This is a genomic window from Pseudohaliea rubra DSM 19751 (genome assembly GCF_000764025.1).
Lineage (GTDB): Bacteria > Pseudomonadota > Gammaproteobacteria > Pseudomonadales > Halieaceae > Pseudohaliea > Pseudohaliea rubra.
Map to the genome: position 1 here is coordinate 1 of NZ_KN234766.1, position 45,679 is coordinate 45,679.

The 45,679-nt window shown below is 66.8% G+C and carries 44 protein-coding genes and 1 pseudogene; 14 read left to right on the top strand and 31 right to left on the bottom strand.

The genetic code is table 11. The annotated features are described in order from the left end of the window. From HRUBRA_RS09095 to HRUBRA_RS09105, 3 genes and pseudogenes are all read right to left on the bottom strand, one after another. Positions 1–602 (bottom strand): annotated as a pseudogene (locus HRUBRA_RS09095) (prenyltransferase); the annotation flags it as partial. Further along, complete coding sequence (locus tag HRUBRA_RS09100) at positions 599–1,300, bottom strand: class I SAM-dependent methyltransferase (protein ID WP_052094585.1); 702 nt, start codon at positions 1,298–1,300, stop codon at positions 599–601. The pseudogene HRUBRA_RS09095 and the gene HRUBRA_RS09100, both read right to left, overlap by 4 nt. Further along, positions 1,287–2,573, bottom strand: a complete 1,287-nt coding sequence (locus tag HRUBRA_RS09105) for a glycosyltransferase family 4 protein (protein WP_052094592.1) — start codon at positions 2,571–2,573, stop codon at positions 1,287–1,289. The genes HRUBRA_RS09100 and HRUBRA_RS09105 overlap by 14 nt, the downstream gene beginning before the upstream one ends. Positions 2,574–2,909: 336 nt before the next feature. Between HRUBRA_RS09105 and rfbA the strand changes: the two genes are divergently transcribed. Both rfbA and rfbC read left to right on the top strand, forming a co-directional pair. Next, complete coding sequence (gene rfbA, locus HRUBRA_RS09110) at positions 2,910–3,821, top strand: glucose-1-phosphate thymidylyltransferase RfbA (RefSeq protein WP_035516486.1); 912 nt, start codon at positions 2,910–2,912, stop codon at positions 3,819–3,821. Then, entirely contained in the window at positions 3,811–4,359 is a 549-nt protein-coding gene (rfbC, locus tag HRUBRA_RS09115) for a dTDP-4-dehydrorhamnose 3,5-epimerase (protein ID WP_035516488.1), read from the top strand. The genes rfbA and rfbC overlap by 11 nt, the downstream gene beginning before the upstream one ends. Before the next feature lie 134 nt (positions 4,360–4,493). On the opposite strand, the gene rfbB is transcribed toward rfbC, so the two are convergent. The 6 genes from rfbB to HRUBRA_RS09145 are packed head-to-tail and all read right to left on the bottom strand — an operon-like array spanning position 4,494 to position 12,884. Beyond that, positions 4,494–5,558 carry a dTDP-glucose 4,6-dehydratase gene (rfbB, locus tag HRUBRA_RS09120; RefSeq protein ID WP_035516490.1) on the bottom strand — a complete coding sequence of 355 codons (1,065 nt, stop codon included), beginning with the start codon at positions 5,556–5,558 and terminating at the stop codon, positions 4,494–4,496. Beyond that, complete coding sequence (gene rfbD, locus HRUBRA_RS09125) at positions 5,555–6,433, bottom strand: dTDP-4-dehydrorhamnose reductase (protein WP_035516491.1); 879 nt, start codon at positions 6,431–6,433, stop codon at positions 5,555–5,557. Before rfbD ends, rfbB begins: the two co-directional genes overlap by 4 nt. Further along, complete coding sequence (locus HRUBRA_RS09130; protein WP_144244435.1) at positions 6,430–7,290, bottom strand: alpha/beta hydrolase; 861 nt, start codon at positions 7,288–7,290, stop codon at positions 6,430–6,432. The genes rfbD and HRUBRA_RS09130 overlap by 4 nt, the downstream gene beginning before the upstream one ends. Continuing rightward, on the bottom strand, positions 7,269–8,195 hold the full coding sequence (locus HRUBRA_RS09135; RefSeq protein WP_035516492.1) for a branched-chain amino acid transaminase: 927 nt from the start codon (positions 8,193–8,195) through the stop codon (positions 7,269–7,271). The genes HRUBRA_RS09130 and HRUBRA_RS09135 overlap by 22 nt, the downstream gene beginning before the upstream one ends. Continuing rightward, positions 8,182–11,106 carry a bifunctional [glutamate--ammonia ligase]-adenylyl-L-tyrosine phosphorylase/[glutamate--ammonia-ligase] adenylyltransferase gene (gene glnE / locus HRUBRA_RS09140; RefSeq protein ID WP_236629830.1) on the bottom strand — a complete coding sequence of 975 codons (2,925 nt, stop codon included), beginning with the start codon at positions 11,104–11,106 and terminating at the stop codon, positions 8,182–8,184. The genes HRUBRA_RS09135 and glnE overlap by 14 nt, the downstream gene beginning before the upstream one ends. A 2-nt stretch (positions 11,107–11,108) precedes the next feature. Then, the gene (locus tag HRUBRA_RS09145; protein WP_035516495.1) at positions 11,109–12,884 is read right to left on the bottom strand and encodes a type IV pilus assembly ATPase TfpB; all 1,776 of its coding nucleotides are present in this window, start codon (positions 12,882–12,884) and stop codon (positions 11,109–11,111) included. A 143-nt stretch (positions 12,885–13,027) separates the two neighbouring features. Here HRUBRA_RS09145 and HRUBRA_RS09150 point away from each other — a divergent pair, with 143 nt between their 5' ends. The 3 genes from HRUBRA_RS09150 (at position 13,028) to argA (ending at position 16,424) form a co-directional block, all read left to right on the top strand. Beyond that, positions 13,028–13,708, top strand: a complete 681-nt coding sequence (locus tag HRUBRA_RS09150) for a DUF47 family protein (RefSeq protein WP_052094587.1) — start codon at positions 13,028–13,030, stop codon at positions 13,706–13,708. Between the two features lie 23 nt (positions 13,709–13,731). Further along, complete coding sequence (locus tag HRUBRA_RS09155; RefSeq protein ID WP_035516497.1) at positions 13,732–15,009, top strand: inorganic phosphate transporter; 1,278 nt, start codon at positions 13,732–13,734, stop codon at positions 15,007–15,009. A 98-nt stretch (positions 15,010–15,107) separates the two neighbouring features. Further along, complete coding sequence (argA, locus tag HRUBRA_RS09160; protein ID WP_035516498.1) at positions 15,108–16,424, top strand: amino-acid N-acetyltransferase; 1,317 nt, start codon at positions 15,108–15,110, stop codon at positions 16,422–16,424. 76 nt (positions 16,425–16,500) lie between these two features. On the opposite strand, the gene HRUBRA_RS09165 is transcribed toward argA, so the two are convergent. Genes HRUBRA_RS09165 through HRUBRA_RS09175 form a run of 3 tightly spaced genes read right to left on the bottom strand, consistent with a single transcriptional unit; the run spans position 16,501 to position 18,748 of the window. Further along, positions 16,501–17,319 (bottom strand): DUF6279 family lipoprotein, encoded by an 819-nt coding sequence (locus tag HRUBRA_RS09165; RefSeq protein ID WP_052094588.1) that lies wholly within the window; start codon positions 17,317–17,319, stop codon positions 16,501–16,503. Between the two features lie 17 nt (positions 17,320–17,336). Beyond that, positions 17,337–17,789 (bottom strand): VOC family protein, encoded by a 453-nt coding sequence (locus HRUBRA_RS09170; protein WP_236629831.1) that lies wholly within the window; start codon positions 17,787–17,789, stop codon positions 17,337–17,339. Beyond that, positions 17,786–18,748 carry a pyridoxal-phosphate dependent enzyme gene (locus HRUBRA_RS09175; protein ID WP_035516500.1) on the bottom strand — a complete coding sequence of 321 codons (963 nt, stop codon included), beginning with the start codon at positions 18,746–18,748 and terminating at the stop codon, positions 17,786–17,788. Before HRUBRA_RS09175 ends, HRUBRA_RS09170 begins: the two co-directional genes overlap by 4 nt. A 136-nt stretch (positions 18,749–18,884) precedes the next feature. On the opposite strand from HRUBRA_RS09175, the gene HRUBRA_RS09180 reads away from it, so the two are divergent. Then, positions 18,885–20,234: an alanine/glycine:cation symporter family protein gene (locus tag HRUBRA_RS09180; protein ID WP_035516502.1), complete on the top strand. Its 1,350-nt coding sequence runs from the start codon at positions 18,885–18,887 to the stop codon at positions 20,232–20,234. A 22-nt stretch (positions 20,235–20,256) separates the two neighbouring features. Here the strand turns inward: HRUBRA_RS09180 and leuA are convergent, their stop codons facing one another. Continuing rightward, positions 20,257–21,954: a 2-isopropylmalate synthase gene (gene leuA, locus HRUBRA_RS09185; RefSeq protein ID WP_035516504.1), complete on the bottom strand. Its 1,698-nt coding sequence runs from the start codon at positions 21,952–21,954 to the stop codon at positions 20,257–20,259. A 303-nt stretch (positions 21,955–22,257) separates the two neighbouring features. Here leuA and HRUBRA_RS09190 point away from each other — a divergent pair, with 303 nt between their 5' ends. The 3 genes from HRUBRA_RS09190 to HRUBRA_RS09200 all read left to right on the top strand — a co-directional run bounded on the left by HRUBRA_RS09190 (position 22,258) and on the right by HRUBRA_RS09200 (position 24,695). Then, complete coding sequence (locus tag HRUBRA_RS09190; RefSeq protein WP_035516507.1) at positions 22,258–22,734, top strand: Lrp/AsnC family transcriptional regulator; 477 nt, start codon at positions 22,258–22,260, stop codon at positions 22,732–22,734. Positions 22,735–22,822: 88 nt separating this feature from the next. Next, positions 22,823–24,037 (top strand): multidrug effflux MFS transporter, encoded by a 1,215-nt coding sequence (locus HRUBRA_RS09195; protein WP_052094593.1) that lies wholly within the window; start codon positions 22,823–22,825, stop codon positions 24,035–24,037. A 40-nt stretch (positions 24,038–24,077) separates the two neighbouring features. Further along, positions 24,078–24,695, top strand: a complete 618-nt coding sequence (locus HRUBRA_RS09200) for an NADPH-dependent FMN reductase (protein WP_035516508.1) — start codon at positions 24,078–24,080, stop codon at positions 24,693–24,695. A 37-nt stretch (positions 24,696–24,732) separates the two neighbouring features. On the opposite strand, the gene HRUBRA_RS09205 is transcribed toward HRUBRA_RS09200, so the two are convergent. The 3 genes from HRUBRA_RS09205 to HRUBRA_RS09215 form a co-directional block, all read right to left on the bottom strand. After that, positions 24,733–25,416 carry a thiol:disulfide interchange protein DsbA/DsbL gene (locus tag HRUBRA_RS09205; protein WP_035516509.1) on the bottom strand — a complete coding sequence of 228 codons (684 nt, stop codon included), beginning with the start codon at positions 25,414–25,416 and terminating at the stop codon, positions 24,733–24,735. Positions 25,417–25,553: 137 nt separating this feature from the next. Beyond that, positions 25,554–26,192: a c-type cytochrome gene (locus HRUBRA_RS09210; protein ID WP_035516511.1), complete on the bottom strand. Its 639-nt coding sequence runs from the start codon at positions 26,190–26,192 to the stop codon at positions 25,554–25,556. A 31-nt stretch (positions 26,193–26,223) separates the two neighbouring features. Further along, positions 26,224–26,520 (bottom strand): c-type cytochrome, encoded by a 297-nt coding sequence (locus tag HRUBRA_RS09215; protein WP_035516513.1) that lies wholly within the window; start codon positions 26,518–26,520, stop codon positions 26,224–26,226. Between the two features lie 107 nt (positions 26,521–26,627). On the opposite strand from HRUBRA_RS09215, the gene yihA reads away from it, so the two are divergent. Beyond that, on the top strand, positions 26,628–27,275 hold the full coding sequence (yihA, locus tag HRUBRA_RS09220) for a ribosome biogenesis GTP-binding protein YihA/YsxC (protein ID WP_035516542.1): 648 nt from the start codon (positions 26,628–26,630) through the stop codon (positions 27,273–27,275). Positions 27,276–28,027: 752 nt separating this feature from the next. Here the strand turns inward: yihA and polA are convergent. From polA to HRUBRA_RS09245, 5 genes are read right to left on the bottom strand one after another with little or no spacing between them, the layout of a single operon-like run. Further along, the gene (gene polA / locus HRUBRA_RS09225) at positions 28,028–30,754 is read right to left on the bottom strand and encodes a DNA polymerase I (protein WP_035516515.1); all 2,727 of its coding nucleotides are present in this window, start codon (positions 30,752–30,754) and stop codon (positions 28,028–28,030) included. 16 nt (positions 30,755–30,770) lie between these two features. Further along, positions 30,771–31,409, bottom strand: coding sequence for an SCO family protein (locus HRUBRA_RS09230; protein ID WP_035516544.1), 639 nt, complete (start codon positions 31,407–31,409; stop codon positions 30,771–30,773). A gap of 20 nt (positions 31,410–31,429) precedes the next feature. After that, positions 31,430–32,338, bottom strand: coding sequence for a heme o synthase (gene cyoE / locus HRUBRA_RS09235; RefSeq protein WP_035516546.1), 909 nt, complete (start codon positions 32,336–32,338; stop codon positions 31,430–31,432). A gap of 5 nt (positions 32,339–32,343) precedes the next feature. Beyond that, positions 32,344–33,030 carry an SCO family protein gene (locus HRUBRA_RS09240; protein ID WP_236629832.1) on the bottom strand — a complete coding sequence of 229 codons (687 nt, stop codon included), beginning with the start codon at positions 33,028–33,030 and terminating at the stop codon, positions 32,344–32,346. Then, entirely contained in the window at positions 33,023–33,808 is a 786-nt protein-coding gene (locus tag HRUBRA_RS09245) for an SURF1 family protein (protein WP_236629833.1), read from the bottom strand. The genes HRUBRA_RS09240 and HRUBRA_RS09245 overlap by 8 nt, the downstream gene beginning before the upstream one ends. Before the next feature lie 54 nt (positions 33,809–33,862). Here HRUBRA_RS09245 and HRUBRA_RS09250 point away from each other — a divergent pair, with 54 nt between their 5' ends. Then, on the top strand, positions 33,863–34,111 hold the full coding sequence (locus tag HRUBRA_RS09250; RefSeq protein ID WP_035516516.1) for a DUF2909 domain-containing protein: 249 nt from the start codon (positions 33,863–33,865) through the stop codon (positions 34,109–34,111). Between the two features lie 4 nt (positions 34,112–34,115). Here HRUBRA_RS09250 and HRUBRA_RS09255 read toward each other — a convergent pair whose 3' ends face one another. From HRUBRA_RS09255 to coxB, 4 genes are all read right to left on the bottom strand, one after another. Next, a complete protein-coding gene (locus HRUBRA_RS09255) occupies positions 34,116–35,090 on the bottom strand; it encodes a cytochrome c oxidase subunit 3 (protein WP_035516517.1) in 975 nt (324 codons plus the stop codon). Between the two features lie 43 nt (positions 35,091–35,133). Further along, entirely contained in the window at positions 35,134–35,628 is a 495-nt protein-coding gene (locus HRUBRA_RS09260) for a cytochrome c oxidase assembly protein (protein ID WP_407681015.1), read from the bottom strand. A gap of 78 nt (positions 35,629–35,706) precedes the next feature. Continuing rightward, positions 35,707–37,287 (bottom strand): cytochrome c oxidase subunit I, encoded by a 1,581-nt coding sequence (gene ctaD / locus HRUBRA_RS09265; RefSeq protein WP_035516520.1) that lies wholly within the window; start codon positions 37,285–37,287, stop codon positions 35,707–35,709. Between the two features lie 13 nt (positions 37,288–37,300). Beyond that, on the bottom strand, positions 37,301–38,479 hold the full coding sequence (coxB, locus tag HRUBRA_RS09270) for a cytochrome c oxidase subunit II (protein WP_407681016.1): 1,179 nt from the start codon (positions 38,477–38,479) through the stop codon (positions 37,301–37,303). Between the two features lie 219 nt (positions 38,480–38,698). Here coxB and HRUBRA_RS09275 point away from each other — a divergent pair, with 219 nt between their 5' ends. Beyond that, positions 38,699–40,045, top strand: a complete 1,347-nt coding sequence (locus HRUBRA_RS09275; RefSeq protein ID WP_035516522.1) for an MATE family efflux transporter — start codon at positions 38,699–38,701, stop codon at positions 40,043–40,045. An 11-nt stretch (positions 40,046–40,056) separates the two neighbouring features. Here HRUBRA_RS09275 and HRUBRA_RS09280 read toward each other — a convergent pair whose 3' ends face one another. Continuing rightward, positions 40,057–40,326, bottom strand: coding sequence for a YheV family putative zinc ribbon protein (locus tag HRUBRA_RS09280; RefSeq protein ID WP_035516523.1), 270 nt, complete (start codon positions 40,324–40,326; stop codon positions 40,057–40,059). A gap of 80 nt (positions 40,327–40,406) precedes the next feature. Here HRUBRA_RS09280 and HRUBRA_RS09285 point away from each other — a divergent pair, with 80 nt between their 5' ends. Continuing rightward, positions 40,407–40,964, top strand: coding sequence for a gamma carbonic anhydrase family protein (locus HRUBRA_RS09285; RefSeq protein WP_035516525.1), 558 nt, complete (start codon positions 40,407–40,409; stop codon positions 40,962–40,964). A 33-nt stretch (positions 40,965–40,997) separates the two neighbouring features. After that, a complete protein-coding gene (gene ubiT, locus HRUBRA_RS09290) occupies positions 40,998–41,519 on the top strand; it encodes a ubiquinone anaerobic biosynthesis accessory factor UbiT (RefSeq protein ID WP_035516527.1) in 522 nt (173 codons plus the stop codon). Positions 41,520–41,560: 41 nt separating this feature from the next. On the opposite strand, the gene HRUBRA_RS09295 is transcribed toward ubiT, so the two are convergent. The 5 genes from HRUBRA_RS09295 to HRUBRA_RS15410 all read right to left on the bottom strand — a co-directional run. After that, on the bottom strand, positions 41,561–42,454 hold the full coding sequence (locus tag HRUBRA_RS09295) for a U32 family peptidase (protein ID WP_035516529.1): 894 nt from the start codon (positions 42,452–42,454) through the stop codon (positions 41,561–41,563). Between the two features lie 9 nt (positions 42,455–42,463). Continuing rightward, on the bottom strand, positions 42,464–43,459 hold the full coding sequence (gene ubiU, locus HRUBRA_RS09300) for a ubiquinone anaerobic biosynthesis protein UbiU (protein ID WP_035516531.1): 996 nt from the start codon (positions 43,457–43,459) through the stop codon (positions 42,464–42,466). A gap of 144 nt (positions 43,460–43,603) precedes the next feature. Beyond that, complete coding sequence (aroE, locus tag HRUBRA_RS09305; protein ID WP_035516552.1) at positions 43,604–44,443, bottom strand: shikimate dehydrogenase; 840 nt, start codon at positions 44,441–44,443, stop codon at positions 43,604–43,606. A 20-nt stretch (positions 44,444–44,463) separates the two neighbouring features. Next, positions 44,464–45,381, bottom strand: a complete 918-nt coding sequence (hemF, locus tag HRUBRA_RS09310; RefSeq protein ID WP_035516532.1) for an oxygen-dependent coproporphyrinogen oxidase — start codon at positions 45,379–45,381, stop codon at positions 44,464–44,466. 100 nt (positions 45,382–45,481) lie between these two features. After that, positions 45,482–45,679, bottom strand: a 198-nt coding sequence (locus HRUBRA_RS15410; protein WP_201771574.1) for a DprA-like winged helix domain-containing protein, incomplete at its 5' end; no start/stop codon positions are given.

A 45,679-nucleotide genomic window follows, 5' to 3' on the forward strand; every position in this document is an offset into this window, starting at 1 on the left:
GGGCGACGGCGCAGGGCGTCGCCGAGCCGTGCCCGCGCCTGCAGCCAGGCCGGCCGGGGCCGGCCGAGGGTCGCGGCGATATTGGTCGCACACTCAAGGCTCTTGAAGATCGAGCTGCAGCCGGTAACGAGCGCATCGCCCTTCGGCCGCCCGTCGCCGTCCACCGCCCAGTCGATCTCACCGTGCTCCGACTGCAGCGAGAGCACAAAGGCCATGGCCCGCTCCACCATGGGCCAGTAGCGCAGCAGAAAATCGCCGTCGCCGGTCACCAGGTAGTGGTGCCACACACCGGTGGCCGCGTAGGCGACGAAGTTGCTTTCCCTGCGCTCCAGGTTGTCCGGCAGGTCGCCGCGGTAGGCGGCCCACCAGCTGCCGTCCTCGAGCTGCCGCGCCGCCAGCCAGGCATAGGCGCGCTCGGCGGCGGCGATCTCGCCACCGATAGCCAGGCCCATGGTCGCCTCCACGTGGTCCCAGGGATCCGTGTAGTTGCCCGGAAACCAGGGGATCTCGCCACTGTCGCACTGACTGTCGAGGATGAACTGTACGGTCGGCCGCAAAAGCTCCCGGGGGAAGAGGCCGGGGCTCAGGTAGGGCCCGCTCACGGGGCCACCTCGCGGCGGAAGTAGAGCACGACGCTCTTACCGAGGAACGGGTCCAGCAGGCGCTCGAGGCGCCGCGTGAGCCAGGGAGCCCGGAGCATGTCCCAGACCAGCAGCCGGTGCCAGGCGCGCACCAGCCAACTGCGCTCACGGCGCTCCCAGAAAAGACACTGCAGCCACCAGTAGGGCGCGTGCAGCGCGTGCGCGCCGTGGCGGTAATAGCAGCGGTAGCCGACGCTGGCGATCTCACGCTCCAGCAGCTCGCGCCGGAAGATGCGCAGGTGGCCCCCGGGCACCTGGTGGTAGGCGCGACTCAGGCGCCAGCACAGGCGCTCGGGCCAGGCCCGCGGCACACTCACGCAGAGCAGCCCGTCGGGGCGCAGCACCCGGGTCGCCTCGGCGAGGGCAGCGCGGTAGTCCGGGATATGTTCGAGCACCTCGCTCATGATCACGGCGTCGAAGACGCCATCGGCAAAGGGTAGCGTGAGCGCGTCGGCGGCGACCACCGCCGCGGGCACCGGCGGCGGCAGCTCGGCGAGGCGCTGGCGGGCCGTAGCCAGGTCACCCGGGGACAGGTCCACACCGACGGTCTCGAAGCCCGCGAAGGCGGCACCGTGCACGTGTCGGCCCTCGCCGCAGCCCAGGTCGAGCACGCGAGCGCCGGTCGGCAGCGCCAGAAAGCTGAAATCAACGGTCTGCACGGGCAAGCACGCGGCGGTAGTAGGCCACCATGGCACTGGCACAGACCGACCAGCTGAAGTTGTCCACGATGCGTCGCCGGCCGGCGACGCCGAGAGCCTCGCGGCGAGCCGGGTCTTCGAGGAGGTCACGCAGGGCCGCAGCCAGCGCCCCGGCATCACCCCGGGGCACGGTGACACCGGCGTCGCCGACGATTTCCGGCAGCGCGCCGCCGTCCGTGGCCACCACCGGCACGCCGCAGGCCATGGCCTCCCCCGCGGGGAGGCCAAAGCCCTCGTAGAGCGATGGCACCACGGCGATGGTCGCCTCGGCATAGCGCTGCACCAGGGTTTCAGTGCTGATGCCGCTCTCGAAGCGCACCCGGTCGGCAAGGCCCAGGCGCTCGATGAGCTGCTCGGTCCTGCCGCCGGGCTGCGGCCGCCCGATGACCAGCAGCTCGAGGCCCGGGTCTTCCCGGGAAAGCTCCGCGTAGGCGAGGAGAAGATAGCGCAGGCCCTTCAGCGGGGCATCGGCGGAAGCGGTTGCCATCAGTCGCCGCGGCTGCCGCTGCACCTCCGGCCTGGGCCGGAAGACGGCGGTGTCGATGCCGTTATAGACCAGATCGACCCTTCCCGGGTCGATGCCGAAGTCCGCACCGATATCGCGCCGGGAGCACTCGGAGACAGTCACAATGTGGTCAAGACCCCGGGCTACCCGCTTCTGCATGCACAGAAAGCTGTGCCAGCGGCGGATAAGCAGCTGCTCGCCGGGACCGCGGGCCGCGGCCAGCGCCAGGCGCAGGTCATGCGTGATGGGGTGGTGAATCGTGCTGACCAGGGGAATACCAAGACGCTGCAGCGCGAGCATACCGTAGGACAGGCTCTGGTTGTCGTGCACGAGGTCGTAGCGGTCCCGGTGCCGGCGCAGGTACTTCAGGGCCCGGCGGCCGAAGGTATAGGGCTCGGCAAAGCCGCCGGTAAGCTTGCCGGTCCACTCCAGCAGGTCGGTCAGGGAGGCCAGGTGGCGCGGCCGCAGGCAACCGAGGCCGTTCTCGAACAGGTCGAGGCTGGGCAGCTTGATGAGCGGCACGCGGGGGTCAAGATGGGGGTAGGGCGGCCCGGAAATCACGTCGACCCGATGTCCGGCGTCCACCAGGGCTTTACTCAGGTACTTGAGATAGATGCCCTGGCCACCGCCGTAGGGTTGGCTCCGGTAACCAAGGAGGGCGATACGCAGCGGCCGGTCGAGAGCCGCCGAGACCCCCGGCGAGGGCGGTACCGGTCCCGCCGCCGGCATGCCCTCGCGAAGCAGGGTCAGGTTATTGTCGAACTGTGCGATGTCGGCGTCCCCCGATCGGTGCCGGCCCCGTATGCACACCGCTCCCGGCGCCTCACAGGGCACGCGATGGAGGTGGGGTCGGGCGGGCGAACTCTGCTGCCGGAAAGTTGCCAATGTTAACAATGGCGCCGGGGAAATACACCCGCCGCGACGGTGCAGCTTCCCGGGGGTAAGGCGTCTCGGCGCGAGGAAGACCCTCCCAAAGAAGGGCCTGCCAGTGTGACACCGTGCCGGGGCGACAGAGCAGCAGTGCCGTCGCTATACTTACCCGTCCCAGGGACGGAACCGCGAGCCATGGCGACAGCGCAGACCAACTACCGGGGTATCATCCTCGCCGGCGGCAGTGGCACCCGCCTGCATCCGCTCACGAGCACCGTGAGCAAGCAGCTCATGCCCGTCTACGACAAGCCCATGATCTACTACCCGCTGGCCACGCTCATGGCGGCGGGTATCCGCGACATCCTGGTGATTACCACCCCGCGGGACCAACGCGCTTTCACCGACCTCCTCGGCGACGGCAGCCAGTGGGGCATCAGCCTCCAGTACACGGTGCAGCCGAGCCCGGACGGCCTCGCCCAGGCCTTCATCCTCGGCCGCGAGTTCATCGGCAGCGCGCCGGTGGCCCTCGTGCTCGGCGACAACATCTTCTACGGCCACGGCTTTACCGACTCGCTGCGCAGCGCCGCCGCCCGGGAGCACGGCGCCTCGGTCTTCGCCTACTACGTGCAGGACCCGGAGCGCTACGGCGTAGTCACCTTCGACGAAGCCGGCGTCGCCATCGATATCGAGGAGAAACCCGCCCAACCGCGCTCGAGCTACGCCGTCACCGGCCTTTACTTTTACGACAACGATGTGGTCGACATCGCCGCGGGGATCCGTCCCTCCGCCCGCGGCGAACTCGAGATTACCGATGTCAACCGCGCCTACCTGGCCCGCGGTGACCTGCGCGTGGAAGTTATGGGCCGCGGCACCGCCTGGCTGGACACGGGCACGCACAATTCGCTTCTCGATGCGGCCAACTTCATCCGCGTGGTAGAGGAGCGTCAGGGACTGAAGATAGCCTGTCCGGAGGAAATCGCCTTCCGCATGGGCTATATCGATGCGGCCCGCCTTGAGGCCCTCGCCGCCCCACTCGAAAAAAGCGGCTACGGCCTCTATCTGCAGCGCTTGCTCCAGGGCGACATGGCGGTCTTCGATGGACTTTGAAGCAACGGCAATCCCCGGCGTCTATCTGCTCAAGCCGGCGGTCTTCGGCGACGGCCGGGGGTTCTTTCTCGAGAGCTGGAATGCGGCAACCTTCCGCGATGCGGGCTTCGACCTGACTTTTGTGCAGGACAATCACAGCCGCTCGGCCCGGGGCACGCTGCGCGGCCTGCACTACCAGACGGAGCACACCCAGGGAAAGCTAGTGCGGGTGACCAGCGGCCGGGTCTTCGACGTAGCGGTGGATCTGCGCCGGGACAGCCCGACCCTGGGCCAGTGGGTCGGGGCCGAGCTGGGCGACCACAACCACCATATGCTCTGGGTACCGCCGGGCTTCGCGCACGGTTTCTATGTGCTCTCCGACAGCGCCGACTTTCTCTACAAGTGCACGGACCGCTACCACCCGGAGTCCGAAGTCACTCTGGCCTGGGATGATCCTGCGGTAGGCATCGACTGGCCGCTCCTCGGTGACGAAGCGCCGCGCCTGTCCGAGAAAGATCGACACGGCCTGGCGTTTGCCGAGGCGCCGCTGCTGGGCTGAACCAGCGCAGCTGCGCTAGACTTTTCTTCTGGATCATCGCAGTTTCCCGGAGCGGCTGCTGGAGGGTGCCCCCACAAAGCGTGAAATGGGGAGCGACTGAGAGAAGACTCCCGCCCTCGCCCCGGCCGTCAGCATCAATCCGGCAGCAGCGGCCGCCACCAGTCCTCGCGGGCGAGGTACCAGTCGATGGTGCGCGCAAGGCCGCTCTCGAACGTCTCCTGCGGCGCATAGCCCAGTTCCCGCTCGGCCCGGCCTGCATCGATGGCGTAGCGCCAGTCGTGCCCGGCGCGGTCCGTGACGAAGCTCACCAGCTCGCGGGCGCTGGCGCCGCGGGCCGGCGGCGCGTCCAGGAAGCGCCGGGCGAGTTCGCCGTCGTGCGCGAAGCGGGCATCGAGCTGATCGCAAAGCAGGTGAACGATGTCGAGGTTGGCCCACTCGTTATTGCCGCCGATATTGTAGCTCTCGCCCACGGCGCCGCGCTCGAGCACGCCCTCGATGCCCCGGCAGTGGTCCTCCACGTAGAGCCAGTCGCGGATGTTGCTGCCGTCACCGTAGACCGGCAGCGGCAGGCCCCGGAGGATGTTGGTCAGGCAGAGGGGGATGAGTTTTTCCGGGAAATGGTAGGGCCCGTAATTGTTCGAGCAGTTGCTGGTGGTCACCTGCAGGCCATAGGTGTGGTGGGCTGCGCGCACGAGATGATCCGCCGACGCCTTGCTCGCGGCATAGGGTGAGTTCGGTGCGTAGGGGGTGTCCTCGCAGAAGGCCGGGTCATCGGGGCCGAGGGTGCCGTAGACTTCGTCCGTCGACACGTGGTGGAAGCGATGCGGCCGGCCGCTCCCGGCCAGCCACGCAGCCCGGGCCGCCTCCAGCAGGCTATGGGTGCCCAGCACGTTGCTACGCACGAAGGCGTCGGGCCCGCTGATGGAGCGGTCCACATGGCTCTCGGCGGCAAAGTGGACGATGGTGTCCACCGCGTGCTCGCGCAGGCAGCGGGCGACGGCCTCGCGGTCGCAGATATCTGCCTCGACGAAATGGAAACGCTCGTCGTCCTCCCGGCTGGCGAGGCTGGCGCGATTGCCGGCGTAGGTCAGGGCGTCGTAGACCACCACCCGGTCCGCCGGGTGGTGGTCCAGCCAGTAGTGAACAAAGTTGGCACCGATAAAGCCGGCACCGCCGGTGGCCAGTAGCGTTCGGCTCATACCCCGTGCTCCTTGAAATCCTGCAACATCAGGCGCAGCTGACGCCGCCAGTGCACCCCCTCCATGGCCAGGTCGCGCCAGCAGGCGCTCTTGTCCAGGACGCTGTAAGCCGGCCGGCGGGCCGGCGTCGGGTAGGCCGCCGTGGGCACCGGCAGAATCCGCGGAACCCGCGCCAGGAGTCCCAGGGTCTCGGCCTCCTCTCCGATGGCGACGGCAAAGTCGTACCAGCTGGCCACGCCGGCATCACTGAAATGGTAGGTGCCGACCAGCGCCGGACGCCCGGCGAAGGACCAGAGGGCCCGGGCGAGGCCCCGGGCCCAGGTAGGCGTACCCACCTGGTCTGCTACCACCGTAAGCTCCTCGCGCTCCGCCATGAGCCGGAGCATGGTCTTTACAAAATTGCCGCCGTGCCGCGAGTACACCCAGCCCGTGCGCAGCACCAGGACATCGGGCTGGGCCGTGCGCACGGCATCTTCGCCGGCGAGCTTGCTGCGGCCGTAGGCACCGAGCGGCGCCGGCGCGGCGTCCGGCGCATAAGGGCTGGACGCGCGGCCGTCAAAGACGAAATCCGTAGACACATGCAGAAGCCGGATCCCGCGCTCGGCGCAGGCGGCGGCGAGCAGGCCCGGCGCTGTCGCGTTGCTGGCATCGGCCTGCGCGGGCTCGGCCTCAGCACGGTCGACGGCGGTATAGGCGGCGGCGTTGATCACAGCCTGCGGTTTGTATGCATCAAGGGCGCAACCGATAGCCGCCGGGTCCCTGAGGTCCAGCGCCCGGCGATCGAGAGCGACGCAAGGGGGCGATAACGGCGCACAGTGGGCCAGCTCGCGACCGAGCTGACCCCCGGCCCCGGTAACCAGAACGCCTCCGCTCACGGCGGGCAGCGGGCCCGGAGCCAGTCGTAGAGGTCCGCCAGGACCGTCTCCCGCTCGGGCTCGTTGAAGATTTCGTGGTACAGCCCCGGATAGAGGCGCAGCGTCTTGTCCTCGGCGCCGACGCCGGCGACGAAAGCCTCCGAGCCGGCCGGGGCCGTCATCACATCGGCATCGCCATGCATAACCAGCAGCGGCAGGCGGAGCTCGCCGCGGCGGGCCGCCACCTCGCCCATGGCGGAAAAAAGTTCTACCACGAAGCGGGCCGTGAACTTGCCCGTATGCACCAGCGGATCGGCCCGGTAAGCGGCGACGACGGCAGGATCGCGGCTGATCTCGCTGGCATCGAGCTGCAGTACGCCAAGGGTCGGAAACAGGGCCGCAAGCAGGCGGTTTATCCAGATCGCTGGCGCCGAGGGCGGTTCGGCAACAGCGAGCGCGGCACCGGAAAGCACCGCACCGGTGAAACGGTCCTGGCGGTCCAGCAGATAGCGCGCCGCAATCAGGCCGCCCATGCTGTGGCCGACCAGGAAGCAGGGCGCATCGGGGTAGGTCTCGCCAATGCGATCGCGAAGGGTGTCGAGGGGCACAAAGAAATCACTGAAACGGTCGATGTGCGCCCGGTGCCCCGGAGATTCGCCGTGACCGCGATGATCGGGCGCGAAGACCGCGATGCCGCGGTCCTTCAGCCACGCGGCAACGGCATCGTAACGGCCGCTGTGCTCGCCGGCGCCGTGGGCGAGCAGAACCACCGCCACCGGCGCCGCCACCGACCAGTGACGGAAGAAAGTGCCATCGCTGAGGCGTTCTTCCCCCGCGGCTGCCAGCCCCGGTTCGCTCACGCCACCGGGGTCAGCCATGCGGCATTCTCCGGCCGCTTGCCGCGCACCGCGTCGAAATACATGGTCTGGAGCTTTTCCGTCACCGGGCCGCGGCAGCCTTCGCCGATCTGCCGGCCATCGAGAGAGCGGATGGGCACGACTTCCGCGGCCGTGCCGGTAAAGAAGGCCTCGTCGGCGATATACACCTCGTCCCGGGTGATGCGGCGCTCCTCGATGGTATAACCGAGCTCTGCCGCCAGGGCGAAGACCGTGGCCCGGGTAATGCCATCGAGGCAGGAGGTCAGGTCCGGCGTATAAATGCGCTCACCGCGGACGAGGAAGACGTTCTCACCGCTGCCCTCGGCCACGTAGCCCTCATTATCGAGCAACAGGGCCTCCTCGGCGCCGGAGTCGATGGCTTCGCGCAGGGCGAGCATGGAGTTGATGTAGTTGCCGCAAGCCTTGGCCTTGCACATGGTGATGTTGACATGGTGCCGCGTGAAGGATGAGGTGCGCACCTTGATGCCGCGCTCCCGGGCCTCCGGATCCATGTAGGAGGGCCACTCCCAGGATGCGATCATCACGTGCGTCTCAAGGTTGTCGGCGCGCAGGCCCATGGCTTCGGAGCCGTAAAAGCACAGTGGCCGCAGGTAGGCCTCCTCGAGGCCGTTCTCGCGCACCACTGCGCGCTGCGCCTCGTTGATGGTCTGGCGATCGAAGGGCATCTTCATGCCGAGGATCTTCGCCGAGTTGAAGAGGCGGTTGGTATGCTCCTCGAGGCGGAAAATGCAGGTACCCCGGTCCGGCGTCCGGTAGGCGCGCACGCCTTCGAAAACACCGAGGCCGTAGTGCAGAGTATGGGTGAGCACGTGTACCTTCGCATCACGCCAGGGGACCATTTCCCCGTCCATCCAGATCAACCCGTCGCGGTCAGCGAATGTCATGCCCTGCTCCTGCCTCTGTCTTCTTGTCCAGGCCCGCGGGCTCTATGCCCGCGAACAGTGTCTGCCACTGGGCCAGCACCGCATCCCGGTGCTGCCGCACGTCGCCATCGAGGGGCACAACCCCGTCGGCCTGCTGCAGCGCCAGGCGATGCGAGGCGGAGCGGAAGGCGATGTAGGCCGCGATCAGATCCGCGGCTACCGCTTCGGGGAAACGCCCCTCCCGGCCGAGGGTCTCGAGGATTCGGATATTATCGGACCAGCGGGTGAGTTCCGGTTCATCGTGCGACCAGGCGAGCACCGCGTATTGCACCATAAATTCAATATCGACGATACCGCCGGGGCTCTGCTTGAGATGGAACGACGCCTCGGCGAGCTTTCGCGGCAGCAGGTGCTCGCGCATGCGGTTGCGCATCGCCACTACCTCCCCGGCAAGTGCTGCCCGATCCCGGGGCCGGGCAAGGATAGCGCAGCGCAGCACGTCTACGGCCTCGGCCACCTGCGGGTCGCCGGCCACGGGGCGGGCACGCACCAGCGCCTGGTGCTCCCAGGTCCAGGCATCCTCCCGCTGGTAGCCGGCAAAGGCTGCGAGGCTGCTGACCAGCAGCCCGGACGCCCCGGAGGGCCGCAGCCGCAAATCCACCTCGTAGAGCTGGCCCAGAGCTGTGCGGGTCTCCAGGATATGAATGATTTTCTGCCCCAGGCGCGTATAAAAGACGCTGTTGTCGATGCTGCGCTCGCCATCGGTCAGCCCGCGGGGCTCGGCGTCCCAGAGAAACACCAGGTCCAGGTCCGAGGCATAGCCGAGCTCGATGCCACCAAGCTTGCCGTAGGCGCAGATCGCAAAGCCGCTACCCTCGCCCGACCGGGCCGGAGTGCCATAGCGCGTCACCAGGGAGGCCCAGGCAACCCGGAGCACCTGCTCAAGCACGACCTCCGCAATGAAGGTGAGCTTGTCGCTGACCTTCATGAGCGGCAGCCGCCCAAGGCGCTCACTTGCCGCCACGCGAAGCACGTGGGCAGCCTTGAAGTAGCGCAGCGCGTCCATCTGCGCCTCGAGGTCATCCAGCGGCAGACGGTCCACCTGTTGCGCCAGCTCTTCCCGAAGCCGCGACCGGTCCGGCGCGCGGTAGAGACTGGAGCGGTCGAGGAGCTCGTCGAGGAGCACCGGGTGCGCCGCCAGCAGCTCCGCGACCCAGGGGCTGGCCTCGCAGAGGGCGACCAGCTCCGCCAGGGCCGGCGGGTTTTCCGTGAGGAGGACGAGGTAGGCGCTGCGCCTGAGCACTGCCCGGACCAGCGGGAGGATGCGCCGCAGGGCCAGGTCCGGTGCCTCGACCTCGGCACAGGCCTCCAGCAGCAGCGGCATGAAGTGCTCGAGACGCTCCCGCCCCTCGGACTGCAGCCCGCGCAGGCGGCTGCCGTCCTGCAGCTCTGCGAGGAGCCCGAGGGTCGCCTCTTGCTCGCGGTAACCCAAACCGGCGAGGGTAACTGCATCGACGGCGCCGAAGGCGACGCCGGCAAGGGGCGCTGCCGGCGCATCGGCCGGCGGGGCGATGAGCTCGTCAAAGTGATGCGCCACGCGGTCGCGCTGCGTCTGGAGCTGCTGCCGGTAGTCATCCCAGCCGGCGCAACCCATCACCAGAGCCAGGGCAGCCCGGGCGTGCGGGTCCCTCGGCAGCTCCTGGGTCTGGCGGTCGTTATAGCCCTGGATCGCATGCTCGCTGTCGCGCAGGAAACGGTAGGCCTCGACGAGCTCCCCGACCACCGTCGACGGCAGGATGCCGAGGGCCGCGCAGCTGTCGAGCACCGGCAGCAGCTCGCGCTGCTGCAGCGCGCGGTCTCGGCCCCCGCGGATGAGCTGGAGGCACTGGGCGACGAACTCTACCTCGCGGATGCCGCCGCGGCCGAGCTTGACGTTGTCCTGAAGGCCCCGGCGGGCGACTTCCGTGGCGATCATCGCCTTCATGGCGCGCAGGCTCTCGATAACCCCGAAGTCCACATAGCGACGGAAAACAAAGGGGCGCAGGGTGCGCATGAGCTCCTCGCAGCGGGCCGGGTCACCGGTCAGCGGCCGCGCCTTGATGAGCGCGTAGCGCTCCCAGTCCCGTCCCTGGTCCTGATAGTAGGCCTCCAGGGCCGCGAAGTTGTGAGCCAGCGGCCCGCTCTCGCCGTAGGGGCGCAGACGCATATCGACCCGGAACACGAAGCCTTCCGCGGTCACCGGGTCGAGGGCGGCGATGAGGGCCCGACCGAGGCGGGTAAAGAACTCCTCGTTGCTGATGGGCTTGCGCTCGCCATCGGTCTCACCGCCCTCCGGGTAAGCGAAAACGAGATCGATGTCCGAGGACAGATTGAGCTCGCGGGCCCCGAGCTTGCCCATGGCAAGGACGATAAGCGCCTGCGGCTCGCCGGAGCGGCGACCGATCGGGCGGCCGAAGCGGCCCTCCAGCTGCGTCTGGCAGGCGGCGAGGGCATGGCGGATACAGGCTTCGGCGAGCAGCGAGGTATCACGGACGGTCTCCGCCGTCGCGGCGAGGCGATTGAAGTCCCGCCAGAGAATGCGCAGCATCGCGCGCTGGCGGAAGCGGCGCAGGACCACCGGCAGTTCCGCTTCCGGCTCGGCGAGCTCAGCAGCAAGGGCATGATCCCAGGCCTCCTCGGGAAGACGCTGCCACAGCTCGCCGCTCGCCGCGAGCTCCGCCAGCAGCACCGGGCGCCGCGCCAGCGTAGCGGCCGCCCAGGGACTCGTTGCGAGGACGCGGACAAGCTCGCCGCAGCGCCCGGCGTCATCGCCGAAGGCGGCGCGGGCAGCGCCATCGCTGTCGGCCTCGCAAAGCGCCTCCCAGGCGCGCCGCGCCCGATCCACAAGCTCCGGCGGCAGGGACGCGAGGAGCAGGTCCACTGGCGGGGACACTGTCAGCGCTCGACCGCCGGGGCCACGCGCATGACCTCCTCCATGGTGGTTTCCCCCCGGGCGACCCGGGCGGCGCCCGACATGCGCAGGGACTGCATGCCCTCCTCCAGAGCCACGTGGCGGATCTTGCTGCTATCGAGGCGCGCAGTGACCAGGTGCTGAAGCGCCGGGGTCATGACCAGGACCTCGTAGATGCCCCGGCGGCCCAGGTAGCCGGTTTCCCGGCAGCGCTTGCAGCCCACGGGACGGGCGATGGTCTCGGGCAGGGGCAGCTCCCGGGGCGCCGTAAGCTCGCGCCAGGCCTCCGGGTCCGGCGCCGCCGGCGCCTTGCAGTCCGGGCAGAGCATGCGCACCAGGCGCTGGGACATGATGCCTCGGACCGTCGCGCGGATCAGGTAGGCAGGCACCCCGAGCTCGAGCAGCCTCGACAGGGAAGAGGGAGAGTCGTTGGTGTGCAGCGTCGACAGCACCAGATGGCCCGTGAGCGCCGCCTGCACGGCCATCTCCGCCGTCTCGAGATCGCGGATCTCACCGACCATGATGATGTCCGGATCCTGGCGCAGGAGCGTGCGCACCCCGGTGGAGAAGTCGAGGTCGATGCCGTGATTGACCTGCATCTGGTTAAAGGCCGGCTCCACCATCTCGATCGGGTCCTCGATGGTGCATACGTTCACCTCATCGGTGGCGAGCTGGCGCAGCGTGGAATAAAGGGTCGTGGTCTTGCCCGACCCGGTGGGCCCGGTCACCAGGACGATGCCGTTGCCGCTGTCGGTCATGGCGTGCCAGCGGGCAAGGTCTTCATCCGCCAGGCCCAGCTCCTCGAAGCTTTTTTGCAGCACCTCCGGGTCGAAGATACGCATGACGAGCTTCTCGCCGAAGGCCGTGGGCAGCGTGGACAGACGCAGCTCGATCTCGCCGCCCGCGGGGCTGCGGGTCTTGAGGCGTCCGTCCTGGGGCCGGCGCTTCTCGGCCACGTCCATGCGGCCGAGGATCTTGATGCGGCTGGTCATGGCGGCACAGACCGGCGTCGGCAGCTCATAAACCGTATGCAGCACCCCGTCAATGCGGAAGCGCACATGGCCCTGCTCCCGCCGCGGCTCTACGTGGATATCGCTGGCGCGCTGCTCGAAGGCGTACTGCAGCAGCCAGTCGACGATGCTGACCACGTGCTGGTCGTTGGCATCGAGCTCCTTCATGCTGCCAAGCTCGAGCATCTGCTCCAGGTTGGTCACACCGCTGCCCGAGGGAGCGGTGCCCTGGGCGCCGGCCCCGCGTACGGAGCGGGCCATGGTGTAGAACTCCCGGCTGTAGCGCTGGATGGCCCGCGGGTCTGCGAGCACACAGCGCACGGGCCTGCGGGCGACGTGCTCGAGGTTGTCCTGCCAGTCCCGGCGCCAGGGCTCGGCGCTGGCCACCACTACTTCGTCCGGGTGTACCTCGACGGCGAGGATCCGGTGCCGCTCGGCAAAGGCCCGGGACATTACTTCAGCGACCTCGCCAACGTTGATCTTCAGCGGATCGATCTCATAGACCTGCTGTCCGGCGCGTTCGCCCAGCCAGGCCAGCAGCGCCGGCATATCGAGGATCTGCCCGGGGCGGGCGGCGTCCGGCAGTTTCTGCTCGGCGAGGAAAACCAGAGGGTGTACAGAGCCGATGTTGACCCCGGCCAGGCGCCGGCAGTCGGCTGCAGAAAGCCGGTCATCGCGGTGCAGGTCCGCAACCACCTGCTCGAGGCGCAGGGGCGGATCGCCCTGGGGATGTGCTTCCTGGCGGCTCATAAACGGTCTCTTGCGCGCATCGCGACCCACGGCCGGGATGCTAACACAGGCTGCGGAAACGCTCGCAAAACTGTCATCTTGCCACGCAAGACAAGCGCCACCGACTTGCCTATACTCGCCCCGGATTTGAACGGAGCACGCCCATGGCCGTCGGCAGCCCGCTCGGCAAACTCTTCGGCACCTCGCCGATCAAGCCCCTGCAGCACCACATGCAGCTGGTCTACCGGTCGGCGGAGCTGCTGTGTCGCCTGGTGGAGGCGGCCCTCGACGGCAACCGGTCGCGCATGGACGCCCTGTCTCTGGAGCTCGAGGCGTCGGCCCGGGAGGCTCAGGCCGTAGCCACGGAGCTGCGCCGGCACCTGCCCCGGGGCCTGTTCCTCGCCATGCCGCGGCCCGATCTCCTGCAGCTCCTCAGCGCCCAGCAGCAACTCGCCGACGACGCCCGCCGCACCGCCCGCAGCCTCCTGTTCCGCCCCCTGGCCATACCCGGGGCGGCGCGCAAAACCCTGAGCAGCCTGCTCAAGCGCAGCGAGGGGCTGGCGGCGCTGGTGCTCGAGACGATCGAGAGCACCGACGAGCTCCTTGAAACCGGCTTCGCCGGCGCCGAGGCCCGGCGCGTCGAGCGACAGCTCGACAGTCTCCACCGCCGCGTGCAGCAGAGCGACCGGCAGGCCGACAAGCTGCGCGAGCAGCTGCTGCGCAGCGAGGCAGAGCTCAGCCCCGTGGACAACAGCTTCAATTACCAGCTGGTTGATGCCCTGGACGCCCTCGCCGCCCTCAATGGCGAAATCGGCGAGCGGCTGCGTCTGCTCCTGGCCCACTAGCGACCCGACCCCAGGACCTGACCGTGGAAATCATTGCCCAGTACGGGACCGAGCTTCTTATTCTTGCCTGCATCGCGGGCTTCTTCATGGCCTGGGGCATCGGCGCCAACGACGTCGCCAATGCCATGGGCACGTCCGTCGGCTCCCGGGCCCTGACAATCCGCCAGGCCATTCTCATCGCCATCGTGTTCGAATTCCTCGGCGCCTACCTCGCCGGCGGCGAGGTCACGGCGACCATCCGCAAAGGGATCATCGACCCGACGCTCCTCGTCGATACCCCGGAGCTGCTGGTCTACGGCATGATGTCGGCACTCTTCGCCGCCGGCACCTGGCTGCTGGTGGCGAGCGTGCGCGGCTGGCCGGTGTCTACCACCCACTCCATCGTCGGCGCCATTGTCGGCTTTGCCGCCGTCGGCATCTCCATGGAGGCGGTGTCCTGGGGCAAAGTCGGCACCATCGTCGCGAGCTGGGTCGTCTCGCCGGTGCTCGCCGGGGGCATCGCCTTCGGCCTGTTCATGAGCGTAAAACTGCTGATCCTCGATACGGAAAATCCCTTCGAGCGCGCCAAGCGCTATATCCCGCTATACATGTGGGCCGTGGGCTTCATGATCTCCATGGTCACACTGCTCAAGGGCCTCAAGCATCTCGGCCTGGCCATGGACTTCGGCCTCGGCTCGAAGTTTGCCAACGCCCTGCCCATCTCCGCCGCCATCGGGTTGCTTGTGGCCGGCTTCGGCGCACTCCTGCTCCGCCGCATCCGCTATGTCGAGAACGCCGATGACCGCTTCGCCAGCGTCGAACGGGTATTCGCCGTACTGATGATCTTCACCGCCTGCTCCATGGCCTTCGCCCATGGCTCCAACGATGTGGCCAATGCCGTAGGTCCCCTGGCCGCTGTCGCCAGCACCATCAAGACCGGCGGCATGATCGGCAGCAAGGCGCCGATGGCGGCGTGGATCCTGCTGGTCGGCGCGATCGGCATCGTCATCGGCCTTGCCACCTACGGCTGGAAGGTCATCATGACCGTCGGCCGGCGCATCACCGAGCTGACCCCCTCCCGGGGCTTTGCCGCGGAGCTCGCCGCCGCGTCCACGGTGGTTGTCGCCTCTGCCACGGGCCTGCCCGTGTCGACTACCCATACCCTGGTCGGCGCTGTGCTCGGCGTTGGCCTCGCCCGCGGCATCGCAGCCATCGACCTGCGCGTGATCGGCTCTATTTTCCTGTCCTGGATCATCACGCTCCCGGCCGGGGCGATCCTCGCCATCATCTATTTCTTCATCCTGCGCAGCATTTTCGGCTGACCCGTCGCCGGAAGCGCACCGATGAGCGCCCCGGGACAGGACACCGGCCCTGGTTTTTGGGTACGCTCACAGCACCAGTGACCGCAGGACAGCGAGCAGTGAACAGCGACGACCGCCGTGGCGAACCGGGCAGCTTCGCCTGGTTCCGGAACACCGCGCCCTATATCAACGCCCACCGGGGGCGCCGCTTCGTGCTCATGCTCGACGGCGAAATCGCCGCCAGCGGCGCCCTTGCGCCGCTCATCCACGATATTGCCCTCCTGGCCAGCCTCGGCGTGCACCTGGTACTCGTCCACGGCAGCCGTCCGCAGATCGACGCGCGGCTGGCGGGGGCCGGCCAGCAGTGCGCCTTCCACCGGGGCCTGCGCATCACCGATGCGGCCGCCATGGTGCACGTGCGCGACGCCGCCGGCGCCCTGCGGGTGGAAATCGAGGCTCTGCTCTCCATGGGGCTGCCCAATTCACCGATGCAGGGCGCCAACCTGCGCATCGTCAGTGGCAACTTCGTAACCGCGCGCCCCATCGGGGTACTCGACGGCATAGACCACCAGCTCACGGGGCGGGTCCGGGGCATCGACCAGGACGGCATTCTCGCCCAGCTCGACGCCGGCTCCATCGTGCTGCTCTCGCCCCTGGGCTATTCGCCGACGGGGGAAGCCTTCAACCTGCCCCTGGAAGACGTAGCGGTGCAGGCTGCCGTGGCTATCGGTGCCCACAAGCTCGTGCTCTTCGGCAGCGCCGACGGCGTGCGCGATGGCGAGGGCCGCCTCATCCGTCAATGCGCCGTGGACGAGATCGCGGCGCTCGCGCCCACCGCGCCGGAGCAGGCGCGGCTGCTGGAGACCGCCGGGCGCGCCTGCCGCCAGGGTGTGCCGCGCTGCCACGTGATCAGCTACCGGGCCGGTGCGGCACTGCTCGAGGAGTTGTTCACCCACGACGGCTGCGGCACCCTGGTCACCCGTCGTCCCTACGAGCAGGCGCGGCAGGCGCAGATCGATGACGTCGGGGGCATCATCGAGCTGATTGAGCCCCTCGAGGCCGAGGGCGTGCTGCTGAAGCGGTCCCGGGAGCTGCTCGAAGCAGAGATCGACCGCTTTCGTCTTCTCGAGCGCGACGGACGCATTATTGCCTGCGCCGCGCTCTATCCCTTCCCACAGGACCGCTGCGGCGAACTCGCCTGCATCGTCTCGCACCCGGACTACCGAGGCGCCAGCCGCGGCCAGCGCCTGCTCGAGGAGTTGGAGATGGAGGCTCGCGCCCAGGGCCTCACACGCGTCTTCGTACTTACCACGCAGACCGCACACTGGTTCCTCGAGCAGGGATTCGTCGAGGGCAGCCGGGGCGAGCTGCCGGCGGCGCGGCGGGACCTCTACAACCTGCAGCGCAACTCCAAGGTCTTCTTCAAGACGCTGTAACCGACCCTGCAGGCGCGGGGGCGCGCCTCCCACCGGGCACGACGCGCTTTGGGAGCGGCGAACCCTGCCGAGAGGCCTACCGGGGCACCATGAGCTTTTCGAGGTCCCGCGCCAGAGCAGCGAGCTCGCGCTGGAGCCGGGCCTGCTGGCGCTCGCTGCGGCTCGCGAGCACGTCGGTGACCGCGTCCAGTAGCACGGCGCTGTTGTGATTGGTGCCGGCGATGTAGTCTTCGGACCCCCACTGTTCCCAGTCATGCACCGATGCGCGCAGCCGGTCCTGCCAGCCGGGCTCCCGGCTGAGGATCTCCTCGAGCCGGTCCACCCAGGCAGCGCGTACTGCCAGCCAGGCGCCATCGATGCGCCTGAGCTCTGCCACCGCGGCCTGCAGGCGCGCCTCCTGCCCGGCGTCGAGGCGGCCGAGGTAATCGCCAAGGTTGTCCTCCAGGCGCTCCAGGGCATCTTCGCGGTAGGCGTCGTCGGTGCGCGGCAGGTACTCGGCCTCGTACTCGGCCTGCCGCTCCCGGAGCTCGGCAAGGAACGTCTCCAGCTGGCTCTCCGACAGACTCTCGCCGAGGCCGATAAGCGCTTCGAGGGCCTGATCGCGCAGCCGATACCAGGCGGCTTCGAAAGCAGCCAGGAGTCCCGCCAGATCCGCCAGCGCCGGGTCGCGGCGGGCCAGCGCCTGCGCCTCGTCGACCAGCACCGCGTAGCGCGGAAGCTCCTCGCTGCGGTGCCAGGCAAGGACCGGGTCGAGGAGCGCTCCCAGGCGGGCCTCCTGATCCCGGTCGAGGGGCACATAGCCCTCAATGTACCAGGGCACGAGAAAGTCGAGACGGTTGTAGAAAAACACCCTTGCACTGCAGGCAGAGAGCAGCAGCGCCACCAGCAGCAGCACAGCGAGACGGACGGGCCTCAGGGGTAGTCGAGGCCGTCGGTCGCGAACAGCATCTCGGGATTGCGAAAGCACTTGAATTCCAGATAGTTACCGGCCGGATCGCGAACAAAACAGGTGCGCTGCTCTCCGCGCCGGCCGGCGAAGCGGGTCTTCGGCGCAATAGCAAAGGCCACCCCGTGAGCATCGAGGCGCTCGAGGAGCGCATCCCAGTCCTCCCAGGACAAAACGAGACCGAAATGGGCGGCGGGTACGGCCTCGCCATCCACGGGATTGGTGGCCACGGTCGCCATGGCCTCCCGGTCGACCAGGTGAACCACCAGCTGGTGGCCGCCGAAATCGTAATCAGTCCAGTGCGCCGAGGTGCGACCCCGGCGGCAACCGAGGACGTCGCCATAAAAGGCGGCGGCGGCCTCGAGGTCATCCACCGGCAAGGCGAGATGGAAAAGGCCGCTGCCCACCGGGCCGCTCACCAGGGCAGCCGGTCGAGGTCGACGTTGCCGCCGGAGACCACAATGGCGCAGCGCCGCCCCCGGAAGCGCTCACCGTGCTCCAGCACGCCGGCGAAAGGTACGGCACCGGAGGGCTCCACGACGGCCTTCATGCGAGTCCACTGCAGGCGCATGGCATCGACGATGGCCTCCTCGGAAACGGTCACAATGGTATCGACAAAGCGCTGGATGAGCGCGAAGTTGCGCACCCCCAGGCCGGTGCGCAGACCGTCGGCAATAGTCTGCGGACTCGTCTGTGGCTGCAGTTCGCCAAGGCCGAAGGAGCGGAAGGCATCGTCGGCACCGGCCGGCTCGACGCCGATCACCTCGATCGACGGTCTCAGGGCCTTCGCGGCCACGGCGATACCGGCCAGCAGGCCACCGCCGCCAACCGGGGCTGCGATGACAGCGAGGTCCGGTACGGCGCGAAGCAGTTCCAGCGCCACCGTGCCCTGGCCGGCGATCACCCGCTCATCGTCGTAGGGGTGCACCACATGGGCGCCATGCGCCGCGACGACCTCGGCCAGGGTTTCTTCCCGGGCAGTGAGGGTCGGTGCGCAGTCGACGATAGTCGCACCGTAGCCCGCCACCGCCGCGCGCTTCACCGCCGGCGCGTTCTCAGGCATCACGATCCACGCCGGGATGCCTCGCCGCGCCGCCGCAAGGGCGAGGGCAGCGCCATGGTTACCCGAAGAGTGCGTGGCCACGCCGCGGATGGCTTCCGCTTCCGGCAGGCCGAGTACGGCGTTGCTCGCGCCGCGGGCCTTGAAGGCGCCGGTGCGCTGCAGGTGCTCGCCCTTGAAAAACAGGCTCGCCCCGGTGTGAGCATCGAGAAGACGACTGGTAAGCACGGGCGTCTCGTGCACGGCTCCGGCAATGCGGGCGTGGGCGGCCTCGATAGCGGCAAGGGTGACGGTAGGGGGCTGCTGGTCGGCGGTCATCGGTCTCGGGGGCTGCCTCGGGGGGCTCATTGTTGCGTGATTGGGCCCCTGTCACAACGTCTCGCCGCAACGGCCGCCGCAGACCGCTTTGCGATCCAGCCCCGTGCTAAGCTGCGGCCTTTTGCCCGGGAGCCCCATGGAGACCCTTGAAGCCCTCTCCCTTACTTTCGTCAATGCCGTCTGGAGCACGCCGCTGGTCCTGCTGCTCCTCGGCGGCGGTCTGTTCTTCGCCATCTACTCCCGTGGCATGCCCTACCGGCACCTTGGCCACGCCTTTGGCATCATGCTCGGCCGCTATGACCAGCCCGACGAACAGGGTGAACTGAGCCACGGCCAGGCGCTGGCGGCAGCGCTCTCGGGCACCATGGGCCTCGGCAACATCTCCGGGGTGGCTCTGGCGATTTCTGCCGGGGGCCCCGGAGCGGTGTTCTGGATGTGGGTGTCGGCGACCGTGGGTATCGCCACCAAGTTTTTCACCTGCAGCCTCGGCGTTATGTACCGCGGCCACGACGACCTGGGCAGGCTCCAGGGCGGGCCCATGTACATCATCCGCGAGGCCCTGCCGCGCCGCTATTACCCGCTGGCCATCCTGTTTTCCGTCGCCGGCCTCATCGGCACGCTGCCGATCTTCCAGGCCAACCAGCTCACCGCCCTGGTACGGGAGAACTTCCTTCCCGCCGGAGCCGCCCCGGGCTATTTCAACCTGATCGTCGGTTGCCTCATCGCGGCTCTGGTGGCGGCGGTGATCTTCGGCGGCCTGCGCCGGGTAGCGGCCGTGGCGGTGGCGCTGCTGCCGACCATGGTAATCATCTATCTCGCCATGACCCTCCTGGTACTCGGGCTCCACGCCGAGCAGGTGCCGGGGCTCTTCGCCCGCATCGTGGGCGAGGCCTTCCAGCCCACCGCCGTCACTGGCGGCCTGCTCGGGGTGATTCTCATCGGCATCAGCCGCGGCGCTTTTTCCAACGAAGCCGGCGTGGGCACAGAGGTGATGGCCCACGGCGCGGCAAAGACCAACGAGCCGGTACGCGAGGGCCTCGTGGCCATGCTCGGGCCCGTGGCGGACACGCTCATCGTCTGCACCTGCACAGCACTGGTGGTGCTGCTGGCGGGAGACTGGCAGGGATCGGAAGGGCTGTCGGGCATTACGCTCACCGCCGGCGCGTTCCGCAACGAGCTCGGTATTCCCGGCGCGGTGCTCCTGGGCGTGGTCACATTGATTCTGAGCACGACAACCATGTTCACCTGCTGGTACTACGGGGCAAAGTGCTTCGGCTTTCTTTTCGGGGCAAACATCCAGCATCACTTCCGCTGGTTCTACGTGATCGCGGTCGTTTTCGGCGCTGCGGTGAGCATTGACGTGGTGTTCAACATCATCTCGGGCTGCTACGGGCTCATGGCCATCCCGACGATGATCGTCTCCCTGCGGCTGGCGCCGCGGGTGCGGGCGGCGGCGGTGGAGTACTTCCGCCGCCACCCCTACTAGCGGGTGCTACCGGGGCCGGCGCTCAGGCCGCGGCCTCGGCGCCGGTGCCGACGGCGCGGTTGAGCGCGCCGAGGATGCCGTTCATGGATGCCTGCACGATATCGTGGCTGCGGCCCACGCCGCAGACCCGCTCGCCGTCGACGTTGAGCTGGATGTAGCACACAGCCTCGGCATCGGCGCTCTGCGACAGGGCGTGCTCGTTGTACTCCACCAGCACGATCGGCTTGCCGGTAAAACGCTCCATGGCGTCAACGAAGGCCGCGACCACACCGTTACCCGTGCCGGTGATCTGGTGGGAACGGCTGCCCTCGCTGAGCACGACGGTCAGCTGGTCCACCTGGTCGGCGCGGCTCAACTGGTAATCGCCCAGGGACCAGCGGCCGTCGGGTGCGAGGTAGGTGCGCTGGAAGAGGTCGTGGATTGCGGACGACTGAACCTCCGATTCCTGCTCCTCGGCATAGGCCTGCACGGCAGCGCTGAAGTCAATCTGCAGCCAGCGCGGCAAGTCATAACCGTGGTCGCGCTCGAGCACGTAGGCCACGCCCCCTTTACCGGACTGGCTGTTGATGCGGATCACCTCCTGGTAGGAGCGACCGAGGTCCGCGGGGTCGATGGGCAGATAGGCCACTTCCCAGGGCTCGGCAGCGTCGCGGCGGGCCAGGCACTTCTTGATGGCGTCCTGGTGGCTGCCGGAGAAAGCCGTGAACACCAGCTCGCCGGCGTAGGGGTGCCGCGGATGCACCGGCAGCCGGGTGCAGGTCTTCACGGTCTCGATGATCTCGTCCATGTGGCCGAGCTGAAGCTCCGGGTCCACGCCCTGGCTGTAGAGGTTCATGGCCATGGTCACGATGTCCATGTTGCCTGTGCGCTCGCCGTTGCCCATGAGCGTGCCCTCGACCCGGTCGGCGCCGGCGAGGATGCCGAGCTCACCGGCGGCGACGGCGCAGCCGCGGTCATTGTGCGTATGCAGCGACACGACGAGACTGTCGCGATGCTTGACGTGACGGCAGAACCACTCGATCTGGTCTGCGTAGATGTTCGGCGTACTCATCTCCACGGTGGCGGGCAGGTTGACGATGGCCGGGTGTTCAGGCGTCGGCTGCCAGACATCCATGACCGCATCGCAGACCTCCACGGCGTACTCGATCTCCGTGCCGGTGAAGCTCTCCGGCGAGTACTCAAAGACCCATTCGGTTTCCGGGTACTTCGCCGCCTCGTCCCGCACCAGCTGCGCACCACGCACGGCGATAGCTGTGATGCCCTCGCGGTCGAGACCGAACACCTTCTCTCGCTGTACCGTGGAAGTGGAGTTGTAGACATGGACGATAGCCCGATGCACGCCCTTGAGCGCGGCAAAGGTCTTCTCGATCAGATCCGGCCGGGCCTGGGTGAGCACCTGGATGGTGACATCGTCGGGGATACGGCCTCCGTCGATAAGGTCACGAACGAAATCGTAATCGTGCTTTGACGCAGAGGGGAACCCGACCTCGATCTCCTTGAACCCGATCTTCACCAGCTGGTCCCAGAGCCGGGATTTCTGCTCGGTGGTCATGGGCTCTATCAGGGCCTGGTTGCCGTCCCGAAGATCGACGCTGCACCAGCGCGGCGCGGCGGTGAGGTGCCGGTCCGGCCACTGCCGGTCAGGCAGCGCGACGGGCACGAAGGCGCGATATTTTGTGTGGTCAAAACTGCGATGGTCGATATTGTCGAGACGGCTCATGGGTCGTCGGCTCCCCCGGGGCGAACCCGGATTCGTTCGTTGCACGTTGTAAAAACAGGGCGGCCCTGGTGCCAGCGAGGCCCGGTCCCGTTGCCCTTGTGAGGCACCGGTCCGCCCGCCGCGGGGATAGTCGCGTGCGCGCTGCCTGCCGCCAGCACCACTGGCCGAGAGCACAGTATACGGGCTGCGGCGTAGGGAATTGCTGCAAAGTCACCCCTTAAAGACCATAAATGTGAGATTATTCTCTATTTATAAATTATTTTAGGGTGTATAAAACTATTTCAGCAAAAAGCCGGAGTGACCATGGCTCGTATCGACCGCACGGACCGCCGCATCCTCGACCTCATCCAGCACAACGGCCGAATCAGCAATCTCGAGCTCGCGGACGCCGTGGGTCTGTCACCGACCCCGTGCGCGCGGCGCCTGAAGCGCCTCGAGCACAGCGGCCTGATCCGCGAGACCGTCACGCTGCTGGACCAGGATGCCCTCGGTCTCAAGCTCACTGCCTACATCGGCATCTCCATGGACAGGCACACACCGGACCGCTTCGCGGCCTTCGAGGCCGAGGTAGCCAGCTACCCGGAAGTGCTCGAGTGCTCGGTGGTCACCGGGCAGGCGGCCGATTACCTGCTCAAAGCCGTGCTGCCGGACATGCAGCACTACGAACAGTTCCTCCTCGGCCGTCTGACCCGCATTCCCGGGGTCACCGGCGTACACTCGAGCTTCGAGCTACGGCGCGTGGTCCAGCGGACCGTGCTACCTCTTGACTACATGAACTAGTCTCGCGGCACCCTGAAGCTCCCCGGCGGGCCTGCCTGCGTTGAAGAAAACGGCCCACCGCCGTGCTTTTCGTGTACGCTACCGCGCCATGTCCAGCTCCCCTGCCCACGACTCACCCCGACTGCTTGCTCTGCTCGCGGCCCTGGCGGCCCTCGGCCCGCTCTCCGTCGACATGTACCTGCCGGCGATGCCGGGAATGATGCGTGCCTTCGACACCGACATCGCACATATGCACCTGACGGCGAGCGCCTACCTGTGGGGCTTCGCTATCTTCCATCTCGCCTGCGGGCCCCTGGCCGACCGCTTCGGCCGCCGCCCGGTGCTCATCGGGGGTACACTTCTGTTCATTGTCGCGTCCCTGGGCTGCGCCCAGTCCACCGGCGTGCTCGAACTGGCGTACTACCGCTTCGTGCAGGGCATCGGTGCCTGTGTGGGCCCCACCCTGGCACGGACTATCGCCCGGGACGTCTACGGACCCACCCGCGCCGCCCGCGCCCTTTCACTGATCGCCATGCTCATGGCCCTGGCGCCGGCGGTAGCTCCAGGGCTTGGCGGCGTCATGCTGCGCTTCGTGCCCTGGCCAAGCGTGTTTCTTTTTCTGGCCGGCTACGCGGTGGTGATCGCCGTGCTGGTCTTCCGCTACCTCCCGGAAACGCTGCCGCTGCGGCAGAGCCTCCATCCGCTGGCCATCGCGCGGAACTATGGCGAACTGATCGTGCATCCTTTCTTCCTGGCCGTGAGCATTGCCGGCGCCCTCGTCTATGCCGGGCTCCTCGCCTATCTGACCGCCTCCGGCTTCGTGTTCATCGACATGCTCGGCGTGCCGTTGCCCTGGTTCGGCCTGATCTTCCTCACCTCGGTAGTCGGCTACATGTCCGGCAGCGCGCTGTCGGCCCGCCTCGCCAGCCACCACCGCTCCGAGACCGTCATGTTCGCCGGCAGCAGCATCGCCGTGGCGAGCACCGTGATCATGCTGGCGGCATACTGGCTCCTGCCGCAAAGCGTGCTTGCGCTCGTGCTCCCCATGACCCTCTATGCCCTGGCCCTCGGCCTCGTCATGCCCCATGCCATGGCCATAGCCCTGCGTCCCTTCGCCCATATCGCGGGAACCGCTTCGGCCCTGCTGGGCTTTGTGCAGATGGGCCTCGCGGCCCTGGTGACCGCCATGGTGGGCGAGCTCCTGGTGGACACGCCGCTGCCGCTGATCCTGTGTATGCTCGGTGCCTCAGCCCTCGGCCTCGTCCTCGCAAGCTGGGTGCAGTGGCGCGGAGCGCCCGTCGAGGGCCTGCCCGCCACCGACTGATATGCCATACTTTTCCGCCATTCCGTAAGGCGAGGTACCCATGAAGATCGGAATCATCAGCGGCAGCCATCGGGCTGACTCCCAAAGCGCGAAGATCGCCGGCTGGATCGAGCAGTCCCTGAGCGACCGCGGCCTCTGCGACGAGACCTGGCTCTACTCCCTGGCCGGCAATCCCCTGCCGTTCTGGGACGAAGGCGTCTTCGAGGGCTCGGATGGCTGGGAGGCGCTCATGGGACCGCTGCGGGATGCCCTGAACAGCTGCGACGCCTTCGTGGTGGTATCACCGGAGTGGCACGGCATGGTGCCGGCGGCCCTGAAGAACTTTTTCCTGCTCTGGCCGGGAAGCGGCGAGCTGGCACACAAGCCGGCACTGCTTGTCGCCGTATCGGCCTCGCAGAACGGCGCCTACCCGATCGCCGAGCTGCGTATGAGCAGCTACAAGAACAGCCGGATCTGCTACCTTCCGGAGCATTTGATCGTGCGCAAGGCCGCGCAGTGCTTCAATGCCGACCCAGCGGAAAACGACCCGGAACACCATGAATATCTGGCCGGACGCATGGTCTACTGCCTGGAGATGCTCCGGGAATACGGCCTCGCTTTTCAGCAAATCCGCGCCAGCGGCAAGGTATCGCTGGAGCACTATCCAAACGGCATGTAACCGGACGGGACGACCGTTGCCGCCCCGGGAGAGATGCTCAGGCGCCCGCGGCCGTTTCGCCGGGCGCTGCAGCAGCCTTCGCCGCGCGCTCTTTCTCGATCAGGAACGCGGCAACATCGAGCATTCCGGCCTGACTCCCCGCCATCCGGGTGCTGATACGGTACTTCCCGGCGACCATCACTTCCGGTGTGCCAGTAATCCGCGCCGCACGGGCCCGCGCGTCCGCCTGGCGGGCCAGGCTGCCCACGCCGAAGGAGTTGAAGGCCTTGCGAAAGTCGTCCCCGGCTACACCACCGTCCTTGAAGACATCGGCGATTTCACCTTCCGAACCGAGTCGCTGGCGATCCACATGAATAGCCTGGAACAGCGCCAGATGCATGAGATCGGTAACTTCAAGCACCTCCGCCGCATAGTAGGCCTTCGCCAGAAGCTCCATGGGCTTGTTCCAGATCACCGGTGACGGCACCACGACGACGTCCTCGGGCTGGGATTCTTTCCACTTGCTGACCAGCGGCTCGAAGTTATAGCAATGGCCGCAACCGTAGGAAAAGAACTCGGTCACCTCGATCTTGTCGGAGTGGCGGGTCGGAATGGCCGGGGTGATGACCTCATAATGTTCGCCCTCGACGTAGTCATCGGCGCGGGCGCTACCGCTGAAGCCCGCGGCCAGGGCAAGAGCGGCGCTCAGGAGCCCGATCAGGCTGTGCTTGACTGTAAGCATGGCTGTCTCCGTGTACATCATCGCTGGTAAGACCGCAACGGGCGCCGCGGGTTCACGATCGCGCTACCTTCGCTGTCGGCAAAGCATACTGCAAACAAAAAAAGGGCGGCCGAAGCCACCCTTTGCATGCTTCCGGTTTACTGCAGGCCGGCGATATAGCTCGCGACGGCCTTGAGCTCGAGGTCGGAGAGGCCGAAGGCGTTACTGCGCATGATCTTGCTCTCGCCGTCGGTGTAGCGACCCTCGCCCGGTTGTTCGTAACCGGTCGCATAGGCCTTGAGCTGGCCCTCAAGGTACTCGGCGTGCTGGCCCGCGAGTGCCGGGAAGCCCGCCGGATCATTGCCATGCCCCTGCGGGCCGTGGCAGGCCGTGCAGGCGGCAACGCCGCGCTCGGCGACGCCAGCGCGGTAGACCTTCTCGCCGAGGTCCGCAAGCTTGGGGTCCGTCTGACCGCCGCTGCGCTCGAAACCGTCGTAATAGGCCGCCAGATCGGCCAGCTCCTGGTCGGTCTTGTTGTCGACCTGGCCGGCCATCTGGGCGATCACCCGTTCACCATCACGAATGGCGACGAGCTGCTCGTAGAGGTAGCGTTCGCCCAGCCCGGCGAGCTTGGGGAAGGAGGGGACCATGCTGTTTCCGTCCTGGGCGTGACAGGCGGCACATACGGCGGCCTGCGCCTCACCGGAAGCAGGGTCACCCTGGGGCCGGACGTCGGCGGCGGAAGCGTACTGGACAGCGCTCGCGGCGATGCCGCAAGCGAGCAACAGTTTTTTCATAGCAAGTCTCGGCGCGGGAGCGCGCGGCGGATCACTCCGCCGGCGAGCTCATGTAGGTGATCAGTTCCTGGTACTCTTCATCGCTGCAATCAAAGCACATGCCCATGGGCGGCATGGCATTCAGACCGTTCTTCACGGAAGCGACGAGAGCGTCCATGCCCTTGGCCATACGCGGCTCCCAGGCAGCGACGTCGTTGGTCTTCGGTGCGCCGGCGACGCCGGCAGCATGACACACGGCGCAGGCCTTGTTGTACTTGTCCATGTTCGGCTCGGCCAGGGCGACCGTAGAACCGGCGGCGACCAGCGCCGCAATCAGCAGTTTCTTCATGGAAAACACCTCGGTATTGTAAGCCCGAATCCTTTTTCCCGTTTCCGGGAGTCGAAAAGCGGTGGCATTATATACGACTTGCCCACGGCGACAAACCGGTGCCCCTGATGGCTACCCCAGCCCCCGACTACCGTCGTGCCGCCTTTTCTACCAGCGCGGCACGCTTCAACCAATGCCCGCCCGATGAGGGCTGGGAAGTCGCTTTTGCCGGCCGCTCGAACGCCGGCAAGTCGAGCGCCATCAACAGCCTCACGGGGCAGGCGAGCCTGGCCCGCACGTCGAGGACCCCGGGACGCACGCAGCTGATCAATTTCTTCGAGCTGTCGGCTTCGCAGCGCCTGGTAGACCTGCCAGGCTATGGCTACGCCAAGGTGCCGCTGGCGGTGAAGGCGAAGTGGATGCGCGAGCTGGAGCGCTATCTGCAGGCCCGCCAGAGTCTCCGCGGCCTGGTCCTGCTCATGGATATCCGTCACCCGTTCCGTGATTTCGATCGGCAGATGCTCGAGTGGGGCACGATGGCCGGCATGCCGGTGCATATCCTCCTCACCAAGGCCGACAAGCTCGGGCGCGGCGCCGCCAAGAGCGCCCTCCTCGCCGCCCGCCAGGAGGCGGCCGCCTACCCGGATGACATGGTGTCCGTTCAGCTTTTCTCGGCCCTCAAGCACGAGGGCCGCAAGGAACTCACCGCCGTCCTCGACGCCTGGCTCACTGATGAGAGCGTTCTGGAACCGGAGACCCCCGACCCGGAGGAATGAAGCGCGGCCGGGGCCTTTCGATGCCGGTCTGAACGCCAGAGCACATCCATGGGCGCTCCGCTCGGTGGCACGAATCATCGTCGGGACCCTTCGATGCCGGCGCCAGCGCCGCGGTAAACCCCTCCGGGACACGCTACAAGCACATCCATGGGCGCTCCGCTCGGTAGCATGGACCACCGTCGGGACCCTTCGATGCCGGCGCCAGCGCCGGTGAAACCCTCTCCGGGACACGCTACAAGCACATCCATGTGCGCTCGACGCGGGCCATCCATGGCCCGCGACGGTCCCGGAGAGGGTTTCACCGCCACTGGCGCCTGACGTGGTGCTATTCGAACAGCGCTGTCGCACCCACCAGAGGCAGGCGACGGGGGTTGCGACACCCTGTCCCGGGGCGTCAGCGGACAGGACGTCCGCTGCCGAGCTGCCATGGATGGCGCTTTTGCGACCCCGGGACAGGGTGTCGCGAGCCCCGGCGCCGGGCTACGGAGCCCCCCCTGAGCCAACCACAAAGCGCCCCCGGCACAAACAACAATGCACCCGACAAAGACCCATCAGAACCAGAAAGAATTAAGGCGGCCATAAAAAAGCCCGGCGAGTGCAGAGAGGGAGCACCGGCCGGGCAGGCTTGGCTTTCTCAGGGGAAGAGAAAGGGGCATTTCCACCGGGGATGGCGAAAATACCCAGTGTGACTTGCGCCACACTCAGATAGACAGGGGACAGGCGCCGTTGTTCCCCGGCGCGGGAAAAAAAAGCTAGTGCGCCTCATCCCAGTTGTGACCGCTGCCGGCCTCGACCAGCAGGGGCACAGCCAGCTCCGCAGCGCCGGCCATGCGCTCGCAGAGCGCCGGGGCGATCGCATCGACCTCGTCCTCCGGCACCTCCAGGATGAGCTCGTCGTGCACCTGCATGATCAGGCGGACGGCCGGAGCTTCCGTGGCCAGCCAATGGTCCACGGCCAGCATTGCGCGCTTGATAATATCCGCGGCAGTGCCCTGCATCGGCGCGTTGATCGCCGTGCGCTCGGCGGCCTGCTGGCGCTGCTTGTTGCGGGCGTTGATTTCCGGCAGATAGAGGCGGCGGCCGAAAAGCGTCTCCACATAGCCCCGCTCATGGGCACCGGCACGGGTGCGCTCCATGTAGTCGGCGACACCCGGGTAACGCTCGAAATAGCGGTCGATGTAATCCTGAGCCTCGCTGCGGCCCAGGTGGAGCTGGCGGGCGAGCCCGAAGGCCGACATGCCATAGATCAGGCCGAAATTGATCGCTTTGGCCTTGCGTCGCTGCTCTGTCGACACCTTGTCCAGGTCCGTCGCGAAAACCTCCGCGGCCGTGGCGCAATGCACATCCAGACCTTCGTTGAACGCGGTGAGCAGACCCGTGTCGCCGGAAAGGTGCGCCATGATGCGCAGCTCAATCTGCGAATAGTCCGCAGCGAGAAGCCGATAGCCCTCGGGGGCGACGAAAGCCTGGCGGATGCGCCGGCCCTCCTCCGTCCGGATCGGGATATTCTGCAGGTTCGGGTCCGACGAAGACAGGCGGCCGGTAGCGGTCACCGCCTGGTGGTAAGACGTATGCAGGCGGCCCGTTTTCTCGTTCACCAGGGTCGGCAGCTTGTCCGTGTAGGTGGACTTCAGCTTGGACAGGCCGCGGTATTCGAGAAGCACCTTAGGCAACGGGTAATCGAGGGCCAGCTCTTGCAGCACCTCTTCCGCCGTGGACGGCGCGCCCTTCGGCGTCTTGCGCAGCACCGGCAGGCCCAGGCGCTCGAAAAGGATCTCCCCGAGCTGCTTGGGCGAGCCCAGGTTGAAGGGGCCGCCGGCGAGCTCATGGGCGTCGGCTTCCAGCGCTTCAAGACGCTTGCCCAGGGCAGCGCTCTGCTCGGCGAGGCGGCCGCGGTCGACGAGGGCGCCGTGGCGCTCCATACGTGACAGCACCGGCACCAGCGGCAGCTCGATCTCCTCGAAGACCTTCCGTAGCGATGGCTCCGCCTCGAGCTTCGGCCACAGCATGGCGTGCAGACGCAGCGTCACGTCCGCATCTTCAGCGGCATAGGAGGCCGCCTGCTCCACGGCAACCTGATCGAAGGTGAGCTGCCTCGCGCCCTTGCCGGCGACCTCCTCGAAGGGGATCGTGCGGTGACCGAGATACTTCAAAGCCAGGCTGTCCATGTCGTGGCGGGTGGCCGTGGCGTCGAGGACGTAGGACTCGAGCATGGTGTCGAAGCGCACACCGGCGAGGTCGATAGCGTAGCGGGCGAGCACGCTGGCATCGTACTTCAGGTTCTGCCCGACCTTGCCCCGCGCAGGGTCCTCGAGGAGGGGCTTCAGCTTCGCCAGCACCGTGTCGCGGTCGAGCTGCTCCGGTGCCCCGGTGTAGCGATGCGCCAGCGGTACGTAGGCAGCTTCACCGGGCGCGACAGCGAAAGAGACGCCGACGATCTCCGCAACCATATAGTTGAGGCTGGTGGTTTCCGTATCGAAAGCAAAGAGCTCACAATCCCCGAGGCGGGCGAGCCAGTGTTCCAGGGCCTGTTCCGTGGTCACGGTATCGTAGCCGTCGCGGTCCAGGTCGCCGGCGGCGGTCTCCGGCGCCGGCGCCGCGCCCTCGCCGAGCAGCTCCTCGAGCCAGCCCTTGAACTCCAGCCGCGTATAAAGCTCGACCAGCGCGTCCCTGTCCGGTTGGCCCGCCGCGAGATCGCCGGGGGCGAAGGGCAGCGCCACATCGGTCTTGATGGTCGCGAGGCGGTAGGACAGGCGGGCCTTGTCTTCCTGCTCCGCGAGCTTCTTGCCGAGGCTTTTCGCCCCGCGCAGCGACAGCCCGGCCACCCGGTCGAGGTTGGCATAGATATCGTCGAGGCTGCCCAGGCCCTGCAGCAGGCCGAGCGCCGTCTTCTCTCCGACACCCGGCACGCCGGGAATATTGTCCACCTTGTCGCCCATAAGCGCGAGAAAGTCGATGATGAGCGAGGGCGGCAGACCGAACTTTTCCTTGACGCCGGCCTCGTCCAGTACCGTTTCGGTCATGGTGTTCACCAGGGTGATGTGCCCGTCCACCAGCTGCGCCATGTCCTTGTCACCGGTGGAAATCACCACCGCTTCGCCGCGGCCGGCGGCCTCCCGGGCGAGGGTGCCGATAACGTCGTCCGCCTCTACCCCCGCCTCACAGATGAGCGGAAGACCCATGGCGCGGACGATGGCGTGAATCGGCTCGACCTGGGCGCGCAGATCATCCGGCATCGGCGGGCGCTGAGCCTTGTAGTCGGCAAAAAGTTCGTCGCGGAAGGTCTTCCCCGGCGCATCGAAAACCACCGCCACCGTGCTGCCGGGGTAGTCCTTGAGCAGCCGTCGCAGCATGCTGGTGACACCGCGGACAGCGCCCGTGGGCTCGCCGCTGGAGGTGGACAGCTCCGGCAGGGCGTGGAAAGCCCGGTAAAGGTAGGACGATCCGTCCACGAGCACCAGCGGTGCGGCGTCACTCACGGTTGTACCTCCCGGGTCAGCGGTTCCAGCGATAGAGCGCGGAGCGCAGAGTGACCTTCATCTTGGCGAGATCAAGGGGTGCCTTGAAAAACCCGTGGTAGTCCCCCCGCGGGTTGATGAGCACCACATTGGCACTGTGGTCCACCACGTAGTCCTCACCCTGCCCGGGCACCTTGCGGAAGGGCGCGTTCAACTTGGTAGCAAAGCTGTAGAGATCGAGGAACTCGCCGGTGACACCGGTGAAATCGTCATTGAAGTAGGGCACATAGCTGGCGAGCTGGTCCACCGTGTCCCGGGCCGGGTCCACGGAGACCATGAACACGGCGGTGTCTTCCGCCTCCGTGCCCTCGAGTTTGCCGGCGAGGCGATCGAGGAAGGCCATGGTCGTGGGGCAGATGTCCGGGCAGTGGGTAAAGCCGAAGAACACCAGACTCCATTGCCCCTCGAGCCGCGCCGGAACAAAGGGCTCGCCGCGGTGGTCCACCAGGGCGAAGTCACCAAGCTCCCGCGGGGTGTCGAGGAGAAAGAGCCCGTTGGCGCGCATCTCACTCACCGTGAGGACCCGCGGCTGCTGGATGCGGTGCACAAAGCCGGCCACGATCAGCAGAACGAACGCGAGCACGCCGACAATCGTCAGGCGTATGCCGCGGGTCATGGGCTTGCCGCTGGCGCCGCTCACGGTACCGGATATCCAGGCTGGAACAGGTAGTGATCCACCAGCATGACCAGGAACAACAGCATCAGGTAATTGATGGAGAACTTGAAGGTCATGATCGGTGCCCGCGGGTCCGTGCCGCGCATGAGCACAATGGACCACCAGAGGAAGCGGCCACCGAGCACCAGCGCACCGGCAAGATAGAGCGGACCGGAAAGACGCGTGGCAAAAGGCAGCAGCGTGATGAGAAACATGATGATCGTATACAGCAGGATATGCAGCTTGGTGAAGGCCTCGCCATGCGTTACCGGCAGCATGGGCACATCGACCAGGGCGTACTCCTCCTTGCGGTGGATCGCCAGAGCCCAGAAATGCGGCGGCGTCCAGGCGAAAATGATCAGCACCAGCAGCAGCGCATGGCCGTGGATCTCCCCGGTGACCGCCGTCCAGCCGAGGAGGGGCGGTGCTGCCCCGGCGAGGCCGCCGATGACAATATTCTGCGGCGTCGCGCGCTTGAGGAACAGGGTATAGATGAATGCATAGCCGACCAGGGATGCCAGGGTCAGCCAGGCAGTGAGCGCGTTCACCCACAGCAGCAGAATGGCCATGCCGGCAAGACCGAGGGCCAGGGCGAAGAGGGCGGCGTGCAGCGGCGAGACCCGGCCGCGGGCGATCGGCCTGTTGCGGGTCCGCGCCATACGCTCATCGATACGCTGATCCACGAGATGGTTGACCGCCGCCGCGGCGCCGGCGCAAAGGGCGATGCCGAGATTGCCGAGGATGAGCGCATCCAGCGGCACCCAGCCCGGCACGGCCATGCACATGCCGATGACCGAGGTGAGGATCATCAGCGCCACTACCCCCGGCTTGGTGAGTTCCTTGTAGTCGCGCCAGCTGGCGCCCGGGGCCCGGGTAACGGCTTCGGTCATCGCGGTCACCCGTTCGAGTTCTTGAGGAGGAACTTCAAGTCGGCCATCACATCCTTGTAGCTGACGCTGTCATCGTAGGCCATCATCACCCAGCCTGCGGGGTCCACGAGGTACCAGGTATCGGGGCGATCGGCGAGCTCCGGAAACTGCGCGCGCAAGGCAGCGCGGTCCGCGCCGAGGGTTAACAGACCCACGTGCTGCGTCCTCAGGTAGGCTCTGAAGTCTGCCGGGGGAGCGCTGCCATCGCTGAGTGCCTCAGCGGAAAACGCGGTGTCCGCCAGCGGACGGTCCCCGACCCAGGCCCGCTGCAGGCGATTGAACGCCTTGCCCATGGCAACGTGAATCTGCCGCGTGAGGTAGAGCCGTCGCTCACAGCTGGCATCACAGGCGCCGGGGGCGGGCACCAGCAGGGTCCACTTCGGCTCCCCGGAGGCCAGGGTAAAGGCGTTGCCGGCCTGATCAACGAGGCCGAGCTCAGTGACCGGCCGTGGCGGCGCCAGGAGCTCGCCGTTGTTCGCAGTTCCCAGGGAACCGACGAGATCGAGCTCACCGTTGACAACGAAGTACCAGAGCCAGGTCGCGGCGAGGATCATGGTCACCGGGATGCCGACAATGGTCAGCAGCACCAGGCGGTTCCGGTTTACCGTGGCCCGATCGAACGCCGGCGCCGTTTTACCCATCGGTTCAGTCATCCTTTCTTCCCGTTGCCTTGGGCCCGCCGCGCAGCAGGGCCCAGAGATTGCTGCTGCGCAGCACAAAAAACAACCCCAGTACGGCGGCCATGGTGAACCACTGCACGGCATAGCCGCGGTGTTTCGCCGGGCTGACGTTGACCACCGGCCACGCTGCAGCCAGCGCCCCGGGAGCGGTCGCATCGAGGCGCACGCTCCAGGGAAAGACCGCAGCGCCGAGTTCAGCGGCCAGCGCCGCCGTAAGCGGCGCCATCTCCAGGGCCTGTACCACCCGCGGCCAGTCGTCCACGGCCTGCGATTGCTCGCCCAGGAGGTAGGGCGGGTCCGGGGGCACGTAAAGCTGCCCCGTGAGCTCCACCCGCCCGGCGGGGGCGGCGGGCTGCGGCAGCGAGCGTCGCGCCGGATCTCCCGGAACCCAGCCGCGGTTCACCAGCGTGTAAGCGCCGTCGTCCCTGGCGAACAGGGACACCACCTCGTAGCCGAAGCGGCCGCCCTGAATCCGGTTGTCCAGGAGCAGATAACGCCCCGCCACGTAGCGCCCCTGGAGGCGCACCGGCAGGTAGGCAAGGGCCGCAGGTTCCCGCGCCGCGAGAGCCTGACCAAGCCGTGCGGGGGCCGCCGCCTGCCGCGCCTCGAAGCGGGCGAGCAGTTCACGTTTTTCCCTTTCGCGGTCGAGCTGCCAGAACCCGAGGGTGACCAGCACCGGCAGCAGCAGCAGCACCAGCACGGTGGTGCGCCACTCCAGATCCAGCTCCAGGGCACCGAAGGACGCCTGCATCAGCACACGTCCACTGCGCTATACTGGCCGTTTGCGCAGGATCCGGGGGCCGTTGTGCTGAAAGGGCTGATCATCGTATTCATGGTACTACTCGTAGCCAGCCTCGGCAGCGGGCTGTACTTCCTGCTTGTGGACCAGGGTGACAAGAACAGCCGGCGAACCTTGCATTCCCTCGGGGTCCGTCTCGGACTGGCGCTGGGGCTGGCGACCGTAATCGTCTACGGCGTCGCCACGGGCCAGCTTGGCCACGGTAATCCCTGGGACGCCGGCCCGGAAAGCGCAGCTTCCCGGGCCGCGGAGTGATGATTCAGAGGATGTAAATAAAGAGGAACAGGAACACCCACACCACGTCGACGAAGTGCCAGTACCAGCTGGAGCCCTCGAAGCCGAAGTGATCATTGGCGGTAAAGTGGCCACCACGCACAGACCGGTACAGCTGCACCGCCAGCATGAACGTTCCCATAAGCACGTGGAAGCCATGAAAGCCGGTCAGCATAAAGAAGGTGGAGCCGTAGATCCCGGAGTTCAGCGTGAGGCCGAAGTGCGCATAAGCCTCGTAATACTCCAGCGCCTGCAGGCAGACGAAAACAACGCCCAGGAACACGGTCAGGCCCAGCCACAGGTTGAACTTGCGACGGTTGTTGTCGAGCAGCCCCATGTGGGCGATGTGCACGGTTACGCTCGAGGACAGGAGGATAAGCGTGTTCCAGAGCGGCAGCCAGAGGTACCAGGCTGAGGCCTCGGCGAAGGCCATGCTCTTATGCGCGCTGGTGAAGGTGCCGTTGTTGGCAATCAGCTGACTGCCGGCGCCACCGACAGCTTCCTGCGGCGTCTGCATCATGGGCCAGGAGAACTGGAAGCCCTCCCAGAGCAGGTGGTTCATGCGTCCGCCATCACCTTCACCGGCGAGCCAGGGGCCCACGAGGTTGCGCACGTAGAAAAGCGCACCGAAAAAAGCCGCAAAGAACATCACTTCCGAGAAGATGAACCAGCCCATGCCGAGCACGTAGGATTTCTTCAGCTGGGCGCTGTTCATGCCTGCGAGGTTTTCCCGGATCGCCTGGCGGAACCAGGCAAACAGGGTGGCACCGAAGACGGCCAGGCCTGTGTACATAATAAACTTGCTGTTACTGCTCACCCCGGGCTCGCCGAAGGTCATGTCGTTCATGACGTTGGCTGCACCGAACACACTCAATACCAGCCCGATCGTGGCCATAACGGCCATTTTGCTCTTCTCGGGCACATAATAGTTTTCGTGTGCGGTAGACGTCTGGGCTGTCATTCTCTCTCTCCGTTTACGTAGGCGCCGCTCCCTGCGCGGCGCCTCAGCGGGCGGCGACGGCGTCGCTCGCCATGTCCGTCACGTCAAAAAGCGTGTAGGACAGCGTGATGGTCTTGATATCCCGGGGCAGATCCCGATCGACGATGAACTGCAGCGGCATCTCCGCCGTGCTGGCACCGTCCAGCGGCTGCTGGTTGAAGCAGAAACACTCGGTCTTGTGGAAGTACTCGGCGGCCCGGGACGGCGACACGCTCGGTATCGCCTGCGCCACCATGGCCTTCGGTAACGGGTTGCGAGCGTGAAACACCGTGCTCGTAGCCGCCCCGGGGTGCACCCGCAACATCCGGTCGCCCGGGTTGAAGGCCCAGGGCATACCGTCATTGTTGCGGGCGATGAACTGCACAGTGATCTCCCGGCTCTCGTCAATCCCGGCGGGCGCCGCCGTATAGGCCTGCCCGCTGGTCTTGCCGTTGATACCGAGGGCGTCGCAGAGGACGTTGTAGAGCGGCACCATCACCACAAAGACGAAGCTGAACATCAACACTGCCGTCGCCACCAGCTTTAAAGCGGTGTCGACGGCGGGGTTTCTGCTTACGCGCAGCACAGTCCGCAGGCCTCAGAAGTGCGCGTGCGCCGGATCGATCTTCGGCGGCACCTCGAAGGTGTGATACGGCGCCGGCGTCGCTACCGTCCACTCGAGACCCTCGGCGCCATCCCAGACCTTGTCATCGGAAACCGGCTTGCCGGCGACGATGGTCGCAATGACGTTGTAAAGGAACAGCAGCTGCGAGGCCCCGTAAACAAAGGCACCGATCGAGGACATCATGTTGAAGTCCGCGAACTGCAGCGAGTAGTCCGGGATACGCCGCGGCATGCCCGCCAGGCCCACGAAGTGCTGCGGGAAGAAGGTGACGTTAAAGGCGATGAAGGAGATCCAGAAGTGGGTCTTGCCCATGGTCTCGTTGTACATCTTGCCGCACCACTTGGGCAGCCAGAAGTAGACCGCCGCAGTCATGCTGAACACGGCACCGGCAACCATCACGTAGTGGAAGTGGGCCACCACGAAGTAGCTGTCATGGTACTGGAAGTCCGCCGGGGCAATGGACAGCATCAGGCCCGTGAAGCCACCGATCGTGAACAGCACGAGGAAGCCGATACAGAACAGCATGGGCGTCTCGAAGGTAAGCGCACCGCGCCACATGGTGGTGATCCAGTTGAAGACCTTCACACCGGTGGGCACCGCGATGAGCATGGTGGCATACATGAAGAAGAGCTCGCCGGCCACGGGCATACCCACGGTGTACATGTGGTGGGCCCAGACGATGAAGGACAGGAACGCGATAGCTGCCGTGGCATAGACCATGGAGTCATAGCCGAACAGGGGCTTGCGCGAGAAGGCCGGGATGATCTGGGATACCACACCGAAGGCCGGCAGGATGATGATGTAGACCTCGGGGTGACCGAAGAACCAGAAGATATGCTGGAACAACACCGGGTCACCGCCGCCGGCGGCCGAGAAGAAACTGGTACCAAAATGCACATCCATGAGCATCATCGTCACCGCTCCGGCGAGCACCGGCATGACGGCGACCAGCAGGAAGGCAGTGATCAGCCAGGTCCAGACGAACAGCGGCATCTTCATGTAGCTCATGCCCGGCGCGCGCATGTTCATCACCGTGGCGATGATATTGATGGAACCCATGATCGAGGACACGCCGAGGATATGGATGCAGAAGATGAAGATAGTGACCGACGGACCGGCGTAGGTGGTCGACAGCGGCGCGTAGAAGGTCCACCCGGCCGCCGGGGCGCCGCCCTCCATGAACAGCGTGGAGGCGAGCAGCAGGAACGCCGGGGGCAGGATCCAGAAGCTCCAGTTGTTGAGCCGCGGCAACGCCATATCCGGTGCACCGATCATCATGGGAATCAGCCAGTTGGCCAGGCCCACGAAGGACGGCATGATCGCCCCGAAGACCATGACGAGGCCGTGCAGCGTGGTCATCTGGTTAAAAAAGGCCGGTTCCACCAGCTGCATGCCGGGCTGGAACAGCTCTGCCCGGATGATCATGGCAAAGGTCCCACCGAGCAGGAACATTGCAAATGAGAACCACAGGTACATCGTCCCGATGTCCTTGTGGTTGGTGGTAAAGAGCCACCGCGAGAGGCCCTTGGCCGGGCCGTGATGATGATCTCCCATGGTCTTTCTCTCCTCAGCCCTGCTTGTAGTTGAACACGTCGATGGGCTGCACAAGGTCGCCCATATTGTTGCCGAACGCGTTCCGCTGGTAAGTAATCACTGCTGCCAGGTCGACGTCGTTGAGCTGGCCGCCGAAAGCCTGCATTGCCGTACCGGCGACGCCGTTGATGCCGATCTCGAGGTGGCCGCCAAGCTCACCGGTCGCAATGGGGCTGCCGGCAATGGCGGTGCCGACACCCCCCTCGCCGCGGGCACCGTGGCAGGCCAGGCAATTGCGTTCGTAAACCGCCTTGCCGCGCGCCATGAGCTCCTCGAGGGAGAAGGTCTGTGCCATGAGCTCTTTTACCTTGGCCGCCTGCTCCTGCTTCTCGCCGAGCCACGCCGCGTAGTCTTCCTTGCTGACCACTTCGACCACGATGGGCATGAAGCCGTGGTCCTTGCCGCACAGCTCCGCGCACTGACCGCGGTAGGTACCGATTTCGTTTGCGCGGGTCCAGGTCTCGTTGATAAAGCCGGGGATTGCATCTTTTTTCACAGCCAGCTCCGGCACCCACCAGGAGTGGATGACGTCGTTGGCCGTAACCAGGAAGCGGACCTTGGTGTCGACGGGGATCACCAGCGGCTCATCCACTTCCAGCAGGTAGTTTTCATTCTTGCCGTCGGTGTTGTAGATCTCTGCCTGAGGCGTGGACAGATTGGAGAAGAACGCCACGCTTTCGCCATCCTCGGCAAGGTATTCGTACTTCCACTTCCACTGGTAGCCGGTTACCAGCACATCCATGTCGGCATCATCAAAATCGTAGATGTCGAGCAGCGTCGAGGTCGCAGGCACGGCCATGGTAATGAGGATGAGGAAGGGCACGACGGTCCAGGCGATCTCCACCTTGGTGCTTTCGTGGAACTGCGCCGGCTTCACCCCGCGGGACTTGCGGTGGTAGATGATGGAGTAGAACATGACTCCGAACACGAGCGCGCCGATGGCCACGCAGATCCAGAGAATGATCATGTGCAGATCGAAGATGGATCGACCGACATCGGTCACACCGACCGGCATATTGAGGGCGTTCTTCTCGCCGCCGGCCGCAAGCGCCAGCCCCGGAAGCGTCACAAGAACGCCGGCCGCGAACGCGAGCAGTCTTTTAAACGTATTCAAGGACATCGAGTAATTCTCCAGTTCCAGGCCTGAGAACATCACTACCACCGCTTCAGGCCCGAAGAGCTGCTGAGCGCGCTGGCCGCTCTGGCCCCGGGGGCCGTGGTGGACGAGCGCGGAGTGGACTGTGTGCCGCCGGCGTTGCGACAAAAGGGCGCAGCGCGAGCGCCGGGAAGTATAGCGAAAGGCGCAGCGGTACGTAACCGATTTGCATTCAGATCATCCCCCGGGGATGACAGCACAAGGGCACCACCACCAGTGGAAAAAAACCGCCGCCTGGACCACAAGATATGGGGTATCGCCTGGCCGGCGATCCTTGCCAACGTGTCTATTCCGACCCTCGGACTGGTCGATGCGGCGATTCTCGGGCACCTCGACAGCACCCGCTACCTCGGCGCCGTGGCCATCGGCAGCGCCATTCTTTCCTTCCTGTACTGGGGCTTCAGTTTTCTGCGCATGGGCACCACCGGGCTGGTGGCCCGGGCCGGCGGTGCCGGCGAGCCCGACGAAGCGCTGAAGATCCTTGTGCGCTCCGCTGCCCTTGGCGTGGCGATTGCTGCGCTCATCGTCATCCTGCACCCGCTGTGGCTGACCCTGGGTCTGTCGCTCATGCAGCCGGACCCGGTCCTCGCCGCGCCGGCAGCGAGCTATATTCGCCTGCGGCTGCTGAGCGCGCCCGCCGTGCTGGCGACCTACGCCGTGATCGGCTGGTGCATCGGGCGCCAGAACACACGCTGGCCCATGGCCATCCTGCTGGTGACCAACGGCAGCAACATCGTGCTGGATATCGCCTTCATCCTCGGCCTGGGCCTGGCCAGCGACGGCGCCGCCCTGGCCACGGCCTGTGCCGAGTACCTGGGCCTCGCGGTTGCCGTATTGGCCGTGCGCCGCGCGGGCATCCACCTTCCGGCCGGGGACCTGCGCCGGGCGCTCGGCGACCGCCACGGCTACCGCCAGCTGTGGCGGGCCAACGGCCACCTTTTCCTGCGTACCTTCTGCCTGCTCGGCTGCTTTGCCTTTTTTACCGCCGCCGGCGAAAAGCTCGGCCAGGACGTGCTCGCAGGCAACGCCCTCATGCTGCAGTTTCTGCTCTTTGCGGCTTTTTCCCTCGACGGCTTTGCCTATGCGGTCGAGGGTCTCGCCGGCGAGCGCCTCGGAGCGCGGGACCTGCCCGGCTTTCGCCGGGTGGTCCGCCGCTGCGCGATGTGGAGCGCGGCCAGCGCGCTGGCGATCAGCGCCCTTATCTACGCCGGCCGGCCGCTGATCTTTCCCCTGCTGACAGACCTTGCCGGCGTGCAGGCCGTGCTCGCCGCGCACAGCGGCTGGCTGGTAGCGCTACCGCTGCTGGCTGCGCCGAGCTATCTGCTCGACGGTGTATTTATCGGCGCGGCGGAAACGCGGCCGATGATGACCACGATGTGGTTGAGTGCCCTCGGTATCTATCTCCCCGTCTGGTGGCTGACTCAGCCCCTGGGCAACGATGGCCTGTGGCTGGCCTTCACACTGTTCAACCTGGCCCGGGGGGTGGCGCTCGGCGGGGTGTTCCTGCAGTTCAGCCGCCGGGGCCGCTGGCTGCCGTCCGCTTCCCGGGAGCCGGCGTGCTGAAGATGGTGATCCTAGGGGCTGTCGTCTTCGGGAGCCTTCCGGGCCGGATCCAGGAGCCTGACCACATCGGCGGCGGTTTCGGTCCGCCGGGCGCTGGCGCGGGTGACCCGCGTGGGCACCTCGGACGCCGCCGGCGGCTCAGGCCGCGCCTCGCTGAAGCCGCAGGCGACGCACTCCCGATGGTCCGTGTCCAGGTTCACCACCAGGCGGTCCATGGCGGCGCAGCGAGGGCAGACGGCACCGGCAATAAAGCGGCGGCGGGGCCGGAAGGGCGGTTCCATGGGGGTTCTCCGTGCTCAGGAACAGGGGCTGCGGTTACACTTGACGTTGAGACCATTTTAGCAACTTAAAGGGGGGCACCATGCGTCACCACACTCGGACCAGCCTGCGCAGTTACGACGGACACCAGCCGCAGCTCGGCGAGCGGGTGCTGATCGATCCTTCCGCCGTGGTCCTCGGCGACGTCACGCTGGGCGACGATGTCTCCATCTGGCCGCAGGCGGTGCTGCGCGGCGACATGCACTGGATCCGCATCGGCGCGCGCACCAGCATCCAGGACGGCAGCGTCCTGCATATCACTCACGCGGGCCCCTACAATCCGGAAGGCTGGCCCCTGGCGATCGGCGCCGAGGTCACCGTGGGCCATAATGCCACGCTGCACGGCTGCCGCATCGGCGACCGGGTGCTGGTCGGCATGGGCGCCACGGTAATGGACGGCGCAGTGGTCGAGGACGAGGTGGTCATCGCCGCTGGCGCCCTGGTGACCCCCGGGAAGCGGCTGGCCTCGGGCTACCTTTACGCCGGCGTTCCGGCGCGGCAACAGCGCCCTTTAACTGACGCAGAGCAAGACTATTTCCGCTATAGCGCGGATAATTATGTCCGTCTGAAGGACCGCCACCTCGCCGAGCTCGAGGACTAGGGTCCTCAGTCAGTAGCCAGCAAGGAGACCGCCATGAACGCCAGCTCTGTTTCCCCGTCGATCCCGCGCACCCTTGCCAGGCTGCCCGGCGTACGACGCCTGCCCTGGCCCGGGCCCCTGGCCCTGATCCCCGCGCCCGTAGAGCGGGCAGCGGCGGAAGTGGCCGTCAACCGCGCACTGGCCCCGCAGCTGGCCGATGGTGATGTCGATTTCCTTGAAGGCCGCAGCCTGCGCATACGCATTCCCGATATCGGCTGCGACTGGCTGGTGACCAAGGCCGGTTCCCGGCTCACCTTCCGCGCCGGCCGCGATGAGGCCGAGGCGACCTTTGCCGGCGACGCGCGCAGTCTCCTGCTCCTCGCCGCCCGCCGCGAAGACCCGGACACGCTGTTCTTCCAGCGCCGGCTTGACATCGAGGGAGATACGGAGCTCGGCCTGCAGGTGAAGAACCTCATCGACAGCATCGACTTCGACGACCTGCCGGCGCCGCTGATCCGGGCGCTGGGCTTCAGCGCGGCGTTCGCCGAAGCGCTGCCCGGCGCGGACGCCGCCTGAGGCAGCCCCCCGGAACCGGCCCCCGGGGCAGGCGTGGTGCATCAGGCGTTCGGGGCGACAGCCATGCCCGGAGCGCCTCGGAAAAACCCGTCGCAAACCGGCGCACTCACCCAGGCCGTCACGTCCGTACTGTCACTGGCGCCGTCGAGCACCGCACGGTAGCGGTCGATCACCGCGCCCAGGTGCTCCGGCTGCGGGCTCAGGCGCAGCGTCGTCACGCCGAGATCGGCAAGCTCCCGCCCATAGGGCAGCAGGTGCTGCACCGCCCCGGACTGCGTCTGCACGCCGTTCAGCGTGAACAGCGGCTCGCCTTCCTGGCTTGCCATGGGCAGGCCCTCCGGGTAGTCCTCGCAGACGATCGCGCAGCGATCCTTGGGCCGGCCCACGTGCCGCGCGGTAAAACAGCGCGCGGAGCAGGCCAGGGGGATGCGGCCAAAGGCAAACAGCTCCGTCTCCAGCACCACACCCGCACGTCGGGCCTCCCCGAGCAGGTCACCGAGGCTCTCCCGGGACAGCTCCAGGGGCGGCAGCCAGCGCACCATACCGCGGTCACGCAGAAGCCGGAGCGCCGCGACGTTGTAAAGGTTGAGGCTCGCGCCGCCGACGAAGGGAAGACCTTCCTCCGCGAGGAGCCGTACCGCGCCCATGTCATTGGCTTCGACAAGGAATTCGCCGTTGCGGCAGAGCCGGCGCACCGTCGACAACTCTGACCCCGCCTGCACCAGCGCCAGCGTCGACAGCACGACCTGCTTGCCGGCTGCGGCCAGTTCCCGGCCGAGCGCGAGCCACTCATCGGGGGCGAGGCTGCGCCGCTTGGCGCAGACGGTCTCACCGAGGTAGACGATATCCACCGGGTCCGCCACGCGCTCGGCGTAAAAAGCCTCGATAGCTTCGCGGGACCATGGGTAGAGCAGGGGGCCAAGGGAAAGGCGCATGGCGGGCTCCTATTGCCAGGGACGATCGTAGGCACCGAGTGTGGTCTGGGCACCCTCGGACAGGCCGGCCAGGGCGGCCATCCACTCACCGCGCGGACGGTAGGCTGTCGGGTCCCGGTGACAGCTGTCCAGGGCCTCACGCCAGACTCGAACGGCCTTGTCGACATAGGCCACGCTGCGCTGACGCCCCTCAAGCTTGACCGCGGCGACACCCGCCCCGGCAAGGGCGGGCAGCAGCGCCAGCGTATTGAGGCTGGTGGGCTCCTCGAGGGCGTGATAGGTGGCATTATTCACCGTGAAGCGGCCCTTGCAGACCACGGGATAGCCGGCGCTCTCGCCGGGGCCGAAGCGGTCGATGAGCACATCGTTCAGGCGCACTTCCGTGCCCGCATCACTTTCCACCCAGCGTACGGCCTGCGCAGGGCTGCAGGCGCCCTCGGTGTTCGGGGATTCGCCGGTGGTGTAGGCAGAGAGCAGGCAGCGGCCCTCCACCATCACGCAGAGACTGCCGAAACCGAACACCTCGAGCGCCATGGGGCTGTCCTCGCACAGGCGCTCCACCTGCGCCAGGGACAGCACCCGCGGCAGCACCGCGCGCTCGACCCCGAAGTTGTCGGCGTAGAAGCGCAGCGCCTCACTGTTCGTTGCCGAGCCCTGCACAGACAGGTGCCGGCGTACTCCGGGGTGCTTGCGCGCCGCGTAGTCCAGAACGCCGAGATCGGCAAGAATCAACGCGTCCACGCCGAGTTCTGCGGCCGTGTCCACGGCTCGCTGCCAGCGGCGCCAGCCCGCGGGCCTGGGATAGGTGTTAATGGCGACGTAGACCTCGCAGCCGCGCTCGTGGGCATGGGCCACGGCCTTGCGCGCGCTGCCGTCATTGAAGTTGAGGCCGGCGAAGTGGCGCGCGTTCGTATCGTCGCGAAAACCGAGATAGACCGCGTCGGCGCCGGCGCCGACCGCCGCCTTGAGCATGGGCAGATTGCCCGCAGGACAGACGAGTTTCACCGCTATTCCTCCTGGTCCCGGGCGCGCCGCCTTCTTCCGACGCACGCGGCGTATGGGTCCGCGCGCCTGGCAGGGCCCGCGGGATAGGCGGCATTGTCCGGGAAACAGCCCGGGGGCTAGTGGACCGGGGGGGAGGAGCGGCGCCTAAGCGGCTGCGGCGAGGACCTCGCGCACCTGGCGGATCACGGGGCCTGTTTCCGGCCGGGCCTGGTGCCAACGGTAGTACGACTCCGCCGCCTGCTCCACGAGCATGCCCAGGCCGTCAGCGACGGCCCAGGCGGCGTGCTGGGCGGCCCAGCGCATGAAGGCCGTCGGCTCCGCGCCGTAGACCATGTCGTAACAGCAGCTGCGCTCCGTAAGCATCGCCGGCGGCAACGGAGGCACCTCGCCGGAAAGACCGGCGCTGGTCGCGTTGATAACCAGGTCGAAGGCGCGGCCTTCGAGATCCTCGAGGCCACCGCCGGCAACGTCCCCCAGCTCGCCGAAGATGCCGGCCAGCTCCCCGGCCTTCGACGCCGTCCGATTGGCGATGTACAGACTGTGCGGGCGCTCGAGCAGCAATGGTTCCAGCACCCCGCGGGCGGCACCGCCGGCGCCGAGCACGAGCACCCGGGCGCCCTGAACGGCCCAGCCGAGATTGACCACCATGTCGCGCACCAGGCCCAGACCATCGGTGTTATCGCCGAGGATCGCGCCGTCCGCAGCCGGGTGCAGCGTATTCGCGGCGCCGGCCCGGCGGGCCCGCTCCGAGAGCCGGTCGGCAAAAGCCGCCGCTTCCGGCTTGAAGGGTACGGTGACGTTCAGTCCGGCACCGCCACGCTCAAAAAAGGCGCGGGCTGAGCGCTCGAAATCGCCGAGTTCCACGCGCACGGCCCGGTACTCGATACGATGGCCGAACTGCGCGGCGAAGGCTGTGTGGATGATCGGCGACTTGCTGTGCTTGATCGGGTTGCCATAGACGGCGAACTTGCGGGCGCTGCTCACGGGCTCGTCCTCCCGGTCCATCACAGGGCCAGCCAGTCGCGGCCGGTGAGGAACTCGCTGGTGAGCGCAGCCTCCGGCGTGCCGGGCGCCGGGCGATAGTCGTAATCCCAGCGCACGAGGGGCGGCAGGGACATGAGAATCGCTTCGGTGCGCCCGTCCGACTGCAGGCCGAAGAGCGTGCCGCGGTCGAAGACCAGGTTGAACTCCACGTATCGCCCGCGGCGATAGAGCTGGAACTGGCGCTCCCGGTCGCCCCAGGGCGTTTGCCGCCGCCGCTGCACGATCGGCCGGTAAGCCTGAAGATAGGAATCACCCACGGCACGCATGAAGGCGAAGCAGGTGTCGAAATCCCAGTCGTTAAGGTCATCGTAAAACAGGCCGCCCACACCCCGGGGCTCCTTGCGATGCTTGAGATAAAAGTAGTCGTCGCACCAGCCCTTGAGCCGCGGGTAGACCTCCTCGCCGAAAGGCGCACAGGCCGCCTGCGCCGTGCGGTGCCAGTGCACGCAGTCTTCCTCGAAGCCATAGTAGGGGGTGAGGTCGTAACCCCCGCCAAACCACCAGACCGGCGCCTCGCCCGGCTTCTCGGCCACGAACAGGCGCACATTGGCGTGGGACGTCGGCACGTAGGGGTTTTCCGGGTGAATAACCAGCGACACCCCCATGGCCTGGTAGCTACGACCCGCAAGTTCCGGCCGGGAAGCCGTAGCCGAAGGCGGCAGGCCCTCGCCCAGCACGTGAGAAAAATTGACCCCCGCTTTTTCAAACACAGCGCCACCGGCAAGTACGCGGCTGCGCCCGCCGCCGCCGCCGGGCCGCTCCCAGCTGTCGACGATGAAGCCCTCGCGACCATCCTCCTCTGCAAGTTCATCGCAGATGCGGTCCTGCAGCTCAAGCAGGTAAGCCTTGACGGCATCAATAGGCAGGGTGTCGGTCATGGCGTCAGTCCTTCTGGCGGGGTGCGGCCCAGGCGGGGGCCGGCGCGAACTGCCGGCGAGGAGGGATTCTAGCAGGCGCTGGGGACCAGGCAAGGCGCTCTCAGCGCAAACGCCGGTAACCACCGGGACCCCGATCTGCAAGCCCTGAAATTTCAAGCTCTCCTGCCGCAGTAAGCACCCACTCCACAGTCTCTCCGAGATCCTCAGCAAGACTGTCCGGAGCGCGCTCGCCGGCGTCCAGGGCGTCGAAGAGGCGCCGGGCGGCCCTCGAAAGATCGCCGTCGGGGCCGGCGGCAGC

Coding starts and splice junctions, on each gene's coding strand:
- HRUBRA_RS09260 (WP_407681015.1), bottom strand. CDS start 35,628: ATGTTCAGCTTCGTCTTTGTGGTGATGGTGCCGCTCTACAACGTCCTC.
- HRUBRA_RS09210 (WP_035516511.1), bottom strand. CDS start 26,192: ATGAAAAAACTGTTGCTCGCTTGCGGCATCGCCGCGAGCGCTGTCCAG.
- HRUBRA_RS09145 (WP_035516495.1), bottom strand. CDS start 12,884: ATGAGCCGCCAGGAAGCACATCCCCAGGGCGATCCGCCCCTGCGCCTC.
- ubiT (WP_035516527.1), top strand. CDS start 40,998: ATGAACGCCAGCTCTGTTTCCCCGTCGATCCCGCGCACCCTTGCCAGG.
- HRUBRA_RS09295 (WP_035516529.1), bottom strand. CDS start 42,454: ATGCGCCTTTCCCTTGGCCCCCTGCTCTACCCATGGTCCCGCGAAGCT.
- HRUBRA_RS09280 (WP_035516523.1), bottom strand. CDS start 40,326: ATGGAACCGCCCTTCCGGCCCCGCCGCCGCTTTATTGCCGGTGCCGTC.
- HRUBRA_RS09205 (WP_035516509.1), bottom strand. CDS start 25,416: ATGCTTACAGTCAAGCACAGCCTGATCGGGCTCCTGAGCGCCGCTCTT.
- HRUBRA_RS09255 (WP_035516517.1), bottom strand. CDS start 35,090: ATGACAGCCCAGACGTCTACCGCACACGAAAACTATTATGTGCCCGAG.
- HRUBRA_RS09105 (WP_052094592.1), bottom strand. CDS start 2,573: ATGCCGGCGGCGGGACCGGTACCGCCCTCGCCGGGGGTCTCGGCGGCT.
- HRUBRA_RS09200 (WP_035516508.1), top strand. CDS start 24,078: ATGAAGATCGGAATCATCAGCGGCAGCCATCGGGCTGACTCCCAAAGC.
- hemF (WP_035516532.1), bottom strand. CDS start 45,381: ATGACCGACACCCTGCCTATTGATGCCGTCAAGGCTTACCTGCTTGAG.
- HRUBRA_RS09230 (WP_035516544.1), bottom strand. CDS start 31,409: ATGACCCGCGGCATACGCCTGACGATTGTCGGCGTGCTCGCGTTCGTT.
- HRUBRA_RS09245 (WP_236629833.1), bottom strand. CDS start 33,808: ATGCAGGCGTCCTTCGGTGCCCTGGAGCTGGATCTGGAGTGGCGCACC.
- HRUBRA_RS09240 (WP_236629832.1), bottom strand. CDS start 33,030: ATGACTGAACCGATGGGTAAAACGGCGCCGGCGTTCGATCGGGCCACG.
- coxB (WP_407681016.1), bottom strand. CDS start 38,479: ATGTTCTCAGGCCTGGAACTGGAGAATTACTCGATGTCCTTGAATACG.
- leuA (WP_035516504.1), bottom strand. CDS start 21,954: ATGAGCCGTCTCGACAATATCGACCATCGCAGTTTTGACCACACAAAA.
- rfbA (WP_035516486.1), top strand. CDS start 2,910: ATGGCGACAGCGCAGACCAACTACCGGGGTATCATCCTCGCCGGCGGC.
- HRUBRA_RS09150 (WP_052094587.1), top strand. CDS start 13,028: ATGGCCGTCGGCAGCCCGCTCGGCAAACTCTTCGGCACCTCGCCGATC.
- yihA (WP_035516542.1), top strand. CDS start 26,628: ATGGCTACCCCAGCCCCCGACTACCGTCGTGCCGCCTTTTCTACCAGC.
- HRUBRA_RS09285 (WP_035516525.1), top strand. CDS start 40,407: ATGCGTCACCACACTCGGACCAGCCTGCGCAGTTACGACGGACACCAG.
- rfbC (WP_035516488.1), top strand. CDS start 3,811: ATGGACTTTGAAGCAACGGCAATCCCCGGCGTCTATCTGCTCAAGCCG.
- HRUBRA_RS09190 (WP_035516507.1), top strand. CDS start 22,258: ATGGCTCGTATCGACCGCACGGACCGCCGCATCCTCGACCTCATCCAG.
- HRUBRA_RS09135 (WP_035516492.1), bottom strand. CDS start 8,195: ATGACATTCGCTGACCGCGACGGGTTGATCTGGATGGACGGGGAAATG.
- HRUBRA_RS09130 (WP_144244435.1), bottom strand. CDS start 7,290: ATGGCTGACCCCGGTGGCGTGAGCGAACCGGGGCTGGCAGCCGCGGGG.
- HRUBRA_RS09215 (WP_035516513.1), bottom strand. CDS start 26,520: ATGAAGAAACTGCTGATTGCGGCGCTGGTCGCCGCCGGTTCTACGGTC.
- HRUBRA_RS09195 (WP_052094593.1), top strand. CDS start 22,823: ATGTCCAGCTCCCCTGCCCACGACTCACCCCGACTGCTTGCTCTGCTC.
- ctaD (WP_035516520.1), bottom strand. CDS start 37,287: ATGGGAGATCATCATCACGGCCCGGCCAAGGGCCTCTCGCGGTGGCTC.
- HRUBRA_RS09175 (WP_035516500.1), bottom strand. CDS start 18,748: ATGACCGCCGACCAGCAGCCCCCTACCGTCACCCTTGCCGCTATCGAG.
- HRUBRA_RS09180 (WP_035516502.1), top strand. CDS start 18,885: ATGGAGACCCTTGAAGCCCTCTCCCTTACTTTCGTCAATGCCGTCTGG.
- cyoE (WP_035516546.1), bottom strand. CDS start 32,338: ATGACCGAAGCCGTTACCCGGGCCCCGGGCGCCAGCTGGCGCGACTAC.
- rfbB (WP_035516490.1), bottom strand. CDS start 5,558: ATGAGCCGAACGCTACTGGCCACCGGCGGTGCCGGCTTTATCGGTGCC.